We start from the raw sequence: 57671 nt of genomic DNA on the forward strand, positions 1-57671 counted from the left end.
GCCGGCAACCCGGCGGGGGTCCTGCTCCTGGACGCCTTCCCCGACGACACCTGGCTCCAGCACGTGGCCAGGGAGGTCAACCACGCCGAGACGGCATTCGCCCATCGCCTCCCCGAGGGCGGCGAGGCGGACTGGGCGCTGCGCTGGTTCACCCCCACCACCGAGGTCGACCTCTGCGGCCACGCCACTTTGGCCACCGCACACGTCCTGCACACCACCGGCGCCGCCACCGGCCCCGTCCGCTTCGCCACGCGCGGCGGCATCCTCACGGCGACCGCGCACGAGGACGGCACCCTCACCCTCGACTTCCCGACCGCCCCGTCCACCGTGACCGACATCCCCGACGGCCTCACCGAAGCCCTGGGCGCCCAGCCGCTCGCCGCGTACCGCACCGGCGGGCACGTCGGCGACCTGCTGGTCGAGTTCACCGACGAGAAGACGGTGCGGGCGCTGGCCCCCGACCACAAGGCGCTCGTCCCGCACGCCCGGCGCGGCGTCATCGCCACAGCCGTCGCCGAAGGCCCCTCGCGCGGCTACGACTTCGTCTCGCGCTGCTTCTTCCCCGGCCTCGGCATCGACGAGGACCCCGTGACGGGCAGCGCGCACACGGCTCTCGCCCCCTTCTGGTCCGAGCGCCTCGGCCGAACCGGGCTGACGGGACTTCAGGCCTCGGCCCGCACCGGCCTGGTCCGCACCGAGCTGCGCGGCGACCGCACCCTCCTCACGGGCCGCGCGGTCACGGTCATCGAGGGCGAGCTGTCCGCCTGACGGCGCGCCCCTTCCCGTACAGCGCTGTGGGGACGTACGAGAAATCCGTACGTCCCCACAGCACCACCGCGCACACCTAAGGCGTAGGCAGCCACCCCACCTTGCCCGCGAGCAGCGCGTACCCGACGAACGCCCCGATATCCAGCAGCGAGTGGGCCACGACCAGCGGCCCCACCCGCCCCCACCTGCGGTAGAGCAGAACGAACACCACGCCCATCGCCACGTTCCCGAGGAAACCGCCGATGCCCTGATACAGGTGGTACGAGCCGCGCAGCACGGAACCGCCCACCAGCGCGGCCATCGGCGTCCACCCCAACTGCCCGAGCCTGCGCAGCAGATAGCCGACGACGATCACTTCCTCCAGAACCGCGTTCTGCACCGCGGACAGCACGAGGACCGGGTACTTCCACCACACGTCGGGCAGCGCCTCCGGCACCACAGTGAGATTGAAGCCGAGCCCGCGGGCGGCGAGGTAGAAGGCGATCCCCGTGCTGCCGATCACCACGGCGATCACCGTGCCGCGCCCCAGATCGAACCACGGGCGCGTCCGGTCGAAACCGATCGCCCGAAATCCCGCCCCCTCCCTCAGCAGGAGGTGCGCGACGAGCGCGACCGGCACCAGCGCGCTCGCGATTCCGAACAGCTGCCACGCGAGATCGAGCCACGGCCGTCCCGGCGCCGCCGACGCGTTCATCGTGGCCGCCTGGTCCTTCAGACCGCCCGGTCTGGTGACCGAGCCGACAAAGCTGATCAGCGCGGACACGCCGCTCGCCCCGAGTGAGAGAGCCAGGACGAGCAACGTCTCGTCCCGCAGGGTCCGCCGCGATGACCCATCCGCTGGAAAAGAACCGGCCATGGGCCCCGGCTCCGCTTGCACTGACGCCTCCAGTTGAGTAATCCCGCCTCATCCCCACGCTCGCCCCGCTAGGGTCTCGAAAGAACTTACGAAAATCGTGCGCGACAGGCCGAGGGGGAAGGCCGCCGATCCCGGGCGTACCGCCCCTTCTTTCCTTGCTTCATCACTCAAGGAGGGGCACCACCGCCATGGGACGTCACAGCTTGCCCGATGAGCGCGGGACGGATGTGCCCGACCCCCGCCCTCGCGCCCGTGGCCGCACGGTCGCCCTCACCACGGCTCTCGTTCTCGTGGTCGCGGGGGGCGCGGCGGCAGCGGTCGGCGGCGGGGTGCTCTCCTTCGGCGGTTCGTGCGAAGACGACGCCGTGCGCCTGGACGTCGTCGCCGCACCCGATGTGACGCCCGCGCTGCGCGCCGCCGCCGACCACGCCCGGGAGAAGGAGGTCACCTCGGACGGCCACTGCATCGACGTACACGTCACCGCGCGCGACTCGTACAAGGTGGCCGACGAACTCCGGGCCGGCAAGGGCGATCCGGAGTACGACGTGTGGGTCCCGGACTCGGACCTGTGGGTGCGGCGCGTCGGCCTCGGCACCGAGCGGACGAAGGTCTCCCCCGCGGGCAACATCGCCTCGTCACCTGTCGGCATCGCCGTGCTGCCGTCCGCCGCCAAGTCCCTGGGCTGGCCCAAGAAGACCTACGACTGGCAGCAGTTGGCCACCGCCACCCTGAAGGGCGACCAAGTGCGCCTGGGCGCCGCCGACCCGGCGCGCAGCGCGACGGGCCTGCTCGCCCTCGCCAAGCTCGGCGCGTCCGCGAGGAAGCAGGGCGGCGAGGAGGGCGACACGCGAACAGCAGCCCTGGCCAAGGCACTGTCCACGCGCACCACCGACACCGACGGCCGGCTCCTGGACACCCTTGCCCGCGACGGATCCGCCGCCGAACAGGGCGGACCCCGCCGCAACGAGGCGCTGATCCTCTCCGAACAGGCGGCGTTCGAGCACAACGCCTCGGCGGCCCGCAAGAACAGCCTCGGCCTGTTCTACCCCAAGGACGGCTCGCCCCGGCTCGACTACCCGTACACGCTGGTCGCCGACGACGAGATGTCCACCGACACCAGCCGCGCGGCGCTGCGCTTCATGGCGATGGTCAGCGACGAGGACGGCCGGAAGATCCTCGCGGAGCGCGGTTTCAGAACCGATCCCGACCGGCCCTCCGCCCGGCTCCTCACCGCCGCGGGCGCCCGCTCCCCGCAGCCGTACGCGCGCGAGGCCTCCGAGCCGCCCTCCGACAAGGAGGTCCAGGAGATCCTCGGCATGTGGACGATCACGGTGCAGAGCGCCCGGCTCAGCACGGTCGTCGACGCGTCGGAGTCCATGAGCCAACTGGTCCCGGGCCGCGCCCAGTCCCGTATGGAGGTCACCAAGTCGTCCCTGGCGCGGGCCCTAGAGGGCTTCACGGACGAGGACGAGATCGGCCTGTGGGAGTTCGCCACCCGCCTCGACGGCGCGCGTGACTACCGCGAGCTGGAACCGACCGAGCGGCTCGGGGAGCACAGGGGCGGTGCCACCCACCGCGACAGGCTGACGAAGGCCTTCAGGGCTCTGCAACCCGTGCCCGGCGGCGCCACCGGCCTGTACGACACCACGCTCGCCGCCTATAAGGAAGCCCGGTCGACGTACGTGAGCGGCAAGTTCAACGCCCTCGTGATCCTGACCGACGGCGCGAACCAGGACCCGGCCGGCATCTCGCGCAGCTCCCTCATCGCACAGCTGAAGGAGCTGTCCGAACCCGAGCGGCCGCTGCCGGTCATCGCGATCGCCGTCGGCCCCGACGCGGACAAGGACGAGGTCCAGCAGATCGCCGCGGCCACCGGAGGCTCCGGCCACCAGGTCGACGACCCGGCGCAGATCCACGCGGTCATCCTGGAGGCCATCATGAAGGCGGGCAGCAACCGGCCCTGACCTCGTCGACGCGCCGCCGCGCCACCCTCAGCCCATCGGCACCGCCGGTTCGCGCAGCCCCACCGGCCAGGTGTGCACCGGCTCGCCCTCGTGCATCAGCTCGCAGTACCGCTTGGTGGTCGCGGCCAGCGCCGCCTCCCTGCCGAGCCCGCTCTCCAGGGCCCGGTGGTACGTCGCCGCCTGCCATGACGCGCCGTTGACGCGCAGCCGGCACCGCTTCTCGATCACCCCGAGGTACAGGTCCCTGTCGGCGGGCTCCACGCCCCACGCGTCGAGCCCGGCGGCCGCCAGCGGCAGCAGCTCATCGCGTACGAGGTCGACGGCTGGCACCTCGACGGTGCCGCCGAGCCTGCCACGCCGCGGCCACCGCAGCCTGGCGTCGATGCCGTGGCGGCACGCGACGTCGAAGTTCTGGGCGGCGGCCTCGAAGGGCAGCCGGGTCCACACGGGCCTGGCCTCCTCGGCGAGCGCCCGCACCAGCCCGTAGTAGAACGCCACGTTGGCGATGACATCGGTGACGGTGGGGCCCGCGGGCAGCACGCGGTTCTCGACCCTCAGATGCGGGACGCCGTCGGCGATGCCGTACACCGGGCGGTTCCAGCGGTACACGGTGCCGTTGTGCAGGACGAGTTCGCCGAGCCTCGGCACCCCGCCCGCGTCGAGGACGCCCAGCGGGTCCTCGGCGTCCATCAGCGGCAGCAGCGCGGGGAAGTACCGCAGATTCTCCTCGAACAGCTCCAGCGGCCCGGTGATCCACCGCTCCCCGAACCAGGTCCGCGGCCGCACCCCCTGGACCTGTAGCTCGGGCGGGCGCGTGTCGGTGGACTGCAGGAACAACGGCGGCCGCGACTCGCGCCACAGCTCACGGCCGAACAGGAACGGCGCGTTGGCACCCACGGCGACCTGCGCCGCGGCGACGGCCTGGGCCGCGTTCCACACATCGGCGAACCGGCCCGGGGTGACCTGGAGGTGCAACTGCACGGAGGTGCAGGCCGCTTCGGGCGCTATCGACGCCGATGTGCAGGTGAGCCGCTCGACGCCTTCGATGTCGAGAGCGAAATGCTCACCGCGCGCCGCCACGATCTGCTCGTTCAGGAGGGCGTAGCGGTCCACGTCGGAGAGGTTCGCGGAGACCAGATCGGCCTTGTTCAGCGTCGGCAGAATGCCGATCATGACGATGCCCGCGTCCAGCTCGCCCGCTTTCCTGTGGGCGTAGTTGAGCCCCGTACGCACTTCTTCGGCGAGCCCGTCGAGGACGCGTCCGCCGAGCCGGTGCGGGGCAATGTTCACTTCCAGGTTGAACATTCCGAGTTCCGTCTGGAAATCCCGGCTCGCGATGCGCTCGAGAACCTGCGCATTCAACATTCTCGGCAGCCCGTCGGGCCCGGCGAGATTCAGCTCGATCTCCATGCCCATCAGATTCCTCGGGCGATCGAACCGCTCCTCCTCCAACAGCCGCTCCAGCCCCGTGAGGCACGCGCGGAGCTTCCTGCGGTACTGGTTCCGATCGGACAGGTCGAACGCGCCTGCCACGACCTTCTCCCCCATCGGAGTGTCCCTCCTCGAATGGGCAGCCAAGGACCCGGCCGCTGTGTACGGGGGATGATGCCCAGGCAATGTGATCGATAACGCCCCGCGCGGAACCGCCGGGCGGTAGGCTCGACGCGGATGGCACACGGCACATTCGCCGGGCATGCGGCACAGTGAAGATTCCCTTCCGAAGAGCCTGGTCAAAAGAGCCGACGGGAATCGGCCGACCGCTCACCTCGTGAAATGCGAGGTCACGGAAGTAGCACCCACGGGAAACCTGGATAAATCCCTCACGAGGACGTCCTGATAAGCCCTTGACCGCAATATCGACCACGCCTAGAGGAAACACCGTTCGAACACGGCTCGTATAAACTCCGCAATCTAGGCAGAGAGTTGGCGCTCGCGGTCCCCCGGCCCCCGCCCCTCTGACCCAGAGCCTGACAGCGCCGTCACGCACCTGCCCCCGCTCCACCGTGCCTGTCGAACGAGAGAGGCGACCCACCATGCCGCTCCATGTCCTCCCGGCCCCCGCGCCCGCCCTGCGCAGCGTCCTCACGGCACTCGGTTCCCCCACCGCCGTACGCGAGGCCCGCACCCCGGCACTCCGTGCCGCCCAGGGTTCCGTCAGTCCCGAACTCCCGCTTCCCGTCCATGTGCTGGACCGCATCACCCCCGAAGGCACCTCCCCCACCCGCCTCGCGGGCTGGCGCTTCATGATGCGCTGCGGAGAGCGCGCCCTCGCCGCGGCCGACACGATGCTCACCCCCGACGGCTGGGCCTTCTCGCACTTCTTCGAGGGCCCCTACATCGCCTCCACCGAACGGGCCCTGCGGCACGCCGAGGCCATGCCGATGCCCTGCCAGCCCCGGCTGCTCTCCGTACCCGAGCTGTACATGCTCACCCTCTGGCTGCACCGCGACTGCACGGACGACGGCGCCGAGGCCCCGCTCGCCGCCACCGACCTGCTCGTGCCCCTCGCCCCGGCCCCGCCCGGCATCGCGGCCCACCGCCCGCACCGCGTCGCCGAGTTGCTGCCGGTCCTCACCCACCGCCTGACACCCGCGCCGCTGCTGGGCTCACCCGCCTGACGTCACCACGCCCCTCTCGTCGCACGTGCCCCGCCGCCCCTGGCCGCGGGGCACGGCGCTGCCCCCACCCATGTGGGCTAGTCCACTTGGGCCACCTCGAACCACCCGAAGAGACAACGGAGTTGGGCTGAACCGTCCGGGCGGGTGATACGTCATTAAGCAATAGGAACCGCTGCCGCAAAATCCCTGCGGATTGACGTCCGTAGGGCAACACTGGGAGCGGACCGACTACAAACGGGGGGGCGGTCATGAACACCGCATCGAGCCGCAGGACAGACGTCACAGCCACTTCATCGCAGCGAAAGAACCCTTCCATGTGCCAGCACCAACCACCGTGCCCGACAGCCGACTCCGCCGACCGGGAAGCCGCGCTCCTCATGGCGAGCCACCCGGAGCAGGGCTGGAGCCTGCTGTGCAACGGCGTCCTGCTCTTCGAGGACACCGGTGAGCTGCTGCCGGACGGCCAGATCATCGCCCCGCACCGACCGCTGGGCACCGACCAGATCATGACTGCCGCCTGAACCAACTGTCGACCTGATTGACCTGATCGACAAAGAGAATCGACAAAGAGAGGGGCCGGCCCGGAGAGGACTCTCCGAACCGGCCCCGACGCATGCCCGTGGCTCACGGGCGCCGCCGTCAGTCCTCGTATGCATCCAGCGGCGGGCACGAGCAGACCAGGTTCCGGTCGCCGTACGCCTGGTCGATGCGGCGGACCGGCGGCCAGTACTTGTCCGCCGCATCGACACCCTCCGGGAAGACGGCCTCCTCGCGGCTGTAACCGTGCTCCCAGTCACCGCCCAGCGCGGTCGCGGTGTGCGGCGCGTTCCGCAGCGGGTTGTCGTCGGCGGCCCACTCGCCGGAGCCGACCTTCTCGATCTCCTGACGTATGGCGATCATCGCGTCACAGAACCGGTCGATCTCGACCAGGTCCTCGCTCTCCGTCGGCTCGATCATCAGCGTCCCCGCCACCGGGAACGACATGGTCGGCGCGTGGAAGCCGTAGTCGATGAGCCGCTTGGCGATGTCGTCGACGCTGACACCGGTCGCCTTGCTGATCGGCCGCAGATCGACGATGCACTCGTGCGCGACGAGCCCGGCCGGCCCGGTGTAGAGCACCGGGTAGTGCGGCTCCAGGCGCTTGGCGATGTAGTTGGCCGAGAGCACCGCGACCTGCGTGGCCCGCTTGAGGCCCTCGCCGCCCATCAGACGTACGTACGACCACGAGATCGGCAGGATCCCGGCGGAACCCCACGGCGCGGCGGAGATCGGACCCACTCCGCTCGCGGGGCCCGCGGCGGGCTGCAACGGGTGGTTGGGCAGATAGGGCGCGAGGTGCTCGCGCACTCCGACCGGGCCGACGCCGGGGCCGCCGCCGCCGTGCGGGATGCAGAAGGTCTTGTGCAGGTTCAGGTGCGAGACGTCGCCGCCGAAGTGCCCCGGCTTGGCGAGCCCCACCAGTGCGTTGAGGTTGGCCCCGTCGACGTACACCTGGCCGCCGGCCTCGTGCACCGACGCGCAGATGTCGGCGACGTGCTCCTCGAAGACACCGTGCGTGGAGGGGTACGTGATCATGAGCACCGCCAGCTCGTCGCGGTGCTTCTCGATCTTGGCCCGCAGGTCCTCGACGTCGATCTCACCGTCGTCGGCGGTCTTCACGACGACGACCTTCATGCCGGCCATGACGGCGCTCGCGGCGTTCGTACCGTGCGCGGAGGACGGGATGAGGCAGACGGTGCGCTGCTCGTCGCCGTTGGCGCGGTGGTACCCGCGTACGGCGAGCAGTCCGGCCAGCTCGCCCTGCGACCCGGCGTTGGGCTGGAGGGAGACCTTGTCGTAGCCGGTGACCTCGGCCAGCCGCTCCTCCAGCTCCCTGATGAGGGTGAGGTACCCCTGCGCCTGCCGGGCGGGCGCGAAGGGATGCAGCTGCCCGAACTCGGGCCAGGTGACCGGCTCCATCTCGGTGGTCGCGTTGAGCTTCATGGTGCAGGAGCCCAGCGGGATCATGCCGCGGTCGAGCGCGTAGTCACGGTCGGCCAGCTTGCGCAGGTAGCGCAGCATCGAGGTCTCGGAGCGGTACTGGTGGAAGACCGGGTGCGTGAGGTACTCGTCCGTGCGCAGCAGGTCCGCGGGCAGCGTGTCCGAGACAGCGGCGTCGAGCGCGTCGACGTCGGCCTCGACGCCGAAGGCGCCCCACACGGCGGTCAGCTGCTGGCGCGTGGTGGTCTCGTCGCAGGCGAGCGAGACGTGATCGGCGTCGATCAGGTGGATGTTGACGCCGCCTTCGCGGGCGGCCGCGACGAACTCCTCGGCCTTGCCGGGCACGCGCACGGTCAGCGTGTCGAAGTACGCGCCGTGGACGACCTCGACGCCACCGGCCGTGAGACCCGCGGCGAGCAGCGTCGCGTACCGGTGGGTGCGTCGCGCGATGGACTTGAGCCCGTCGGGGCCGTGGTAGACGGCGTACATACCGGCCATGACGGCCAGCAGCACCTGAGCGGTACAGATGTTGCTGGTGGCCTTCTCGCGGCGGATGTGCTGCTCGCGGGTCTGCAACGCCAACCGGTACGCCTTGTTGCCGTCGGCGTCGACGGAGACGCCGACGAGCCGCCCGGGCAGGCTGCGCGCGAACTTCTCGCGGACCGCCATGTAGCCGGCGTGCGGGCCGCCGAAGCCCATCGGCACGCCGAAGCGCTGCGTCGTGCCGACCGCGATGTCCGCGCCGAGCTCACCGGGCGAGGTGAGCAGCGTCAGGGCGAGCAGGTCGGCGGCGACGGTGACGACGGCGCCCAGCTCATGGGCCTGGTCGATGACCGGCTTGATGTCGCGTACGGCACCGGAGGCGCCGGGGTACTGCACCAGCACCCCCACGACACCGCGCTCGGCGACCTCAGCCGGGATGCCCTCGCTCAGGTCGGCGACGACGATCTCGACGCCGGTCGGCTCGGCGCGGGTCCGGATGACGGCGATGGTCTGCGGCAGCGCGTCGGCGTCGACGACGAAGACGCCGTCCTTGACCTTGCCCATGCGCCGCGAGAGCGCCATGGCCTCGGCGGCGGCCGTGCCCTCGTCGAGCAGCGAGGCCCCGGAAGTGGGCAGTCCGGTCAGCTCGGCGACCATGGTCTGGAAGTTCAGCAGCGCCTCGAGCCGCCCCTGGGAGATCTCGGGCTGGTACGGCGTGTACGCGGTGTACCAGGCGGGGTTCTCCATCACGTTCCGCAGGATGACCGGCGGGGTGAAGGTCCCGTAGTACCCGAGCCCGATCATGGAGTCGAGGACCTGGTTGCGGTCCGCGAGGGAGCGCAGTTCGGCGAGGACCTCGGCCTCGCTGCGCGCGCCGGGCAGGTCCAGCGCCTCGGCGTTCTTGATCACATCCGGCACCGCGGCGGACGTCAGCTCGTCCAGCGAGCCGTACCCGACCTGGGCGAGCATCTTGGCCCGCGCTTCCGCATCGGGCCCGATGTGCCGCTGCTCGAAGGGAATGCCCTGTTCGAGCTCGGAGAGCGGGATGCGATTGGTGGCAGTCATTGCGGAGGCCTCCTGGTCTGCGCGACCTACGAGGGGTACCACGGCGCGGGTACCCGGACGGCCTCCCCCTCTGTCATCTCAACCTGAGAGCTTCACCGGGGAACGCCCGCGAAGGCGCCGTCCCGGCTTTCACCGTCGGTGAGGAAGGGTTTCGAACGTGCCCGCCCGTACGCCCGCCCTGCTTTCCAGAGTGACCTCATCCGTGCGGTACGGGTGCCTGAGAGATTCCGGGGAGGATTTGCTCCTTCGGCGCCTCCGGAATCGTGACCCGGAGAGCTCTCCCGCACGGGGTCAGCAGCCAGTCGCCAGCCTACCAGCGAGGACCACGGGCGTTCCCTCGAGTGGCCGCCTGCCCCGAAGTGCTCTTACGTAGTGAGTACGAGCGGACAAAGATGAGTTATGCCCACATCCGAGACCCCGCGACCAGCTGGAGGGCCCGTGCAGACCGATATCGATCCGCGCAACCTGATCGGCCGCAAGGCGTTCGACCGGAACGGGGCCAAGATCGGCACGATCGACGAGATCTACATCGACGACGCCACCGGCGCACCGGAGTGGGCGGCCATACGGACCGGCCTGTTCAGCCGCGACGCCTTCGTCCCGCTCGAACCGAGCGAACTGGTCGACGACGGCACTCTCCACATCCCCTTCGAGCGCGCCCTGATCAAGGAGGCCCCCGACTTCGGCGTGGGCCGCCATTTGTCTCCCGCCCAGGAGCTCCAGCTCTACCACCACTACGGCCTGGACACCACGCCCCCACAGCCCCCGCCTCCCGACCACGACTTCGGCAACCTGGCAGACCGAGACCCCACCTGACCCACGCCCACCCCCGCAGCAAACCCCGGGCCCTTCATCCCGGCCCCGCACTCGCCCCCACCCACGGCGCCCAGCCGAGCAGACCCCGCGAGCCCGCCCGTCGCCCCTCAAAGCCACGCGGCACGTGTCGCCTCCGCCTCCTCTGGCGCGCCGAAACACCCCCCCCCACCGCGCCCAGCCGCCGCTGCATCAACCACCCCCATGCCCTCGCGGTCAGCCCGGCCAGCCCTCTGCACGGCCGCCCAGCGCACCCGCCCGCCCGCCGGAACCGCACGGGCCGACCCCAGCCCCTCAGGCTCCCTCAGCTCAACTCCACCACCCCGGCCCCCGCCGCTGCCTCACTCCGCGTCCCCACCCCCACCAGCGGCAACGGCTCCGCGGGCTCCAGCTTCGGATCGTCGGTCCTGAACGTCCGTACCCGCCCCGGCTCCGACCCCGGCGTCTCGAACCGCACGGTCACCCGGCCCAGGCCGCTCCCCTGCACCCACCCGTGCCCGTACTCGGCATGGCGGACATCGATCCCGGCGGCCCACCTCCGCTCCACAGGCACCGCCGGCTCCTCGGCCTGCGAGACGGCCTCCGGCTCCCCGGACACAGCCTCCCCGGGCGCGGGGGCATCCACCTCGCCTCCCGTCTCCCCCTGCGCCGCCTCCCCCTGCGCCGCCTCGGCCTGCGCCTGGGCGAAGAGGTCCTCCTGCGTGTAGTCGGCGAGCCCCGAAACACCCACACCGAGCAGCCGCACCCCGCCCGTGGTGTCCACGGACTCCAGCAGCCGCGCCGCGGCCTCCCGCACCACTCCGGGATCGTCCGTGGGCCCCCGCAGCGTCTCGGACCGCGTCAGCGTCGAGAAGTCGAACCGCCGCACCTTCAGCACGATGGTCCGCCCGGAGTGCCCCGCCGCACGCAACCGCTGCACGCACCGGTCGGCGAGCCGCGCGACCTCCGCCCTGACCCGCACCCGGTCGTGGATGTCCACGTCGTACGTGTCCTCGACGCTGACCGACTTGCTCTCCCGCTCGGCCACCACGGGCCGCTCGTCGAGCGCCAGCGCCATCGCGTACAACGATCCTCCGTGCGCCTTGCCCAGCAGCCGTACGAGCTCGTCCTGCCCGGCCTCCGCGATCTCCTCGACAGTGGTGATCCCGGCCCGCCGCAGATGATCGCCGGTGGCCGGCCCCACGCCGGGCAACGTCCGCACCGACATCGGCCCCAGCAGCGCCCGCTCCGTCCCCGGTGCTATCAGCCTGAGCCCATCCGGCTTGGCCTCCTCCGAGGCGATCTTCGCCAGCATCTTGGACGCGGCGAGCCCCACCGACCCGGTCAGCCCCGTCACCGCCCTGATGTCCGCCCGCAGCCGCTCCCCCACCGCCCTGGCCGACGCCTCGTCATCGGCGACACCACCCGCCTCCAGGTCCACGAAGGCCTCGTCCAGGCTCAGCGGCTCCACCAGCGGCGACAGCTCCCGCAGCAGGCCCATCACCTGCTCGCTGATCTCGCGGTAGAGCCCGAAGCGCGGCACGAGATACGCGGCGTTCGGCGCAAGCCGCCGGGCCTGCCCCATCGGCATCGCGGAGTGCACACCGAACCGCCGCGCCTCATACGAGGCAGTGGCCACGACCCCTCGGGGCCCGAGGCCGCCCACCACGACGGCCTTCCCACGCAGACTCGGCTTCGCGGCCTGCTCGGCGGACGCGTAGAAGGCATCCATGTCCAGATGCAGAATCGTCGGCGCGCTTCTCACATCTCCGATGCTGCCCTACGCCACTGACAATGCCCCGCCGATGCCGCTCTTCCGGAGTCGGGCCGCTCGGGACGGCCCGGGGACTTCAGACCGCTCTGTTGCGCCGCCTGGCAAGTTCGTCGCCGGGGTTGTTCCCGATGAGCGTCTCCCCGGTGTCGATCCGCTCCCCGTGCAGCTGGGACAGCGCGGCCTCGACATCACGCCACACCACACCCACGGCGATCCCGAAGATCCCCTGACCGCCTTGGAGGAGGTCGTGCACCTCGCTGGGCGAGGTGCACTCGTAGACCGTCGCCCCGTCGCTCATCAGGGTCATCCGCTCAAGATCACAGAATCCGCGCTCCCGCAGATGCTGGACCGTCGTACGGATGTTCTGTAGCGATACCCCGGTATCGAGGAACCTCTTGACGACCTTCAGGACGACGACGTCACGGAAGCTGTAGAGCCGCTGGGTCCCGGAGCCCCCGGCGGCGCGCACGCTGGGCTCGACCAGACCCGTCCGGGCCCAGTAGTCGAGCTGTCGGTACGTGATGCCCGCGGCCGCGCACGCGGTCGGCCCGCGGTACCCGATCTGCTCGGAATTCTCGAACGTCGCGTCCCCGCTCCCCTGGACCGCCATCGGTTTCGGAGAGTGATCGGTCGCGCTGCTGTGAAGCGGGTACGGACCGCCCACCGCCGTACCGTCGCCGCTGCTTCTCACGCCGACCTCCGTCCTTGACCTGCCTTCTCGACGGTAGGCAGTCACCAGGGGCTCGTCAACGATCGCCACACTCGCCACGCCGAGTGATAATCACCCTGAGAGTGGTTTCCCGCACCTTGCCGCGGGGAAAGGCTAGTCGAATGGTCTGATTCGAGCCCCCGGAGAAGGCTCACTGGCTGTTGGTGCCGAAGTCCTCGGGCGAGATCTGGTCGAGGAACTCGCGGAACTTCTCCACCTCGTCCTCCTGCTCGTCCGGGATCGCGATGCCGGCGTCGTCCAGGACACCGTCACTACCGTAGATCGGCGTCCCGGTGCGCAGCGCCAGCGCTATGGCGTCGGACGGCCGTGCGCTCACCTCCACACCACTGGCGAAGACCAGTTCGGCGTAGAAGACGCCTTCACGGAGGTCCGTGATGCGCACTTCGGAGAGCTCCTGGCCCACGGCCTCCAGCACGTCCTTGAACAGGTCGTGGGTCAGCGGCCGTGCGGGTGCCATGCCCTGCTGCGCGAAGGCGATGGCGGTCGCCTCACCTGGTCCGATCCAGATGGGGAGGTACCGGTCGCCTCCCACTTCACGCAGGAGCACGATCGGCTGGTTGGAGGGCATTTCGACCCGGACACCTACGACGTCGAGCTCGTTCACACAGCAACCCTAGGACGTCGCTGGCAGGTTTGGGTAGTCGGGCACCCGCCGAGTACCAGCCAGTAAGACCCCGAGTGCCCTGCGGGTCCCACTGATTCAGGGCGGTCTTTCCCCTGAATCAGGGCACTCTGACGCCGAGAGCGGTCTGCACGAGGGCCGAATGCAGCTTCCCCGTGAGGCCCGCCAGTTCTTTGGTACGGGCCTCCGCATGGGCCCTGGTCTGCGGATTGCGGTGCCGCCGCAAAGGCGCCACGACCTGGTCGACGAGCCCCGCCTCCCGGTCGGCGGCGGCCTTCATGGCCCGCAGATGGCGTGGCTCGATACCGAACCGGCCGAGTTCGACGACGAGCGAGGCGACTGTGACGGCCTCCGCGTCGTAACCGCCGTCCGGCAGCCGCGCGACAAGGCCGTACGTCTCCCATTCGTCGAGCTGCCGCTCATCGATCTCGGCGACGGCCAGCAGCTCCTCACGGCCCACACGGGCGGCCGTAGGCTCCTCGGCCTCGTCCAGGCCCTCGGCGCCGCCGCCGTCCCGCTGGCGCCCCAGAGTGGGCAGTGAAGGCCTCTCGCCGCGCTCCAGCGCCTCCAGGTGCTCCCTGATGACCTTGAGCGGCAGATAGTGGTCGCGCTGCATCCGTAGGACGTGAGCGAGCCGCTCGACGTCCTCCGGACTGAACTTCCGGTAGCCGGAAGGGGTGCGCTGCGGCTCGATGAGCCCCTCGGCCTCCAGGAAACGAATCTTGGAGATCGTGACCTCGGGAAACTCATCGCGCAGTGCGTTCAGCACGGCGCCGATGCTCATCAGCCGATGATCCGCGGAGGCGGTGCCGTTTCCGGCACCGCCCCTCGGTGTTTGAAGCATGGACCTTCCTGACAGGTCAGATGCCGACGCTGCGCTGGCTCGCGTAGAAGACCAGTCGGTACTTACCGATCTGCACCTCGTCGCCGTTCGACAGCGCGACGGAGTCGATGCGCTCCCGGTTGACGTACGTGCCGTTGAGGCTGCCCACGTCGGCGACGGTGAAGGAACCGTCCTGGACGCGACGGAACTCCACGTGGCGACGCGACACCGTCACGTCGTCCAGGAAGATGTCGCTCTGCGGGTGACGCCCCGCCGTGGTCAGCTCTCCGTCGAGCAGGAAACGACTGCCCGAGTTCGGCCCGCGACGCACGACGAGGAGCGCCGAGCCGAGCGGCAGCGCGTCGACGGCGGCCTGCGCCTCCGGGGAGAGCGCGGGGGACGGCGTCTGCCCCGTGACCTCCGAGTCATAGGCCTCAAGGCCCGAGATGGAGATCGTCGAGGTCGTCTCGGACGCGCGCTCGGGCGCCGCCCCGGCGCGCAGCGGCGCACCGCAGTTGGAGCAGAACCGGCTCGCCTCGGCGTTGCGGTTCCCGCACCTCGTACACACCAGGGCCATGGACGGGTCCTCCTGCCGCGGCTGCCCCGAGGGGGCATGGGATGCGTGCGGGCCGGGGGTAAACCCTCCACCCGTACCTGAGGTTGACGGTTCCCCGAAACCTATGCGGCCGGGACCGGCAGGGTCAACAGATGACGCGCCCTGTCCGCCCGAAATGTCACCACCTGGACCAGTCACCTGATCCCGGAACATGGGGCGCTCGCCCCCCTGCCCCTCGGCATCTCCATGGCGTGGGGCACGGTGTCGGGCAGTGGCGGGGTTGCCGCTGTCCTCACGTGCACTCTTGCCGAACAACTTCGCAAACAACTTCACGGGCGATTCCCCTTGACCGAAACAGACCCGCCCGTGGGGCAGGACGAACCCTGATTGCACACACCGGCATTCATCGGTGAACCAGACATCCTCACAACGTCCGTATCCACCAAACAGTTTCCACCACGCACCACGCTTCCGGTGCGCCGACCCCCCGCAACCTCATGCCCTGGCTTGACGACCCCCATGCGCCCGCCCCTCACTGGGAGGACGACCGAGCGTAGTCAGGCCGCTTCGCAGGTCGCAAGGCACTTACGACGATCTTCTCCGAGCGGGTCACGGCGACCGTGGCCTGCTCCTTCTCCAGAGTCTGCACCACACCGCCCGGGATGTTCAGCGCAGGTTCCAGATCCTGCGGCTTGCCGATCACCTTGAAGAGGTACGGTTCGCCGACCTCGCGGCCGTCCACCCGGACGCCACCGCCGTCGGCGTCCGAAAGATGGGTGCTGGCCACCACGCGTACGTTGTTGATCTGGATCGCCTCGGCGCCGGCGGCGCGCAGCTCCTGAATGGCGTCGAGCAGCATGTCCGCCTCGATCGCCCCCTTCTTGTCCTCGATGGCGAGCGTGATGCCGGGCCCTTGGGCCGCCACCGTGCCTGCCAGGATGCCGAGTTGCCTTTCGCGCTCGGCCGTCTGCTTGCGCGCCTCTTCGGCCTGGTCCGAGCTGTTCTCAAGACCGGTCCGCTGCTCCTCGAGGCGCCGCTTCTCCTCTTCCAGACGCTGAGTACGGTCATCCAGTTCATCGAGGATGCGTACGAGATCTTCCTGACGCGCGCCGCGCAGGGCGCTGCTGTCGTTGTTGGACCGCACCTGGATGGCCAGGCCGAGGCCGAGCACGAACAGCAGCAGGGCCACGATGAGTTGGGGCCTGGTCACCCGCGGCGGCCACAGGCCCTTGGCCAGCCGCTGGCGGCCGGTGAGGCTCTTCGGCCCCTGGACGGGCGCGGCGGGGGTCTCGGGCTCGGCCGGGACCTCGGCGGGGAGTTCCTCGCGGCGGCGGTACTGGGGCGTCTCGTCGGCGCTCATCGGCGTCACGCCCTGAAGATGTGCCGACGGATCGCGGCGGCGTTGGAGAAGATCCGGATACCGAGGACCACGACCACGCCGGTGGACAGCTGGGCGCCGACGCCCAACTTGTCGCCCAGGAAGACGATCAGCGCGGCCACCACCACGTTCGACAGGAACGACACCACGAAGACCTTGTCGTCGAAGATGCCGTCGAGCATCGCGCGCAACCCGCCGAACACGGCGTCGAGAGCCGCGACCACGGCGATGGGAAGGTACGGCTCGACCACCGCCGGAACCTCGGGCCGAACCAACAATCCGGCCACGACTCCCACGACGAGGCCCAGTACGGCGATCACGATGTGCCCTTTCCTGCCTTCGGCTCTGCTGTACGTACGGTCACACTGGGCGCTGCGGGCAGCTGGAGCTCGTCCGACACGGAGATGCTGGTCCGGATGCCGAAGTTCTCCTGCAGAGCGTGCAGGTACTGACCGTCGGGGCTGTTCTGGAACCGGGTGCTCAGGCGTTTCCCCGCCCCTACCGCCAGCACCGTATACGGCGGCACCAGCGGCCTGTTGTCGACCAGTATCGCGTCACCCGCGGCCCTGATCGCCGACAGGGCGGTGAGCCGCTGGTCGTTGATGGAGATCGCCTCTGCGCCGGACTGCCACAGGCCGTTGACGACGCGCTGCATGTCTCGGTCGCGCACCCGCCCGGTGTCGGAGAAGCCGGCGCTCTCGCGCGGGCCGCCACCGCCCTGGTCGGCTTCCTTCTTGTCGTCCACCACGAGCTTCACGCCGGGCCCGGTGACTTCCGTGGCACCGGACAGGAGGCCGACGAGTTCGCCCTGGCTGCCGCCGTGCTTCTTCAGCGCGGCCCGCTGCCGCTCGCCCACGTCGTCGCGTAGTTCGTCCACGTCGTCCTCGAGCTTGTCGGCTCCGGTCGTGGCCTCCTCGACGCGGTCGATGAGTTCCTCGCGCTCCTTGGCGAGCACCGGCGCCGCCACCCGCGCCTGCGCGGCTCCCACGGTCACCACAAGGGCGGCGAGGACGAGCCCTGCGGCGAGCCCGAGTTTGGCCCTGAGCGGGCGAGGGACGCCACTGTTCCCCCGGGCCTTCTTTCTGGCCGCCGCCTCCGCGTATCCCTCGTCCAGGCTGTGGTCCATGACGGTGGTGAGCAGCGACATGGACGCGTCCGGACGCCTGGGGCGGGAGGGGGTGCTCCGAACGGGGGGCTGCTGCGGCATGCCGCACATCGTCGCACGTCGTGGGCGCTTCCTCCGAATGGCCCCACCGGCGTGCCGGGCAGCACCTGTTGCTGGTACTGCCCGGCATCAGCAGACGGTCAGCGGCCGGCGCTGTCCACCACCGCGGCCCACTCGTCGAGCAGCGCCTGGGCGGACGCGTCGTCGGGCCCCTCGGCCCACAGGTGGGTGACGGCCTCGGCGGGGTCGGGCAGCACCAGCACCCAACGCCCATCGGCCTCGACAACCCGCACGCCGTCGGTGGTGTCGACGAACCGGTCTCCGGCCTCCTCGACCACGCGCCGCATCACGAGTCCCTTGACGGCCCACGGCGTCGCGAGGTCACGCCGCAGCACATGGGCACGTGGAATGCGCGCGTCGATCTGGCTGAGGGTGAGCTGCGTACGCGCCACAAGACCGATGAGCCGCACGAACGCTGCGGTTCCGTCGAAGACGCTGCTGAACTCGGGCACGATGAACCCGCCACGCCCGTCGCCGCCGAAGATCGTCGACTCTCCGCGCCCCACCCTCGTCAGGTCGTCCGGCGACGTGGTCGTCCAGTCCACCTGGGTGCCGTGGTAAGCGGCCACCTGCTCGGCGATGCGCGTCGTCGTCACCGGCAGCGCCACACGCCCGCTGCGCCGCTCGGCGGCCACCAGGTCCAGCATGACCAGCAGGGCCCGGTCGTCCTCGACGATCCGCCCCTTCTCGTCAACGAGCGACAGCCGCTCGCCCACGGGGTCGAACCGCACGCCGAAGGCCGCCCGCGCCGATGCCACGATCTCGCCGAGCCGCACCAAGCCGGACCTGCGCGTATCGGCGGTCTCGGTAGGCCGCGACTCGTCGAGCCCGGGGTTGATCGTCAACGCGTCCACGCCGAGCTTCCCCAGCAGGCTCGGCAGCACGAGGCCGGCGCTACCGTTGGACGCGTCGACGACGACCTTCAGCTCCGACTCGGCGATACCCGTGGTGTCGACGTTCCGCAGCAGCGAACCGGTGTACGAGTCGAACACGCTGGACGGGAAGTGCAGGTCCCCGATCTCCCCGGGGAAGGCCCGCCGGTACTCCTGGCGCGCGTAGACCCGGTCCAGCTTCCGCTGGCTGGCCTGCGACAGGTCCGCTCCCTCCCCGTCGAAGAACATGATGTCGACGGAGTCCGGCACCCCGGGTGTCGTCCGGATCATGATTCCGCCGGCGCTGCCCCGGGCCGTCTGCTGCCGCGCGACGGGCAGTGGCACGTTCTCCAGGTCGCGTACGTCGATGGCGCTGGCCTGCAACGCCGAGATCACCGCCCGCTTGAGCGCACGGGCGCCTCGCGAGTGGTCACGCGCGGTGGTGACGGTCGACCCCTTCTTCAGAGTCGTCGCATACGCTCCCGCGAGCCGCACGGCGAGTTCCGGCGTGATCTCCACGTTCAGGATCCCGGACACCCCGCGGGCGCCGAACAGGTGCGCCTGACCGCGGGACTCCCAGATGACGGACGTGTTGACGAACGCGCCGGCCTCGATCGTCTTGAACGGATAGACCCGTACATTGCCCTGGATGATCGATTCTTCACCGACGAGGCACTCGTCGCCGATCACCGCACCGTCCTCGATGCGGGCGGCACGCATGATGTCGGTGTTCTTCCCGATGACACAGCCGCGCAGATTGCTGTGCTGGCCGATATAGACGTTGTCGTGGACGACGGCCTTGTGCAGGAACGCCCCGTCCTTCACCACGACGTTCGAGCCCACCACCGTGTGCTCACGGATCTCGACGTTCGCCTCGACCTTGGCGTAGTCCCCGATGTACAGGGGCCCGCGCAGCACGGCGTCAGGGTGCACCTCGGCGCCCTCCGCGACCCACACTCCGGGCGAGATCTCGAAGCCGTCGATCTCGACGTCGACCTTGCCCTCAAGGACGTCGGCCTGCGCCTTGCCATAGCTCTCGTGGGTGCCGACGTCTTCCCAGTAGCCCTCGGCGATGTAGCCGTAGACGGGCTTGCCTTCCTTCATGAGCTGCGGGAAGACATCTCCGGACCAGTCGACCGGCACATCGGCCTCGACGTAGTCGAACACCTCGGGCTCCATCACGTAGATGCCCGTGTTCACCGTGTCGGAGAAGACCTGCCCCCAGGTCGGCTTCTCGAGGAAGCGCTCGACCTTGCCTTCCTCGTCGACGATGGTGATGCCGAATTCCAGCGGATTGGGTACGCGCGTCAAGCAGACGGTGACCAGCGCACCCTTTTCCTTGTGGAAGTTAATCAGCTCGGTGAGGTCGAAATCGGTCAGCGCGTCACCGGAGATCACGAGGAAGGCGTCGTCCTTCAGCGCTTCCTCGGCGTTCTTGACGCTGCCGGCGGTTCCGAGCGGCTTCTCCTCGTTGGCATAGGTGAGCTCCATCCCGAGCTCTTCGCCGTCGCCGAAGTAGTTCTTGACGAGCGATGCCAAGAACTGCACTGTTACCACGGTCTCGGTCAGACCATGCCTCTTCAGCAGGCGCAGCACATGCTCCATGATCGGCCGGTTGGCCACGGGCAGGAGCGGCTTGGGCATGCTAGAGGTCATGGGGCGAAGGCGAGTGCCTTCGCCGCCGGCCATTACGACGGCCTTCATGTCGGAAACGTCCTCCTCAATAGACGACGATCTAGCCGACTCAGCCCGCCGAGTTGGTCCCGTATATGTCAGCCACGGGCCTACGCGCCTCTACGGTCACCGAATCAGCAAGCTCAATCGGCCATGTTGTCCACCTTGACAAGTCGGCGGACCTGAACCACATACAGGATCCCTGCCCACCAGTACAGCGTTGTACCCCATCCGGCGAACGCCCATCCGAAAATAGCAGCGATCGATGCAAGCCAGTCGCTGCCATCGCTCAGCAGCAGTAGTGGAAAGGCGTACATCAGGTTGAAGGTGGCGGCCTTGCCCAGGAAGTTCACCTGCGGAGGGGGATAGCCGTGGCGCCTGAGGATCCAGACCATCACCAGCAGGACCAACTCGCGCAGCAGGAGCACCGCGGTCAGCCAGAGCGGAAGAATCTCCCGCCACGTCAGACCGAGCAGCGTCGAGAGGATATAGAGCCGGTCCGCCGCGGGATCGAGCAGCCTGCCGAGGTTGCTGATCTGGTTCCAGCGCCGCGCGAGCTTCCCGTCGAGGTAATCACTGATCCCACTGAGCGCGAGCACCAGGAGCGCCCACCCATCGCTGTTGGGACCTCCGAACTCCGGCCTGAGGATCAACCACAGGAAGAGGGGCACGCCGGCGAGACGCGCCATGCTGAGGATGTTCGGGATGGTGAGGACACGGTCCGTCTGGACGCGCGTCTCCTGGACCTCCACCCGGGGGCCTCCTGTGGGAAAAGAACCGATGATGCCCCCTGACCTTACCCTCAGTTGACGCAGGGTGGTGCGGAGGGGTGGCTGGGCACTACGCCCGGAAAACAAAAAAGCCGTGGCCCCTGGAATTGAATCCAGGGACCACGGCTATAAAAGAAGTTCGGCGGCGTCCTACTCTCCCACAGGGTCCCCCCTGCAGTACCATCGGCGCTATGAGGCTTAGCTTCCGGGTTCGGAATGTAACCGGGCGTTTCCCTCATGCTATGACCACCGAAACACTATGAAACTGTCAACCGCACCGCACGTGACCATGTACGGGGTTGTTCGTGGTTTCAGAACCAACACAGTGGACGCGAGCAACTGAGGACAAGCCCTCGGCCTATTAGTACCAGTCACCTCCACCCGTTACCGGGCTTCCAGATCTGGCCTATCAACCCAGTCGTCTACTGGGAGCCTTAACCCCTCAAAGGGGGTGGGAATACTCATCTCGAAGCAGGCTTCCCGCTTAGATGCTTTCAGCGGTTATCCTTTCCGAACGTAGCCAACCAGCCATGCCCTTGGCAGGACAACTGGCACACCAGAGGTTCGTCCGTCCCGGTCCTCTCGTACTAGGGACAGCCCTTCTCAATATTCCTACGCGCACAGAGGATAGGGACCGAACTGTCTCACGACGTTCTAAACCCAGCTCGCGTACCGCTTTAATGGGCGAACAGCCCAACCCTTGGGACCGACTCCAGCCCCAGGATGCGACGAGCCGACATCGAGGTGCCAAACCATCCCGTCGATATGGACTCTTGGGGAAGATCAGCCTGTTATCCCCGGGGTACCTTTTATCCGTTGAGCGACGGCGCTTCCACAAGCCACCGCCGGATCACTAGTCCCGACTTTCGTCCCTGCTCGACCCGTCGGTCTCACAGTCAAGCTCCCTTGTGCACTTACACTCAACACCTGATTACCAACCAGGCTGAGGGAACCTTTGGGCGCCTCCGTTACTCTTTGGGAGGCAACCGCCCCAGTTAAACTACCCATCAGACACTGTCCCTGATCCGGATCACGGACCGAGGTTAGACATCCAGCACGACCAGAGTGGTATTTCAACGGCGACTCCACGAACACTGGCGTGCCCGCTTCAAAGTCTCCCACCTATCCTACACAAGCCGAACCGAACACCAATATCAAACTGTAGTAAAGGTCCCGGGGTCTTTCCGTCCTTCTGCGCGAAACGAGCATCTTTACTCGTAGTGCAATTTCACCGGGCCTATGGTTGAGACAGTCGAGAAGTCGTTACGCCATTCGTGCAGGTCGGAACTTACCCGACAAGGAATTTCGCTACCTTAGGATGGTTATAGTTACCACCGCCGTTTACTGGCGCTTAAGTTCTCAGCTTCGCACACCCGAAAGTGCACTAACCGGTCCCCTTAACGTTCCAGCACCGGGCAGGCGTCAGTCCGTATACATCGCCTTACGGCTTCGCACGGACCTGTGTTTTTAGTAAACAGTCGCTTCTCGCTGGTCTCTGCGGCCACCCCCAGCTCACGGAGTAAATCCGATCACCAGTGATGGCCCCCCTTCTCCCGAAGTTACGGGGGCATTTTGCCGAGTTCCTTAACCATAGTTCACCCGAACGCCTCGGTATTCTCTACCTGACCACCTGAGTCGGTTTAGGGTACGGGCCGCCATGAAACTCGCTAGAGGCTTTTCTCGACAGCATAGGATCATCCACTTCACCACAATCGGCTCGGCATCAGGTCTCAGCCTTAATGTGCGACGGATTTACCTATCACACGGCCTACACCCTTACCCCGGGACAACCACCGCCCGGGCTGGACTACCTTCCTGCGTCACCCCATCACTCACCTACTACCACCTTGGGTCAGCGGCTCCACCACTTCCCTCAACTCCGAAGAGATCAGGACGGCTTCACGGCCTTAGCATTAATGGGCTCGATGTTTGACGCTTCACAGCGGGTACCGGAATATCAACCGGTTATCCATCGACTACGCCTGTCGGCCTCGCCTTAGGTCCCGACTTACCCTGGGCAGATCAGCTTGACCCAGGAACCCTTAGTCAATCGGCGCACACGTTTCTCACGTATGTATCGCTACTCATGCCTGCATTCTCACTCGTGAACCGTCCACCACTGCCTTCCGGCGCAGCTTCACCCGGCACACGACGCTCCCCTACCCATCCCAGCAGGCGTTGGCCCTATATGCTGGAATGACACGACTTCGGCGGTACGCTTGAGCCCCGCTACATTGTCGGCGCGGAATCACTAGACCAGTGAGCTATTACGCACTCTTTCAAGGGTGGCTGCTTCTAAGCCAACCTCCTGGTTGTCTCTGCGACTCCACATCCTTTCCCACTTAGCGTACGCTTAGGGGCCTTAGTCGATGCTCTGGGCTGTTTCCCTCTCGACCATGGAGCTTATCCCCCACAGTCTCACTGCCGTGCTCTCACTTACCGGCATTCGGAGTTTGGCTAAGGTCAGTAACCCGGTAGGGCCCATCGCCTATCCAGTGCTCTACCTCCGGCAAGAAACACACGACGCTGCACCTAAATGCATTTCGGGGAGAACCAGCTATCACGGAGTTTGATTGGCCTTTCACCCCTAACCACAGGTCATCCCCCAGGTTTTCAACCCTGGTGGGTTCGGTCCTCCACGACCTCTTACAGCCGCTTCAACCTGCCCATGGCTAGATCACTCCGCTTCGGGTCTTGAGCGCGCTACTAAACCGCCCTATTCGGACTCGCTTTCGCTACGGCTTCCCCACACGGGTTAACCTCGCAACACACCGCAAACTCGCAGGCTCATTCTTCAAAAGGCACGCAGTCACGAGACACCAAGCAAGCTTGATGTCCGACGCTCCCACGGCTTGTAGGCACACGGTTTCAGGTACTATTTCACTCCGCTCCCGCGGTACTTTTCACCATTCCCTCACGGTACTATCCGCTATCGGTCACCAGGGAATATTTAGGCTTAACGGGTGGTCCCGCCAGATTCACACGGGATTTCTCGGGCCCCGTGCTACTTGGGTGTCTCTCAAACGAGCCGCTGATGTTTCGACTACGGGGGTCTTACCCTCTACGCCGGACCTTTCGCATGTCCTTCGCCTACATCAACGGTTTCTGACTCGTCTCACAGCCGGCAGACTGTGAAAGAGAGATCCCACAACCCCGCATACGCAACCCCTGCCGGGTCTCACACGTATACGGTTTGGCCTCATCCGGTTTCGCTCGCCACTACTCCCGGAATCACGGTTGTTTTCTCTTCCTGCGGGTACTGAGATGTTTCACTTCCCCGCGTTCCCTCCACACTGCCTATGTGTTCAGCAGCGGGTGACAGCCCATGACGACTGCCGGGTTTCCCCATTCGGAAACCCCCGGATCAAAGCCTGGTTGACGACTCCCCGGGGACTATCGTGGCCTCCCACGTCCTTCATCGGTTCCTGGTGCCAAGGCATCCACCGTGCGCCCTTAAAAACTTGGCCACAGATGCTCGCGTCCACTGTGCAGTTCTCAAACAACGACCAACCACCCATCACCCCACCAGCAAAACCAGTGAGTGTACTGGGGTCGGCATCCCGAAGGACAGGCTTGACAGCCCGTACCTTCAGATACCCAACAGCGTGCCCGACCGAGTCCCGTCCGAAGATCATGCTTTCCACGCCCCGAAGAGCAGTACTTGCAGCCTCCGACCCGTGAACCAGGCCGAGTAGTCAACGTTCCACCCATGAGCAACCACCGTCGATCGTTTGCCGACGTAGTGGCCTCTGAACCAAGCAAGCTTGGCTTAGAAGTGCTCCTTAGAAAGGAGGTGATCCAGCCGCACCTTCCGGTACGGCTACCTTGTTACGACTTCGTCCCAATCGCCAGTCCCACCTTCGACAGCTCCCTCCCACAAGGGGTTGGGCCACCGGCTTCGGGTGTTACCGACTTTCGTGACGTGACGGGCGGTGTGTACAAGGCCCGGGAACGTATTCACCGCAGCAATGCTGATCTGCGATTACTAGCAACTCCGACTTCATGGGGTCGAGTTGCAGACCCCAATCCGAACTGAGACAGGCTTTTTGAGATTCGCTCCACCTCACGGTATCGCAGCTCATTGTACCTGCCATTGTAGCACGTGTGCAGCCCAAGACATAAGGGGCATGATGACTTGACGTCGTCCCCACCTTCCTCCGAGTTGACCCCGGCGGTCTTCTGTGAGTCCCCATCACCCCGAAGGGCATGCTGGCAACACAGAACAAGGGTTGCGCTCGTTGCGGGACTTAACCCAACATCTCACGACACGAGCTGACGACAGCCATGCACCACCTGTACACCGACCACAAGGGGGGCACCATCTCTGATGCTTTCCGGTGTATGTCAAGCCTTGGTAAGGTTCTTCGCGTTGCGTCGAATTAAGCCACATGCTCCGCTGCTTGTGCGGGCCCCCGTCAATTCCTTTGAGTTTTAGCCTTGCGGCCGTACTCCCCAGGCGGGGAACTTAATGCGTTAGCTGCGGCACCGACGACGTGGAATGTCGCCAACACCTAGTTCCCACCGTTTACGGCGTGGACTACCAGGGTATCTAATCCTGTTCGCTCCCCACGCTTTCGCTCCTCAGCGTCAGTAATGGCCCAGAGATCCGCCTTCGCCACCGGTGTTCCTCCTGATATCTGCGCATTTCACCGCTACACCAGGAATTCCGATCTCCCCTACCACACTCTAGCTAGCCCGTATCGAATGCAGACCCGGGGTTAAGCCCCGGGCTTTCACACCCGACGTGACAAGCCGCCTACGAGCTCTTTACGCCCAATAATTCCGGACAACGCTTGCGCCCTACGTATTACCGCGGCTGCTGGCACGTAGTTAGCCGGCGCTTCTTCTGCAGGTACCGTCACTTTCGCTTCTTCCCTGCTGAAAGAGGTTTACAACCCGAAGGCCGTCATCCCTCACGCGGCGTCGCTGCATCAGGCTTTCGCCCATTGTGCAATATTCCCCACTGCTGCCTCCCGTAGGAGTCTGGGCCGTGTCTCAGTCCCAGTGTGGCCGGTCGCCCTCTCAGGCCGGCTACCCGTCGTCGCCTTGGTGAGCCATTACCTCACCAACAAGCTGATAGGCCGCGGGCTCATCCTTCACCGCCGGAGCTTTTAACCTCCACCCAGGAGAGTGGAGGTGTTATCCGGTATTAGACCCCGTTTCCAGGGCTTGTCCCAGAGTGAAGGGCAGATTGCCCACGTGTTACTCACCCGTTCGCCACTAATCCACCCCGAAGGGCTTCATCGTTCGACTTGCATGTGTTAAGCACGCCGCCAGCGTTCGTCCTGAGCCAGGATCAAACTCTCCGTGAATGTTCTCCCGTAATCGGGATGACACCACGAGAGCGGAACGGTCGGGAGGAATAATCCCGTCCGTTCACAGCGTCCTCGCTGTGTTTCTTCAAAGGAACCGCGTCCCAGCTGATGCTGGAGACGGGGTTATCAACATATCTGGCGTTGACTTTTGGCACGCTGTTGAGTTCTCAAGGAACGGACGCTTCCTTTGTACTCACCCTCTCGGGCTTTCCTCCGGGCGCTTCCCTTCGGTGTTTCTTTTGTTCTTGCGTTTCCGACTCTATCAGACTCTTTCGTGTCCGATTTCCCCGGTGCCTTTCCGGTTCCCGCTCCGGCCTTTCGGCTTTCGCGTTTCCCTTTCCGGCGGCTCCGACTTTATCAGGTCTCATTCGACTCTCTGACCACGGCCACCGCAAACATGCGGAACCAGACTCAGGGATACGATCTGATCGTGAAGGAGGTCGCCGAGCCAGGACGCTTGGCTGCGTCCCACGGCCTCAGGCAGGTTCCGACTCTACATCTGCTGCCGGGCAGGCGCAAATCGTTTGTGCTGTGCTCCTACGTCCGTCAACCGGGATCTCTCGTGCGGAACCGGGACTTCTTATGACTTACGCTTCTGAGCAGTGCGTCGTCCAGGACAGGTAGCGACGGCGGCTACACATCTCCACCCCCTGGGAGGCATGCCATGACCAGTGTTTCGTCCCCGCTCGCCGGACGCGCCATTGGGCTCTCCGCAGTACCGGATCCCGTGTTCTCAGGTGCCATGGTCGGCCCTGGCACGGCCATCGATCCCGTGCGTGAGGCCTCCGTCGCCGTCTCGCCCGTGGACGGCATCGTCGTCTCTCTTCACCCCCACGCGTTCGTAGTGGTCGACGATCAGGGTCACGGCGTCCTGACGCATCTTGGCATCGACACCGTTCAGCTGAATGGCGAGGGCTTCGAGCTGCTCGTCAACAAGGGTGACACCGTGCAGCGCGGCCAGTCCGTGGTGCGCTGGGACCCGGCCGCCGTCGAGGCCGCCGGCAAGTCCCCGGTGTGCCCTGTCGTGGCGCTCGAGGCCACGGCCGAGTCCCTCTCCGAGTTGGTCGAGGACGGCGACGTGAAGGCCGGCGACGCGCTCTTCGGCTGGAAGTGACGTCATCGCCGTCGTTGACGGCAGGTAGGACAACCATCGCGGCGGCCGGGTCCGCCGCACTATCGGAGACGGGTGAGATGGAGACAACGCTGCGAGGCGTCGGTGTGAGCCACGGTGTGGCGATCGGCGAGGTTCGGCACATGGGCACGGCGGTTCTCGAGCCGCCGGCCAAGCAGATTCCCGCGGAGGAGGCGGAGCGCGAACAGGGGCGCGCCCGCCAGGCCGTGGAAGCTGTGGCGGCCGACCTGATTGCGCGCGGCAATCTGGCCGGTGGCGAGGCTCAGGCGGTGCTCGAGGCGCAGGCCATGATCGCCCAGGACCCGGAGCTGATGTCCGACGTCGACCGTCGCGTCACCGTCGGCAGCACGGCCGAGCGCGCCATCTACGACGCGTTCTCCCACTACCGCGAACTGCTGGCCGGTGCCGGTGAGTACATGGCCGGCCGCGTGGCGGACCTCGACGACGTGCGGAATCGTATCGTCGCGCGGCTGCTGGGCGTTCCGATGCCGGGTGTCCCGGACAGCGACGAGCCGTACGTACTGATCGCGCGGGACTTGGCGCCCGCCGACACCGCGCTGCTCGACCCGGCTCTGGTCCTCGGCTTCGTCACCGAAGAGGGCGGGCCCACCAGCCACAGCGCGATTCTCGCCCGTGCGCTCGGCGTGCCGGCCGTGGTCGCGCTGCCGGGTGCCGGGGAGCTTGCCGAGGGCACTGTCGTGGCCGTCGACGGCAGCACCGGTGAGATCTTCGTCGACCCGAGTGTCGAGAAGCGGGAGCAGCTCGAGGCCGCCGCTGCCGAGCGCAAGGCGGCGCTGGCGGCGTCGACCGGGCCCGGTGCGACGTCCGACGGGCACAAGGTGCCGCTCCTTGCCAACGTCGGCGGCCCTGCCGACGTGCCCGCTGCCGTCGAGGCGGGGGCCGAGGGCGTCGGTCTGTTCCGTACCGAGTTCCTCTTCCTGGACGACAGCACCCAGGCGCCGTCCGAGGAGAAGCAGGTCGAGGCGTACCGCAAGGTGCTCGAGGCCTTCCCCGAGGGCCGTGTCGTCGTACGCGTGCTGGACGCCGGTGCCGACAAGCCGCTGGACTTCCTGACGCCGGGCGACGAGCCGAACCCGGCGCTCGGCGTGCGGGGCCTGCGGACGCTGCTCGACCACCCGGAGGTGCTGCGGACGCAGCTGACCGCGCTGGCCAAGGCCGCCGAGGGGCTGCCGGTCTACCTCGAGGTCATGGCTCCCATGGTCGCGGACCGCACCGACGCCAGGGCGTTCGCGGACGCGTGCCGCGAGGCCGGCTTGCAGGCGAAGTTCGGCGCGATGGTCGAGATTCCGTCGGCCGCTCTGCGTGCGCGCTCGATCCTTCAAGAGGTCGAGTTCCTCTCGCTGGGCACCAACGACCTCGCGCAGTACGCGTTCGCCGCCGACCGGCAGGTGGGCGCCGTGTCCCGGCTCCAGGACCCGTGGCAGCCCGCGCTGCTCGACCTGGTCTCGCTGTCCGCCGAGGCGGCGAGGGCCGAGGGCAAGAGCTGTGGCGTGTGTGGCGAGGCGGCGTCGGACCCGCTGCTCGCCTGTGTGCTGACCGGTCTGGGTGTCACCTCTCTGTCGATGGGTGCCGCGTCGATTCCTTACGTGCGGGCGACGCTCGGCAAGTACACGCTTGCCCAGTGCGAGCGTGCCGCGTCGGCTGCCCGTGCCGCGGACACGGCCGAGGAGGCCCGCAAGGCCGCGCAGGCTGTGCTGTCCGGCGAGTAGCCGTACGGTCGTCGTTCCGAGGGGCGTCCCGCCGATGTGGTGGGGCGCCCCTCGGGCGTTCAGTGGGTGTGGCCCCTTTCCTGGTCGTCGCCTTCGAGGTGGGGCGCCGCGCAGTAGTCCACGCCGGATTCCGGGGCGACGAGGTCTCCCGAGATGGCGTCGGTGCAGTACGCGTCGAAGACCTCGGCCGCGGTGAGGGGCTGGAGCAGGCCGCCGTCCATGCGCCAGCCCTGGACGCGATCGCGGGCGCCGTCCGCACTGGAGCGCAGCACCATGCCCACCGCGCGGTGGGTGGCGATGCCTACGGCGAGGACCGTGGCGAATTCCAGGGCCTCGGTCTCGTCGAGCAGCGCGCTGCCGTCGGCGTCGACTTCCACGTGCAGGGCGGCGAGGAGGGTCTGTGCGTCGGCGGGCACGCTGCACACCAGGTGCCGGGTGCCGGGCCCCGGGGCGTCGAGGGCCCGGGTGATCAGTTCGGAGGCGCGGGCGAACGCCGCTCGTCCGAGGTCCTCGCCGCAGGTCGCGCAGGTCCCGGTGCGGGCGAGCACCGTCGTCGCGTACTCCCAGGTGGCCTGTCGGACCGCCTCGTCGACGAGGTCGGGCAGGAGATCGGCGAGGGGCTGGCCCTCGTAGGGAAGCGTGGGGCCGTCCGACGCCAGTTCGGCGGTGAAGCGGGTGCGGCTGCTCGGAGTGTCGGGGTCGAGGCCCGTGTCCTCGCAGTACGCCTCGTACTCCTCGGGGTCGAAGAGGGCGATCGTGGTGTGCCTGCCTTGGGACGCGAGGGTCCTGAGCAGGGATTCGACCTGCTGGAGGTACGTCTCGTGGTCGTCGAAGGTGAAGGTGCGGTAGCGACGCATCGCCGCGAAGTCCTCCTCGTCGGCCAGCAGGCCGATGATTCCGGCGACTTCGCGGCGCAAGGCGCGTCGCATCGTGTCGGGTCGGGTGTGCGCCATGATTCCCCCTGCGCTCGGTCGATCAATGCTCACTCAGAGTAACCACGGGCACTGACAACGGGCGCTGAGCTGCGGGGATGGGGGTCAGGAGCGCGCGCGGAAGAGGTTCTCGTAGAAGCGGAGGAGGTCGAGGTTGTCGACCGAGCCAGGGTTGACCGCCTTGTTCAGCGGGGTGCCCTGGAGGAGGCGCTTGACCGGGACCTCGATGCGCTTGCCGGTGAGGGTGTGGGGGACGCCGGGGACCTCGATGATCTCGTCGGGGACGTGGCGCGGGGACAACTGCTCGCGGATGGTCCGCTTGATGCGGTCGCGCAGGGCGTCGTCGAGGGCCGCGCCGGGGGCGAGGTGGACGAAGAGCGGCATCCAGTAGCCGCCGTCCGGTTGTTCGACGCCGATGACGAGGGACTCACGGATTTCGGGCAGGCGCTCGACGGCTTCGTAGATGTCGGCGGAGCCCATGCGGACGCCTTGGCGGTTGAGCGTGGAGTCGGAGCGGCCGTGGATGATCACCGAGCCGCGTGAGGTGAGGGTGATCCAGTCGCCGTGGCGCCAGACGCCCGGGTAGGTGTCGAAGTAGCTGTCGTGGTAGCGCGTGCCGTCCGGGTCGTTCCAGAAGTGGACGGGCATGGACGGCATGGGGTTGGTGACGACCAGTTCCCCGACCTCGTCGGTGAGGGGTTTGCCCTGGTGGTCCCAGGACTGGAGGTCCGTGCCGAGGCAGGGTGCCTGGAGTTCGCCGATGTGGACGGGGAGGGTGGGTACCGCGCCGGCGAAGCAGGAGCAGACGTCCGTGCCGCCGCTGACCGATGCCATCCACAGGCCGCCGGGGGCGGCCGGGCTCTCGGCGAATTCGTCGTGCAGCCAGCGGAAGCCGTCGGGGGGCAGCGGGGAACCGGTGGTCGCAACGCACCTGACGCGGGAGAGGTCGAAGTCGCGGGCCGGGTGGACGTCGGCCTTGCGGCAGGCCATGACGTACGCGGCGGAGGTGCCGTAGAGGGTGGCGCCGGTGCGTTCGGCGATGCGCCACTGGGCGGCGGTGTCGGGATAGCCGGGGCTGCCGTCGTACAGGACGATCGTGGTGCCCGTCAGGAGGCCGGAGACGAGGAAGTTCCACATCATCCAGCCGGTCGAGGTGTACCAGAAGAAGCGGTCGGCGGGGCCGAGGTCGCAGTGCAGGCCGAGCTGCTTGAGGTGCTCGACGAGGATGCCCCCCTGGGACTGGACGATCGCCTTGGGCAGGCCGGTGGTACCGGAGGAGTACAGCACCCACAGGGGGTGGTCGAAGGGCACCGCTTCGTAGACGGGCGCGATGTCGGCCGAGGTGAGGGCCGACCATTCCAGGGCGCCTTCGGGGGCGTCGGTGCCGAGCAGCGGGATGTGGACGACCGCGCGGAGGCTGGGCAGTTCGGAGCGGAGTTCGGCGACGGTCTCGCGGCGGTCGTGTTCCTTGCCGCCGTAGCGGTAGCCGTCGACGGTGAAGAGCACGACGGGCTCGACCTGCTGGAAGCGGTCCAGGACGCTGCGGGCCCCGAAGTCGGGGGCGCAGGAGGTCCAGACGGCTCCGACGGCGGCGGTGGCGAGGAGGGCGACGACGGCTTGGGGGATGTTCGGCAGGTAGCCGCTGACGCGGTCTCCCGGGCGTACCCCCAGGGTCCGCAGCTCCGCGGTCAGGGAGCCGACTTGGCGGCGCAGCTCGGCCCAGGTGACGGGCTGGGGGTCGTGGCTCTCGTCGACATGGAGGAGGGCGGGGGCGTCCGCGCGCGTGGGGTCGTCGGCGGCGCGCAGCGCGTGCTGCGCGTAGTTGAGGGTCGATCCGGGGAACCACTGGGCTCCCGGCATCGAGCGCTCGCCCAGTACGCGCGCGTAAGGCGTGGAGAACTCGACGTCGAACCAGTCGGTGATGGCCTTCCAGAACGTTTCGAGTTCGGTCACCGACCAGTGGTGCAGCGTTGCGTAGCCGCCCTCGGCCGGGGCGCCGTAATGCTCGGCGGCCCAGGCCTGGAACCGTGTGATCTGCGCTTCGGCGATCCTCTCCGGGCTCGGCTGCCAGAGCGGCGCAGGGTTCGCTGAGGACGTCATGGGGCGGCTCCCGGACTGTACGCGTCGTATGCGTGCGGAAGTGCGCACGTGCTGGGTGTGCGCGTGGACACGGCTGCTAGGGACGATGCCACGTGATCGACTTCCGCACCAGGGTGTGCCCCGCAGAGTGGGCCCGGTGGTGATGTGCCGTAGCCCCAGGTGAACGGCAGTTGAACGGACCACACGTGCGGCGTTTTCGGTGGCAGGGTGAGCAGCATGAACGGTCGTGACCTGGTGCGTTCGGTGAAGGCGGTGGGCGTGGTCGGCACGGCGCAGGGGTTGCGCACGGTGCGTTCCTCCTGGCGCAGGTGGCGGGCCGACGCGGTGGGGCTGGCTCCTCGGCGTGCCGAGCGGGCCCGGGTGCCCGGCCCTGTGGCGGGAGTGGAGCCGGGGCCCGGTGGTGGGGTGGTGCGGTTCGCCCGCTCCGCACTGCGGGTGCGGGTGACGGCCGGCGGGGCGGTCTTCTGGGGGTGGGACGGTGCGGAGCCCGAGCCCTCGTACGCGCTGTGGTGCGGGAGTCCTGAGCCGGATCCGCGGGCGGTCCTGGAGCCAGACAAGGAGGGCGGCTGGCGGGTGGTGTCGGAGCGCGCGACGGTGGTGGTGTCGCGTCAGGGCGCCGTCGAGCTGCGCACGCCCGGTGGCGTGATGCTGCGGCGTGATCTGCCGCCGCGCTGGTGGGAGCCCGCCGAGGGAGGCGCGGCGCGCTGGGTGCAGCGGTCGGAGGTGCCGGCGGACGCGCGGCTCTTCGGGCTCGGTGGGCGTGCTCGTGGGCCTCGGCTGCGGAAGGGGACGTACCGGCTGTGGAACACCGATCCCGGCGGGTCCTTCGGGCCCGGGGACGATCCGCTGTACATCACCATGCCGGTGCAGATGGTGGTGTCCGACGCCGGTACGCATCTGGTCTTCCACGACAACACGTGGGAGGGCGAGGTCTCGGTGCGTGAGGGCGAGGAGGGGGCGGGGTCGGGCCACGACCGGGCCGGCTCGTGCGAGGTGCGGATGGAGGGGGGCCCGCTGCGGTGCTGGGCGATGGTCGGCACTCCCGCGCGCGTGCTGCACACCTGGGCGTCGCTGACGGGTCCCCCCGCGGTGCCGCCCGCGTGGGCGCTCGGGCACCATCACGCGCGGTGGGGGTTCGGCAGCGAGGAGGAGGTGCGGCGGATCGTCGCGGGCTATCGGGAGCACGGCCTGCCGCTCGATGCCGTACATCTGGACATCGATCACTACGAAGCGCATCAGGTGTTCACCGTCGACAAGGAGCGCTTCCCTAAACTGCCGCAGTTCTCGGACGAGTTGCGCCGGGAGGGAATCCGGCTCGTCTCGATCGTGGATCCAGGGGTGAAGGCCGAGGCGGGCGTCGAGCTGTACGGCAGCGGGGCGGCGGTCGACGCTTTTGTGCGGGACGCGGCGGGGCGGCTGGTGCGCGGTGTCGTGTGGCCCGGTGAGGCGGTGTATCCGGATTTCACCGACCCCCGCACGCGGGAGTGGTGGGGCCGCCTGTACGAGGAGCGGCTCGACCAGGGTTTCGCGGGGTTCTGGCACGACATGAACGAGCCGGTGTCGTTCGCGGCGTTCGGTGAGGCGACGCTACCCCGTTCGGCGCGGCACTGTCTGGAGGGGCGCGGCGGCGACCACCGGGAGGCCCACAACGTATACGGGCTGGCGATGGCCCGTGCCGGGTACGAGGGGTTGCGTGAACTGCTCCCCGAGGAGCGGCCCTTCTTGTTCTCGCGTTCCGGGTGGGCGGGGATGCAGCGCTACGGAGGGACGTGGTCCGGCGATGTGTCCTCGGACTGGCCGGGGTTGCGGGCGTCGCTCTCGCTGGTGTTGGGGCTCGGGCTGTGCGGTGTGCCGTATTCGGGTCCCGATGTGGGCGGGTTCGACGGCAGTCCCTCTCCGGAGCTGTATCTGCGCTGGTTCCAACTCGGTTCGTATCTGCCGCTGTTCCGTACGCATGCGGCGATCGACGCGGGGCGGCGCGAGCCCTGGGAGTTCGGTGCGGAGGTGCTGGGGCACGCGCGCGTGGCGCTCGTCGAGCGCAGGCGGTTGCTGCCGTACTTCGTGACGCTCGCCCAGCTGGCCAGGCGCACGGGTGCGCCTTATGTGCGGCCCGTGTGGTGGGGCAGTCCCGAGGACAGGGCGCTGCGCGACTGTGAGGACGCGTTCTTGCTCGGGGACTCCTTGCTGGTGGCGCCGGTTCTGGAGAGCGGGGCGCGGGAGCGGTCGGTACGGCTGCCGCCGGGGCGCTGGTACGACACGGCGACCGAGCAGGCGTACGAGGGGCCGGGGCAGGTGCTCCTGGACGCGCCGTTGTCGCGCGTTCCCGTACTCGCGCGGGCGGGCACGGTACTGCCCGTGCTGGGGCGCGACGGCGCCCTTGAGCTTGAGGTGTGGGCGCCGGCGGTGGGGCGTACGGGCGGGGGCCCGGTGATCGCCGATGCCGGTGACGGGTGGGAGGAGCCGGTGGTCGAGCGGTTCACCACGCGGTGGAGCGGGGGGCATGTGGTCGTCGAGAGGGACGGGGGCGGAGCCGTGCCGTGGCCGGTGCGGGTGCGGGGCCTCACCGCGTGAGGCGTACGTACGGCTCTGGGGCGGGGGCCCGGGGCTCGCCGCGGCCTCTGGAGGGCCGCTGGACGTCTCGCTCCGGTGTGACTGAGCGGCCTGCCCCGGTGTCGTCTGGGCGGCCGCCACTGGCAGCCCTCTCGGGGCCCCGGCCGGGGTTCGGCCGGGGCGGTGACGTGTGTCAGATGTAGCGGCCCTCGAACCACGCGCGTGCCGCCAGGGTGTGGAGCGGGAAGGCGAGTTCTTCGGGGCGGCGCAGCAGGTGCCAGCCTTCGGTCTCGTCTGTCGGCGCGGAGGCCGGCAGGTCGGCGGCAGGGCGTTCGGGGAGGAGGCCGAAGAGCAGGAGGTAGCCGTCGGGGGCGCTCAGCGCGTCGATGAGGCGGACGTCGCGGCTCTGGGCGCCGATGCCGGTCTCCTCCTTCAGTTCGCGTACGACCGCGTGCCGCCAGTCCTCCCTGTCGTCGATGAAGCCGCCGGGGAGGGCGATGCCTCCGGGGGCGGGAGCGATGCTGCGGGTCACGACGACCAGGCCGGTGCCTTGCGTGTCGTAGACGGGCTGGAGGGCCACCGCTACGGGGAGCGGGTTGCGGTAGGCCACGGCTCCGCAGGCGGCGCAGGTGCGGGGCCCGGCGGAAGGCTGGTCTTCGTAGGACGCTCCGCAGCTCGAACAGTGGGAGCCCGGGGCGGAGTTGGCGAGGTGTGGGGATGCGGACACGCCGCGGACTGTATCCGATCTCCGCGGCGTCGGTCTTCCCTGGTGGGCGGTGATCCTGATAGACGCAGGGAGCATGACAGCTTTTGCCCCCGCTCTACGGAATCTCACCGTCTCCGCCGCTGCCCTGCTGGCGGTGGTGGGCGTCCCCTCCCCCGCGCACGCGAAGCCCGAGCCGAAGGCTCCCGAGGAGTTCGTGGCGTTGCGTGACGTCGATCCGACGATCATCCAGGAGATCCGGTACGTCACGCCGCACAACTTCGTGGGCGAGCCCATCGACGGCTACAAGAAGCCGATGTGCATCCTTACCGAACCCGCCGCGAAGGCGCTGCACAAGGCGCAGCGCGGGCTGTTGCGCAAGGGCTACTCCCTGAAGGTGTACGACTGCTACCGGCCGCAGCGGGCCGTGGACCACTTCGTGCGCTGGGCCGAGGATCTCGGTGACGAGCGCATGAAGGCGGAGTTCTACCCCCGTGTCGACAAGTCGCGGTTGTTCGCGGACGGCTACATCGCGGAGAAGTCCGGGCACAGCCGGGGTTCCACGGTGGATCTGACCGTCGTGAAGCTTCCGCCGGTGCCGACGCGTCCGTATGTGCCTGGGGAGCCGCTGAAGCCCTGTTACGGCCCGCAGGGTGAGCGTTTCCCGGACAACTCCGTGGACATGGGGACAGGGTTCGACTGCTTCGACACGCTGTCGCACACGGATGATCCGCGCGTCACGGGAAAGCAGCGGGCCCACCGCGAGCTCCTGAGGGGAGCGCTGGCCAAGGAGGGCTTCGTCAATCTGCCCGAGGAGTGGTGGCACTTCACGCACAAGCCCGAGCTGTTTCCCGACACCTACTTCGACTTCCCGGTGTCCCGGAGGTCGCTGGCGGGCCGCTGACGGACGGATCGTGCCCCTCGGAGCGCGACCGGGGCCACCCCCGTCGACCCCGGTCGCGCTCTCCGTAGTCTCCGGCTTTTCCTCCCTCTGACGAAATCCGGTTGCCCGTGGCACACTTCTGACAGGCCGTCAGGTTCGGTGAAGCCCGCGCCCTTGGAGGAGCCTTGTCCCGTACGCGCACCCCTGTAGTGGCCGACTGGTTCGCCGGGGAGGGGAAGAGCTTCCGCCTTCTGGGCACGCGCTGTTCGGCGTGTACGTGTGTCTTCTTCCCGCGCGAGGACCGCTTCTGCCGCAATCCCGGATGCGAGGGCGGCGCCCTGGTCGAGGTGGCGCTGTCGCGGCGCGGGCGCGTCTGGTCGTACACCGACGGACGCTATCGCCCGCCCGCGCCCTATGCCTCCGATCCGGAACTTCCCTGGGAGCCCTACACGTTGATCGCTGTGGAGCTGGAAGCGGAGCGCATGGTGGTGCTGGGCCAGGGGGCTCCCGGCGTGTCGGTCCGCGACCTGGAGGTCGGCATGGAGGTCGAGGTCGTCCCCGGCGTGCTCGACGAGGACGGCGAGACGACGTGGACCACATGGCACTGGCGGCCCGTGGGGGTGAGCGCATGAGCGGTGAGGTGGCGGTGCTCGGTGCGGGCATGCACCCCTGGGGCAAGTGGGGGCGCGGCTTCGTGGAGTACGGAGTGGTGGCGGCGCGCGAGGCGCTCGCGGACGCCGGGGTCGACTGGCGTGACGTGGGCTCGATCGTCGGCGCGGACACGGTCCGGGGCGGCTATCCCGGGTTCGTCGCCGGGGCCACGTTCGCCAGGGCACTCGGCTGGCAGGGGGCGCGGGTCGCGAGCGTGTACGCGGCGTGCGCGTCCGGCGCCCAGGCCATCGCCGCCGCGCGTGCGCAGATCCTCGCGGGGCTGGCCGACGTCGTCCTGGTGGTGGGTGCCGACGCGGCGCCCAAGGGGTTCTTCCGGCCCGCCGGCGGGGATCGGCCCGATGATCCCGACTGGCTGCGGTTCCGCGTCCTCGGGGCGACCAATCCCGCGTACTTCGGGCTCTACGCGCGCCGCCGGATGGCCGTGCACGGCGACACCCTGGAGGACTTCGCCCAGGTCAAGGTGAAGAACGCGGCGGCGGGCGCGCTCAATACCAACGCCCGGTACCGCAAGGCCGTCACCGCCGAGGAGGTGGCCGCCTCCGCCGTCGTCGCCGACCCGTTGCGGCTGCTCGACATCTGCGCCACCTCCGACGGGGCCGCGGCCCTGGTGCTCTCCAGCATGGAGTTCGCGCGGCGGCACGGCGCGGCGGATCCGGTGCGCATCCGCGCGGTGTCCACGGTGACGCCGACGTATCCGACGACGGTGCTGGACCTGCCCGACATCGCCACGGACTCCGCGTCGGCCGTGGCCCCGGCCGACGGGACGTTCCGTGCGTCCATCGCGCGTGCGGCGTACGAAGAGGCGGGCATAGGCCCCGAGGACGTATCCCTGGCGGAGGTGTACGACCTGTCCACCGCTCTCGAACTCCAGTGGTACGAGGATCTGGGGCTCTGCGCCGAGGGCGAGGGAGCCAAGCTGCTGCACGACGGGGCGACGTCCGCGGGCGGTCGGGTGCCGGTGAACACCAGTGGCGGGCTCGCCTCCTTCGGAGAGGCCGTGCCGGCGCAGGCGATCGCCCAAGTGTGCGAGATAACGTGGCAGTTGAGGGGGGCGGCAGGGGCCCGGCAGGTGGCGGGGGCGCGCGTGGGGGTCACCGCGAACCAGGGCCTTTTCGGCCACGGCTCATCAGTCGTCGCGGTTCGCTGATCCACTTCGGGGGCGCTCCGGAGGAAGGTGCCACACCGGTTAAGCAGTGCCGTCCGCGACCTTGACGCTCCATCACCGCCGGTGAACACTTCCGGGTGTCAGTCGGCGTCGCCGCACCTCGGCTCCACGCGCGCGCAGAGCCTCTGTGCGCTGGAAAGGCCCCTGTGAAGGGCCTGGTCAACGGGTCATCCCCCATGGGCGATACGACTGCGACGGCACGCTCGTCATGGACGCCGGGCGGGGCGCGGGAGACTCCCCGCTCTCGGCTGCACCAGACGGGCGCATTCAGCCAGTAGTCGTGGAAACGCACCCTGCACGGAGTACCGGGGCGCACCGCCCCGGGCGAGGGCCTAGGAGCCGCCATGTACTCGAATGGGGACATCTTCGTCGGTGAGGTCATCGGCACCGCGATTCTGATTCTGCTCGGCGCCGGTGTGTGCGCCGCCGTCACGCTCAGCCACTCGAAGGCGAAGGCCTCCGGATGGGTCGTCATCGCCTTCGGGTGGGGCTTCGGGGTGCTCGCGGGCGCGTACACCGCCGGCCCGCTCTCCGGTGGCCACCTCAATCCCGCCGTCACGCTCGGCATCTCCATCGACACCGGCGACTGGGGCGAGGTGTGGGTCTATCTGCTCGGCCAGATGGTCGGCGCGATGCTCGGCGCCGTCCTCGCGTACCTCGTATATCTCGCGCAGTTCAACGCCAATGTCACGCGGAGCGTCAAGGACAAGGTGGCCGGCGCGCACGAGCCGACGCCGACGCTCGGCATCTTCTCCACCATCCCGGAGATCAGGAACCCGGTCGCCAACCTCATCACGGAGGTCATCGCGACGCTCGCGCTGGTGCTGCCGATCCTCGCCTTCGGGCTCACCGAGGGGCTCGGCGAGTCCGGTACGCAGACGCTGATCGTGGCGTTCCTCGTCGTCGGCATCGGGCTCTCTCTGGGAGGCCCCACGGGCTACGCCATCAATCCTGCGCGCGACCTCGGCCCACGCATCGTGCACGCGTTCCTGCCGATCCCCAACAAGGGCACGTCCGACTGGAGTTACGCCTGGGTTCCGGTGGCCGGACCGCTGATCGGCGGTGCCCTCGCGGGCCTCATCTACAACGCAGCCTTCTGAGTCGTCTCATCAAGGGGTAGCCATGCCGGACAGCTCCGAGAAATTCGTCGCCGCGATCGACCAGGGCACCACCTCCAGCCGCTGCATCATCTTCGACCGGGGCGGCGCGATCGTCGCCGTGGACCAGCGCGAGCACCGCCAGATCTTCCCCAAGCCCGGCTGGGTGGAGCACGACGCCACCGAGATCTGGTCCAAGGTGCAGGCGGTGGTCGCGGGGGCGATCGCGAAGGCCGGCCTGCGTGCCGACCAGGTGAGCGCGCTCGGTATCACCAACCAGCGCGAGACGACGGTCCTGTGGGACCGCGCCACGGGCAAGCCCGTGCACAACGCCATCGTCTGGCAGGACACCCGCACGTCGGCACTCTGCAACGAACTGGGCGGCACGGACGGGCAGGACCGTTTCCGCGAACAGACCGGGCTGCCGCTCGCGAGCTACTTCTCCGGGCCCAAGGCCGCCTGGCTGCTCGACAACGTGCCGGGGCTCAGGGCGCGCGCCGAGCGGGGCGAGATCGCCTTCGGGACCATCGACTCCTGGTTGATCTGGAACCTCACGGGCGGCACCGACGGCGGCAAGCACGTCACCGACGTCACCAACGCGGGCCGCACCATGCTGATGAACCTCCAGACGCTCCAGTGGGACCCGTCGATCCTGTCGGCGATGAACATCCCCGAGGCGGTCCTGCCGGAGATCAGGTCGTCGTCGGAGGTGTACGGCACGGCGGTGGGGCAGCTCTCCGGAGTGCCCGTCGCGTCCGCACTCGGCGACCAGCAGGCGGCCGTGTTCGGGCAGGCCTGCTACGACACGGGGACCGCCAAGAACACCTACGGAACGGGCAGCTTCCTGCTGCTCAACACCGGCAACCGGCCCGTGCCTTCGAAGAACGGGCTGCTCACGACCATGGGATACAAGATCGGCTCCGAGGCGCCCGTGTACTGCCTGGAGGGGTCCATCGCGATCACCGGCGCCCTGGTGCAGTGGTTCCGCGACCAGCTCGGCATCATCCGCAGCGCGGACGAGATCGAGACCCTCGCGGCCGGCGTGGACGACAACGGCGGGGCGTACATCGTGCCCGCCTTCTCCGGTCTGTACGCGCCGTACTGGCGCTCGGACGCGCGCGGCGTCGTCACCGGGCTCACCCGGTACGTCACCAAGGCGCACCTGGCGCGCGCGGTCCTGGAGGCCACCAGTTGGCAGACTCGTGAGGTCGTCGACGCCATGTACCAGGACTCGGGGGTGCGGATCACGACCCTCAAGGTGGACGGCGGCATGACCAAGAACAATCTGCTGATGCAGCATCAGGCGGATGTCCTCGGGGTGCCGGTGATCCGGCCGAAGGTCTCCGAGACGACGTGCCTGGGCGCGGCGTACGCGGCCGGGCTCGCGACCGGCGTGTGGAGCGACCTCGACGAGCTGAAGGCGCACTGGCAGCAGGACGTCGAGTGGTCGCCGCGGATGGACGCGGCCACACGCGACAAGGAGTTCCACAACTGGCACAAGGCGGTGGAGCGGAGCTTCGGCTGGCTGGAGGACGGCGAGGGCTGAGCCGAGCGGAGCTGCGGCCCGTACCCCGGTCGGCGGGGGTACGGGCCGTACCGGCGCACGCGCAGGTCAGGTGGTCGCGGGCTCCCTGGCCGCGGCGGCCGCCTGCATCGCGTGTTCGACGACGCCGATGAGGACGTCCTTGACGGACTCGCGGTCGCGCGCGTCGCACAGCACGACGGGTACCGACTCGTCGAGGTCGAGCGCCTGGCGGACGGCGTCGGCGGGATAACGGGACGCGCCTTCGAAGCAGTTGACGCCCACCACGAACGGTATGGAGCGCCGCTCGAAGTAGTCGACGGCGGCGAAGCAGTCCTCAAGGCGCCGGGTGTCGGCGAGGACCACGGCACCGAGGGCTCCCGTCGCCAGTTCGTCCCAGAGGAACCAGAAGCGGTCCTGGCCGGGGGTGCCGAAGAGGTACAGGACCAGGTCCTCGCGCAGGGTGATGCGCCCGAAGTCCATCGCCACTGTGGTGGTGTGCTTGCCCGATACGCCGCGGGTGTCGTCGAAGGGGCGCCCCGCCTCGCTGAGGGCCTCCTCCGTGCGCAGCGGCCTGATCTCGCTGACCGCGCCGACCAGGGTCGTCTTGCCGACGCCGAAGCCTCCCGCCACCAGGATCTTCAGCGTGACCGGCTCGACGGGGGCCTTGCCGCGCTCAGAACGCCTGAAGATCATCGCTCACTTCTCCTGGATCAGTACCTGCATCAGTGGTGTCGCGGGGGGCCGGTCCGTATCCGCCGCCGCCGGGGGTTTCGATCACGAGTACGTCGTCGGGGCCCAGGTCGGCCGAGTCGCTGCCGCCCAGCTCCGTCACGGTGCCGTCCGCACGCTCCACCCGGCCCGCGCCGGGAGCGCCGCCCGCCATGCCGTACGGCGGGACCCTGCGGTGCTGAGCCAGGGTGGACACCGTCATCGGCTCGCGGAAGCGGATGCGGCGCACTGCCCCGTCGCCGCCGCGCCACCTCCCGCTGCCGCCGCTGCCGCGCCGCACGGCGAACTCCTCCAGGATGACGGGCAGCCGCCACTCCAGGACCTCGGGGTCGGTGAGGCGCGAGTTGGTCATGTGGGTCTGTACGACGGATGCCCCCGCGAAGCCGTCGCCCGCTCCGGAGCCGGAGGCCACCGTCTCGTAGTACTGGTGACGGGCGTTGCCGAAGGTGACGTTGTTCATCGTGCCCGAGCCCTCGGCCTGCACGCCGAGGGCGGCGTAGAGCGCGCCCGTGATGGCCTGTGAGGTCTCCACGTTCCCCGCGACGACCGCCGCGGGCGGCTCGGGGGCGAGCAGGGAGCCGGGCGGCACGATGATGCGCAGGGGGCGCAGGCAGCCGTCGTTGAGCGGGATGTCGTCGTCGACGAGGGTGCGGAAAACGTACAGGACCGCCGCGTTGACGACCGCGAAGGGTGCGTTGAAGTTCGTGGCGAGCTGAGGGGACGTACCGGTGAAGTCGACGGTCGCGGAGCGTTCTTCGCGGTCCACGGTGACGCGGAGTGGGAGGGTGGCGCCCGAGTCGGTTTGATAAGCGAACTCGCCCTCTTCGAGGACGTCGATGACGCGGCGGACGGATTCTTCGGCGTTGTCCTGGACGTGTTTCATGTACGCCTGGACGACGTCGAGTCCGAAGTTGTCGATCATTCGGGCGACTTCGTCGACGCCCTTCTGGTTGGCCGCGATCTGGGCGCGCAGGTCGGCGAGGTTGGTGTCGGGGTTACGGGAGGGGTAGGGGGCGTCGGTGAGCAGGCGCCGGGTCTCGGCCTCGCGGAAGCGGCCCTCTTCTACAAGAAGCCAGTTGTCGAAGAGGATGCCCTCCTCGTCGATGGTGCGGCTGTCGGCGGGCATGGAGCCCGGGGCGATGCCGCCGATCTCGGCGTGATGGCCGCGCGAGGCCACGTAGAAGAGGATCTTCGGGGGTTTCGTCGTGGTGCCGTGCTCGAAGACCGGCGTGATGACCGTGACGTCAGGCAGGTGGGTGCCGCCGTGGTACGGGTCGTTGACGGCGTAGGTGTCGCCCGGCCGCATTCCGCTGCCGCGGCGTTCGATGACCTCCTTCACGCTCGTGCCCATCGAGCCCAGGTGGACGGGGATGTGCGGGGCGTTGGCGACGAGGTTGCCGTCGGGGTCGAACAGGGCGCACGAGAAGTCGAGCCGCTCCTTGATGTTCACCGACTGGGCGGTGGACTCCAGGCGGGCGCCCATCTGTTCGGCGATGGACATGAAGAGGTTGTTGAAGACTTCGAGGAGAACGGGGTCGGCGGCGGTGCTCGCGGTGGAACTCTCCGGCTTCGCGACACGTTCCATAAGCAGGTGTCCGGTGTCCGTCGTGACCGCCTGCCAGCCGTCGTCCACGACGGTCGTCGCGCCTGTCTCGGTGATGATCGCGGGCCCGGTGACGATGTCCCCGGGGGGCAGCTGTTCGCGGCAGTGCAGGAGTACGTCACGCCAGGCGCCCCCGGTGTGCAGCCGGACGCTCCGCGGGGCGCCGGCTGTCACCTCGCCCGCGAGGGTGGAGAGGTCGGGTGGCTCGGTGAGCCCGGTGGCCTCCACGGAGAGGGCCTCCACGACGACTGGGCGGTCCAGGGTGAAGGAGTAGGTGGCGCGGTGGCGGTCCTCGAAGGCGCGGATCATGGTGTCCGGCTCCGTGAGTTCCACGGTGAGGGCGGTGTCGGTGCCGTCGTAGCGCAGTTGGGCGCGGCGCGTGACGCGTACGCGGTCGAGGGGAACGTCCTCGGCCAGGAGTTCGGCGCGTGCGGTGTTCTCCAGGTCGTCCGCGGTCTTGCGGATGTGCGGCATGGCGGCGGCGTCCAAGGGGGTTTCCACGGACTGTTCCCGCATCGACGTGGTGTCTGCCAGGCCGATGCCGAGGGCGGAGAGGACACCGGCCATCGGGGGGACGAGGACGGTCCGGATGCCGAGCGAGTCGGCGACCATGCACGCGTGCTGGCCGCCCGCGCCGCCGAACGTGGTCAGGGCGTAGCGCGTGACGTCGTGGCCCTTCTGGACCGAGATGCGCTTGACGGCGCCCGCGATGTTGGCGACCGCGATGCTCAGATAGCCCTCGGCGACCTGCTCTGGCGTGCGGTCGTCGCCCGTCGCGTCGTGGATCTCGCGGGCGAGGGCGGCGAAGCGGTCGCGTACGAGCGCCTCGTCCAGGGGCTGGTCACCGTCCGGGCCGAATACCGCGGGGAAGTGGGCGGGCTGGACACGGCCGAGAGCGATGTTGGCGTCGGTCACGGTGAGCGGGCCGCCGCCCCGGTAGCTCGCGGGGCCGGGATCGGCGCCCGCCGAGTCCGGCCCCACGCGGTAGCGGCTGCCGTCGAAGTGGAGCACGGAACCGCCGCCCGCGGCGACGGTGTGGATGTCGAGCATCGGGGCGCGCAGGCGGACCCCGGCGATCCGCGTGGTGAAGACGCGCTCGTACTCACCCGCGTAGTGCGACACGTCCGTCGACGTGCCGCCCATGTCGAAGCCGATGACGCGGTCGAATCCGGCGAGCCGCGACATGCGTGCCATGCCGACGATGCCGCCGGCCGGGCCGGACAGGATCGCGTCCTTGCCGCGGAACTGGCCCGCTTCGGTGAGCCCGCCGTTCGACTGCATGAACATGAGCCGTACGCCGTGGAGTTCCTCGGCGACGTGCTGGACGTAGCGGTGCAGGACCGGCGAGAGGTAGGCGTCCACGACCGCGGTGTCTCCGCGCGGGACGAGCTTCATGAGGGGGCTGACCTCGCTGGAGAGCGAGACCTGCGGGAAGCCGGTGCGGGTGGCGAGTTCGCCGATGGCCCGTTCGTGGGCGGGGTGGAGGTGGCTGTGCACGCAGATGACGGCCAGGGAGCGGATCCCGTCGTCGTACGCCTTCTGTAAGGCCCCGCTCAGGCCCTCCAGGTCGGGGGCGCGCAGGACCTCGCCGTCGGCGGTGACGCGCTCGTCGACCTCGATGACACGTTCGTAGAGGAGTTCGGGGAGGACGATCTCGCGGGCGAAGATCCGCGGCCGGTTCTGGTAGGCGATGCGCAGGGCGTCGCCGAAGCCGCGGGTGATGACCAGGGCGGTGGGCTCGCCCTTGCGCTCCAGGAGGGCGTTGGTGGCGACGGTGGTGCCCATGCGGACGGCGTCGACGGTCGCGTTCTCGGCGCCGCCCGTGCGGTCGAGCAGTTCGCGGATGCCCGCGACAGCCGCGTCGCGGTAGCGGCCCGGGTGGTCCGACAGGAGCTTGTGCGTGAGGAGCCGGCCGTCGGGGCGGCGCGCGACGATGTCGGTGAAGGTGCCGCCCCTGTCGACCCAGAACTGCCAGCCAGCCACGTTCACACTCCCGCTTCCGCGCTGTTCAGAGCGCCCGGAGGCCGCTGATCACGTCGCGCAGAATACTCTCGTCCGGTAGCTCGGCGGGGGGCACAGGACGCGTCACGTGCACCAGTTCGTCGTCCACCAGGTCCCCGATGAGAACGCGGATCACGCCGATGGGCAGATCGAGTTCGGCCGCCAGTTCGGCGACGGATTGCGGCGTGTCGCGGCACAGCTCGACGATGTCCACGTGCTCCGGGGACAGCGTCTGGTCCGCCTCCCGGGCGCCGGCGGCCCCGGGCTCGGCGATGACGACCGCGATCAGGTCGAGGCGGTGCTGGGCGGGGCTGGTGGTGCGGCCGCGCGTCATGGCGTACGGGCGCACCACGGGGCCGGCGTCGTCGTCGAACCAGCGGGGCGTCTCCTGTGGCCCCGCCGCCCCCACCGCCCCGGGTGTCGCGGGTATCCCCCGCCGTGCCTGCGTCCTGTGCGTCCCTCGACCTTCGTCGCTCATGACCTCCCACTACCCTCCCGCGGGCAGGTCCGTGCGTGGTGCCGTACCCAGATGCACACCCACCCTCTTGACCAGCAGTGTCATCTCGTACGCCACGAGGCCGACATCGGAGTCGGCGTCGGACAGGACGGCGAGGCAGCTGCCGTCGCCCGCGGCCGTGACGAAGAGGAACGCGTCGTCCAGCTCGACCACGGTCTGGCGGACCCGGCCCGCCTCGAAGTGCCGGCCCACGCCCTTGGCGAGGCTGTGGAACCCGGAGGCGACAGCGGCGAGGTGCTCGCTGTCCTCCCTGGTCAGGTCCTTGGACACGCCGGTGGGCAGGCCGTCTCCGGAGAGTACGAGCGCCTTGCGGATGCTGGCGACGCGCTGCACCAGGTCGTCGAGGAGCCAGTTCAGCTCACCCTGCCCCCCGGTCGTGGCGGTGCGTGCGTCGGCCTTCGGTGCGGTCATCGACCGTTCCCCTCAGATGTCGTTCCTGGTGCTGTGCCGCCCGTGGCGTCGTCGCCCGCGGCATTCTCGTCGCGGCCGCGCTGCCAGCCCCGCTGGAGCGAGGCCATGCGGCTGCGTACCTCGTCCGCGTCACGCTCCTCCGGCCGGGACCCGGCACGGTCGGAGCAGCGGTCGGGGCCGTCCTTCAACTGGGGGGCGAGACTGGCCTGCCGGACCCGGCGGGGCAGTCCGCCACCCAGGGCGGTCGTCGTGGTGGTGGTGCGGTCGTGGCCGACGTCCGCGGAGGGCGCCGGGGCGGGGCGGGGGCCGGGCACGGCTCCGGACGGGGTGGTGCGGCCCTGCCCTGTGCGGGCGGGATCGCGTTCCTGGCTGATGGCGTCCGGGCCGGTGCGGGCGGGCCCGCGCCGCTGGTTGATGCGGTCCGGGGCGGCACCGCCCTGGGGGCCTGTACGGCGGGTGCGGCGGGGCAGTTCCGGGGCCGCGTCGGCGGCGGTGACGTCCCGGTGCGGCGGGGACAGATCGGGCCAGCCGGAGCGCCGGCGGGGCTGCGTGGGTGCCGGGACCTCGTCCTCGGCCGCCGGGGCCAGGGGCCTGTCCTGCGACCTGGTGTGCGGCACGGGGCGGCCGTGGGAGCTGACCAGCTTCGGGGCCCCGCGGCGCGGCAGCGGCACGAGTCCGCCGGAGCGGGCGTCCTCGGCCGGCTCGTCGTCGGGGCGGTCCTGCGGCGCGTCTCGGCGGGTGGGCTCGGCGCGGCCGGCCTCGCGGTCGTCGCGGGCCTGCTGGTGCTGCTCGCCGGGGGTGCCGGCGGCGCGGCGGCGGGGGCGGAAGAGACCGCCCTGCTCACTGTCGTCGTCGCCGAGCGCGCCGGGGAAGGCGTCGAGGTCCGCGAGGCCGACGGGCGCCTCCAGCTCCACGGGGCCGTCGAGCACGGAGGCGGGCAGTCCGGGCAGTTGCACGGGCACCTGCGCCAGGGCCGCCGCACGGTCCGCCGCCTTGTCGGTGCGCGCCGCGTGCTCCTTGCCCTGCGGCCGGTCGAGGCGGAAACCGACACCGCCGGTGTCGGGGACATCGTCGGTGAGCAGGGCCTCGGGGATGAAGACGACGGCGGTCGTGCCGCCGTACGGAGAGGGTTGCAGGGAGACGCGGACCCGCTGGCGCTGCGCGAGCCTGCTGACGACGAAGAGGCCGAGCCTGTCGGTGTCGGACAGCTCGAACTCAGGGGTCTCCGCGAGCCGGAGGTTGGCGTCCAGGAGCGCGTCGGCGGCCATGCCGAGCCCCCGGTCGTGGATCTCCAGGGTGAAGCCGTTGGCGACGTGCTCGCCCAGGACCTGCACGGCGGTGTGCGGGGGCGAGAACACCGTGGCGTTCTCCAGGAGTTCGGCCATCAGATGGGTGAGGTCGGCGACGGCGGGGCCGGTGACCGCGATGCGGGGCAGGCGGCGTACCTCGATGCGTTCGTAGTCCTCGACCTCGGCGACGGCGGCGCGTACGACGTCCATGAGCTGGACGGGCTTGCGCCACTGCCGCGAGGGGGCGGCTCCGGAGAGGATCACCAGGCCCTCGGCGTGCCGTCGCATGCGGGTGGTCAGGTGGTCGAGGCGGAAGAGGTCGGCCAGTTCGTCGGTGTCCTCGGTCCTGCGCTCCATGGTGTCCAGGAGGGTGAGCTGCTTGTGCAGCAGGACCTGGCTGCGGCGGGCGAGGTTGACGAAGACCTCGGAGACGCCGCGGCGCAGGTCGGCCTGTTTGACGGTGGCCTCGACCGCGGCGCGCTGGAGGGTGTTGAGGGCCTGCCCGACCTGCCCGATCTCGTCCTTGTCGTAGGTGAGGCGGGGCGCCTCGGTCTCCACGTCCACCTGTTCGCCGGCCGCCAGTCGGCGCAGTACGCCGGGCAGTCGCACGCCGGATGCCTCGTGGGCCTCCAGTCGCAGACGGCGCAGGTCGCGGATGAGGCCTCGTCCGATGCGTATGGACATGAAGAGGGAGACCAGCAGCGCGACCAGGCCGAGGACGCCGGCCAGGACGGCGCGCACGATCACGTCGACGGCGGCCGGTTCGACGCGGTCCCTGAGGCGGTCGCTCGCTTCGACGTCCCGCTCGGCGAGCTGCTTGAGGACCCGGCCCGCGGTGTCGTTCCAGTGTCCGGACGTCACCGCGCGCGGGGTGCCGGGCGCGGACTCGATGACGTCCTTCTCCGCCCTGCGCAGCTGTGTGGTCTCGGCGCCGTTCCAATAGCGCTCGTAGCGGCCGCGGTCCTCCTCGGGCAGGGGCGCGAGGTTCACTTCGTACAGAAGGGTTCGCTGCGCCCTGAGTTCGGCGACCTGGCGGATCTCGGCCCGGGTGACGCGCCGTGCGACGAGCGCGGAGCCGAGCAGGGCGTCCTCGCGGGAGAGCAGTTCACGCGCGCGTGTCACGCCGACGAGTGCGCGGCCCTGCTCGTCGAGGTCCACGTCGTCGAGGCCTGCGAAGTTGTTGAGGGTGGTGAGGAGTACGAAGCAGGGGTCGATCAGCTTGGTGTACATCTTCAGGGCGCCGGCGCGGGTGATCGTGCCCTCTTCGACCGTGCGGCGCAGCGACTCGATGCCGTCGAAGGCTTCGAGGAGTGAGGTGAGACGCTTGCGCGAGTTGCCGTCGACGCTGTCGCGGACGTCCGGATCCCCGGCGTTCCTACGGACCTCGGCGATCATGTCGTCGGTCGCGTCGCGGCTGCGGCGCAGGGCCGCGAGGGCGTCGGACGCCCGGGGGTCGGCGAGGTAGACGAGGGTCTGGCGGCGCTCCTGCTGGACCACGCGGACGGTGTCCTCGATGGGGTAGCCGATCTTGTCGACGACGGTGGTGGTGTCGAGCAGTCTGCCGGCCTCGCGGCCGGTGATGACGGTGGCGAAACCCCAGATCGCGGTGAGGGAAACGAGCGGCACGAGCAGCAGCGCCACGATCTTCCGGCGGATGGACTTCCCGCGAAAGCGCATGGCCTCCCCCAGATCGGCCCCCTGCGACCGTTGCACGGGCCAGGGGCACACATGTGCGTCAACAAACGGCGCGAGCCTACTACTGACCCATGGACAACTCGAAGGCCCATCCGAACGCTTTTCGGCCGTGACGCGAAAGAGACGCCCCTAGTTGTCCCTTCATTACGGGAGATTGCGTCCCAGCATGTGGCGCATGCACCCCGGGCCCATCACCCGTGCCGCATACGCCAGTTGGCCGGATCTCTTCGCTTCGAGGAAGCGGGACGGGAATCTTTCCGATCTCCCGTTCGTCGGTCAGGGTGCGGCGGTGAAGGCCCTCGGTCCAGGGGGCGCGCCGTGGGACGGGCGGCATAAAGGGCAGTAAACCGGGCAGCCACAGGTGACGGGCAGCCACAGGTGAGTTGGGACAAAGGGTGTCCCCAGAGGGTGTTCGTGAACGGCCGCGAAGCGGCGGGGGAGTGACGAAATGATGGGCACGGCAGAGCGCCACAAGGCGTCAGGGAGCGGTGAGGCCGTCGAGGCAGCGGCGCGCGGTGTCGCGCCGCGGGAGGTCGGTGCCGTCCGGCGGGAGACCGGTGTCGCCCCACGCGAGGTCGGTGTCACCCCGAGGGAGGAAGCACGCCCGGGTCCCCGCCCGCCGTTGTGGGTCGAGGAGCCCGCCCGTAGAAGGCGGTTGCCCGATCCGGTGCGGACGGCGGCCGTGCGGGCCGTGATCATCGTGGCCGTCACGCTGGTGCAGGCGATGGTCGCCTTCCTCGCCGCGCTCGCGGGGTCCTGGCTCTCCTTCCCCATGGTGCTGAGCAGCGTGGCCAGTACGGTCGTGGCCACCTGGGGCGTGCTCGACGTGTGGGTGACCCGCCAGGTGTGGAACCAACGGCACGGAGTGGTGTCGATGCCGAGCAGCACGGCGCGCCGGCTGCGACGCGAGCGGCGCCGGGCCCGCCGTCAGGCGCGGGTGGCGGCGCGCGGCAAGGAAGAACGCATACGGAGGCGGCCGGGTCAGTTGTCGCACCCCTAGGACGCCCTGGCCGCATCCTCCATGTACTCCCCCTCCCGTTCCGCCTCCCGGTCCGTGGCGGCAGCGGCCATGAGCGCCCTGCGCACCTTCGTGAAGGGTCGGGCGCGATCGAGTGCGAGTACCGCGGTCGTGCGGCCCGCGCGCTCGTAGACGGCGAGGAAACCGCCCCCGCCCAAAGCGTCCGGGGAGCCCTCGACGATGCGTACGGTGTCGCCTTCGCCGCGCCGCCCGGCGAACTGGAGGCGTGAGCCGTACTGGTCCGACCAGAAGTACGGCAGCGGGCGCGCCGTCTCCACCGTGTGACGCGCGAGCAAGTTCCGTACCGCCACGCGGGGTTGTTCCGTAGCACTCGTCCAGTGCTCGGCGCGGTCCCCGCCGACGCGGGCGACATCGCCGACCGCGACGACCTGGGGCAGCGTGGTGACACAGCCGTCGTCGCACAGCACACCGTCGTCCAGGGCCAGGGGCGATCCCGTGAGCCAGCCGGTGTTGGGGGCCGCGCCGATACCGACGACGACCACGTCGGCGGGCAGCAGCCGGCCGTCGGACAGTTCGACGGCGGTGACGGCTCCCCCGCCGAGGGTGGTCGGCCCGGCGCCTCGCAGCGCGGTGACCCCGGCGCCCGTCAGCAGCCGCGCCCCGCCCCGCGCGTGCAGTCCCGCGCACACGAATGCCATCTCGGCCCCGAGTTGGGCGGCGAGCGGCAGCTGCGCGGCCTCGACGACCGTGACGTCATGCCCGAGCGCCACGCACGAGGACGCGGTCTCGGCACCGATGAAGCCACCGCCGATCACGACCACGCGCCGCGGGCCATGGACGAGGGCTCGACGCAGCGCGCGGGCGTCGTCCAGCGTGCGCAGCGTGTGCACGCCTGTGAGCGCGGGCCCCGGCAGGTGTCGCGCGAAGGCCCCGGTGGCGATGACCACGCCGTCGCTCGCCAGCGTCCGGCCGTCGTCGAGGACCACCGTGCGGCCGCGCGCGTCGAGGGCATGCGCGCGGGCCCCTAAGATCCACTCGGCGTCGAGCTCCGCCGCCTCCTCGGCGTCGGACAGGGCGAGTTGGGGCTCGGCGCAGTCGCCGGTGAGGAACCCCTTGGACAAGGGCGGCCGGTCGTAGGGGTGGTGCGGCTCGGCGCCGACGACGACCAGGCGCCCGTCGAATCCCTGGGCGCGCAGTTCTCGTGCCGCGTACAGGCCGGCGAGCGAGGCGCCGACCACGGTGACGGCCCTCATGCCGCCTGTGGTGACAGCCTTCATGCGGCGGACCCCTCCTCCGCGGTGGCCAGACGCACGTGGATCACGCCGTCCTCGACGTATACCTGGTGGGTACGGACGGGCCTGCGCGCCGGAAGGCAGGTGGGGCGCCCGGTACGGAGGTCGAACGAGGCGGCGTGGAGCGGGCATTCGACCACGCAGCCCTCAAGCCACCCCTCCGACAGGGACGCGTCCTGGTGACTGCATGTGTCGTCGATGGCGAAGAGCTCACCATCGGCGTTGAACACCGCGACGGGCGGGGCGGTGTCGAGGCGGACGGACTCGCCCGCGGGGAGGTCTTCGAGGCGGCATACGGCAATCATGGGCCCCCCTCCGGTTCGTTCGGCCCGGTCCTCGCCCCTTCTGGGGCCAAGACCCTTCGATAACATGATGTTTCACATGGCGCACGAGGGAGCGCTATGCGCAACAGAATCCGGTCGGGGAGCCCGTCGCGTCAAGGGCTTCCCGCAGACGCGGCTTCAACCGGCCGCCAGGTGGTGAGAGTTGAGTTATGACCGGCACGCGGAAACAGGCTGATCAGAAGCGGAAACAGACTGATCGGAACAGGGAGCCGCACGGCGGGCCACGGGAGAGGCAGCCGAAGACGGCCGCCGGCTCCGTCCAGTCCGTGGACCGCGCGGTGAGCGTTCTGGAGATCCTCGCGCGGCACGGCGAGGCCGGAGTGACCGAGATCGCCGACGAGTTGGGCGTCCACAAGTCGACGGCCTTCCGACTCCTCGGGGTGCTCGAGAACCGCGGTCTGGTGGGCCAGGCCAAGGATCGCGGGAAGTACTTCCTGGGTGCGGGCGTACTCCGCCTCGCGGGGGCGGCGGCAGTGCGCATGGACATCTCCCAGGAGGGCGGCCCGGTCTGCCGCGAACTCGCGGACGAGCTGGGCGAGACCGTCAACATCGCGGTCCTCGACGACGACGCGGCGGTCAACATCATGCAGGCGCGCGGCCCGGCCTCCGTGACCGCGCAGAACTGGCTCGGCAGGCGCACCCCGCTGCACGCCACATCCAGCGGCAAGGTGCTGCTCGCCCATCTGCCGACGACGCTGCGCGAGGGCCTGATCGCCCGCACACTCCCCCGCATGACCGAGCACACGGTCACCGGCACCGTGGCGCTGCGCGGCGAGCTGGAGACCGTCGTGGAGCGGGGCTTCGCCATCGCCGTCGAGGAGTTGGAGGTGGGGCTCGCCGCCGTCGCCGCGCCCGTGCGCGCCCACGACGGCAAGGTGATCGGGGCGCTCAGCGCGTCGGGGCCGGTGTACCGGCTGACCGAGGACCGCCTGACCGAGCTGGCCAAGCGCACGGTCGCGGCGTCGGTGGAGCTGTCCCGGCGGATGGGGTACGGCTTCTGACAGCGCGCTCCCTGCGAACCGCCGTGGGCGGGACCGGTCTCCCCGGTCCCGCCCACGCGCGTACCGGCGAGGTCTCGCCACGTCCCCGCTTGTTTCACGAAGGGACAACTCCGCCGTTTCGCGAAGGGTTAACTCCGCCCCCTTGACGGCCTCTTGATGGCGTTCCCACTATGTCTCTCATAGCGCAACCCATCGTGTAGTACGCAACAGCAGAGGAGTCTGGCCGTGCCCCACGAGGTCCGCGCCGTCGTCGCCGTGAAGAAGGGCGCACCCGTCGAGGTGCAGACGATCGTCGTGCCAGATCCCGGTCCGGGAGAGGTGCGTGTCTCCGTACAGGCCTGCGGGGTCTGCCACACGGATCTGCACTACCGGGAGGGCGCGATCAACGACGACTTCCCGTTCCTGCTCGGCCATGAGGCGGCGGGCACCGTCGAAGCGGTCGGCGCGGACGTCGTCGATCTCGCCCCCGGCGACTATGTGGTGATCGCCTGGCGCGCACCCTGCGGGGCCTGCCGATCCTGTCTGCGCGGCCGCCCCTGGTACTGCTTCGACTCGCGCAACGCCGCCCAGGCCATGACGCTCCTCGACGGCACGCCGCTGAGCCCCGCCCTCGGCATCGGTGCCTTCGCGGACGAGACGCTGGTCGCCGCGGGGCAGGCGGTGAAGGTCGACCCCGCGGCGCGCCCCGAGGCCGTGGGTCTGATCGGCTGCGGCGTGATGGCGGGGTACGGAGCCGCCGTGTACACCGGCGGGGTGGGCCGCGGCGACACCGTCGCCGTGATCGGCTGCGGCGGCGTCGGCAACGCCGCGATCGCCGGGGCGTCTTTGGCTGGCGCGCGCCGCGTCATCGCCGTCGACATCGACGACGCGAAGCTGGACGGGGCGACCCGGTTCGGCGCCACGCACACCGTCAACTCCCGGGGCACCGAGCCCGTTTCGGCCGTCCGTGAGCTGACCGGCGGCCATGGGGTCGACGTCGCGATCGACGCGGTCGGCATCCCCTCGACGTACCAGCAGGCCTTCTACATGCGCGATCACGCGGGCGTGCTGGTCCAGGTCGGGGTGCCCGATCCGGGGATGACGGTCGAGCTGCCGCTGATCGACCTCTTCTCGCGCGGCGGCGCCCTGAAGTCGTCCTGGTACGGGGACTGCCTGCCCACCCGGGACTTCCCGATCCTCGTCGACCAGTACCTCGACCGCCGTCTCGACCTGGGCGGCTTCGTCTCCGAGACGATCTCCCTGGACGAGGTGGAGGAGGCCTTCGCCCGGATGCGGCGCGGCGAGGTGCTGCGATCGGTGGTGGTCCTGTGAGCCGCCCTGCCGCTCCTGTGAACCACCCCGCCAGTCCCGCGAGCCGCCCCGCCGGCCCAGCGACCCGCCTTGCCGGAAAAAGCCCCCGCGTCGTCGTCATCGGCGCCGGGATCGTCGGCTGCTCGCTCGCCGACGAGTTGACCGCCCGCGGCTGGACCGATGTCACCGTGCTCGACCAGGGGCCGCTGCCCGCGCCCGGCGGCTCCACCTCGCACGCCCCGGGACTGGTCTTCCAGACGGGGCCGTCCAAAACCCTCACCGCGTTCGCGAAGTACACGGTGGAGAAGTTCGGCTCCCTTGAGGTGGACGGGCTCCCGTGCTTCAACCCCGTCGGCGGTCTCGAACTGGCGACCACTCCCGAGCGCTGGGCCGATCTGCACCGCAGGGCGGGTTTCGCCGCCTCCTGGGGTGTGCGCGCCGAGCTGGTCGGGCCCGGACGCTGCAAGGAGCTGTGGCCGCTCCTCGACGAGAGCCGGCTGTACGGCGGTCTGCACACGCCCGACGACGGCCTGGCCCGCGCCGTGCTCGCCTGCCAGGCGCAGAGGGAACGGGCACGCGCGCGTGGAGCACGTTTTCTGGACCGGCACACCGTGACGGGCATCGAGCGGGACGGTACCCACGTCACCGCCGTCGTCACCGACCGCGGCACCTTCCCCGCCGACCACGTCGTCTCGGCGGCCGGTTTCTGGGGCCCGGTGATCGGGCGGATGGCCGGTGTCGACGTGCCCCTGCTGCCGCTCGCCCACCAGTACGCGCGGACCGGGCCGCTGCCCGAACTGGCGGGCGTCAACGACCCGCGCACCGAGGCGTCGCGTCCCATCCTCCGCCACCAGGACCGCGATCTGTACTTCCGGGAGCACACCGACCGCATCGGCATCGGCTCGTACGCCCACCGGCCGCTGCCCGTCGATCCGTTCGCGGTCCCCGCCTACGACGACGCCGAGGTGATGCCGTCCTCGTACCCCTTCACCGAGGAGGACTTCGCGCCCAGCTGGGACGACTGCCGCCGACTGCTCCCCGCCCTTGAGCGTGCCGAGATCGAGGAGGGGTTCAACGGCGTCTTCTCCTTCACGCCCGACGGAATGCCGCTGCTCGGCGAGTCCCGGGCGCTGCGCGGGTTCTGGCTGGCCGAGGCGGTGTGGGTGACGCACTCCGCGGGGGTCGCCGCGGCCGTCGCCGAGTGGATGGTCGACGGGCGCCCCTCGCTCGACCTGCACGAGTGCGAGCTGACGCGGTTCGAGGACGCCCAGCGCTCGCCCGCGTACGTCGCCGGGCGCGGCGCCCGGCAGTTCGTCGAGGTCTACGACGTCCTCCACCCGCTCCAGCCCCCGGACGAGCCGCGCCCCCTACGGGTCAGCCCCTTCCACACCCGGCAGGAGGCGCTGGGCGCCGTCTTCCTGGAGGGCGGCGGCTGGGAGCGCCCTCACTGGTACGAGTCGAACGCATCCCTGACCTTCGGCGCGAACGCATCCCTGACCTTCGATGCGGACGCGTCCTTGGCCGCGGACATCCAGCCGCCCCCGCGCGACGCCTGGGCGGCACGCCACTGGTCCCCGATCGCGGCGGCCGAGGCGCGCGCCACCCGCGAGAGGGTCGCCCTCTACGACATGACGCCGTTGCGCCGTCTGGAGGTCACGGGCCCCGGCTCGCTCGCCTTCCTCCAGCGTATGACCAGCAACAACCTCGCCAAGAAGCCCGGTGCGGTCACCTACACCCTGCTCCTCGACGAGGCGGGCGGTATCCGCTCCGACCTGACCGTTGCCCGCCTCGGTCCCGACCGCTTCCAGGTGGGCGCCAACTCCCCCGCCGACCTGGACTGGCTGCTGCGGCACGCCCCCGACGACGTCCACCTCAGGGACATCACCTCGGGGACCTGCTGCATCGGCGTCTGGGGCCCGCTGGCCCGCGCACTCGTGCAGCCGCTCACCCGCGACGACTTCTCGCACGAGGCGTTCGGCTACTTCAAGGCCAAGGAGACGTACATCGGGCACGTCCCGGTCACCGCGATGCGCCTGTCCTACGTCGGTGAACTGGGCTGGGAGCTGTACACCACCGCCGACCTGGGGCTCCGCCTCTGGGACACGCTGTGGGAGGCGGGGCGCGCGCACGGCGTGATCGCGGCCGGACGTTCCGCGTTCAACAGCCTGCGCCTGGAGAAGGGCTACCGCGCCTGGGGCCACGACATGACCACCGAACACAACCCCTACGAGGCGGGCGTCGGCTTCGCGGTCCGTATGAACAAGGGGGACTTCGTGGGCCGTGCGGCGTTGGAGGCCCTGGGGGCGCCCACGCGGAAGCTCACCGCCCTCCTCCTCGACGACCCCGCCGCCGTCGTCCTCGGCAAGGAGCCCGTGTATGCCGACGGCGCCCCGGCCGGGTACGTCACCAGTGCCTCGTACGGGTACACGCTGGGCCGGTGCGTCGCGTACGCCTGGCTGCCGCCTCTGGAGGCGGGCACGGGCGTCCACGTGGAGTACTTCGGTGAGAAGGTTCCCGCGACGGTCGCCGAAGAGCCCTTGTTCGACCCGGAGATGACCCGCATCCGCCGCTAGCCGCAGGAGGCACAGGTGTCCCCCACCTACGACGTGATCGTGATCGGCCTCGGCGGCATGGGCAGCGCCGCCGCCCACCACCTGTCCGCGCGCGGCGCCCGCGTCCTCGGCCTGGAGAAGTTCGGCCCGGTGCACCACCACGGCTCCAGCCACGGCGGTTCCCGCATCACCCGGCAGTCCTACTTCGAGGATCCCGCGTACGTCCCGCTGCTCCTGCGCGCCTACGAGCTCTACGACCGCCTCGAACAGGACACCGGCCGCGAGATCGCCACCCTGTGCGGCGGCGTGATGCTCGGCCGCCCCGACAGCCGCCCGGTGTCCGGCTCACTGCTCTCCGCCGAGCGGTGGGGGCTGCCGCACGAGATGCTCGACGCGAAGGAGATACGCCGCCGCTTCCCGACCCTCACCCCGCGCGCGGACGAAGTGGCGCTGTACGAGGCGCGGGCGGGTCTCGTCCGCCCCGAGAACACCGTGGCCGCTCACCTCCAGCTCGCCACGCGCGACGGCGCCGACCTGCACTTCGAGGAGCCGATGACGCGCTGGGAGCCCTACCGGGACGGCGTGCGCGTCCACACCGCCGAGGACACCTACACGGCGGGCCAGTTGGTGATCTGTCCCGGCGCCTGGGCGCCGCGGCTGCTCACCGATCTGGGGGTGGCGTTCAGCATCGAGCGACAGGTCATGTACTGGTTCCAGCCGACCGGAGGGGTCCGGCCCTTCCTTCCGGAGAACCACCCGATCTACATCTGGGAGGACGCACAGGGCGTACAGGTGTACGGCTTCCCATCCATCGACGGGCCCGAGCTGGGTGCCAAGGTGGCCTTCTTCCGCAAGGGCACGCCCTGCACCCCGGAGACCATCGAGCGCACGGTCCACGACGACGAGGTCGCCGCGATGGCCGACCAGGTGGGCCGGTTGATCCCGTCCCTCCCCGGCCGCTTCCTCAAGGCCGCGACCTGCATGTACTCCAACACGCCCGACGAGCACTTCGTCATCGCGCGCCATCCGGCCCACCCCGAGGCGGTCACCGTCGCGGCCGGATTCTCCGGCCACGGCTTCAAGTTCGTACCCGTGGTCGGCGAGATCGTCGCCGACCTGGCACTGGACGGCACCACCGGACACCCCATCGACCTCTTCGACCCCAGCCGTCTCACCGCCGCGCCCGCCTGAGGAGCGCCCGCCCGAGGAGTACG

General features: G+C 69.3%; 41 protein-coding genes, 3 rRNA genes and 1 riboswitch (1 of these 45 running past the window's edge). Of the genes, 18 read left to right on the top strand and 26 right to left on the bottom strand.

Translation table 11 applies throughout. The annotated features are described in order from the left end of the window. Positions 1–768, top strand: partial view of a PhzF family phenazine biosynthesis protein gene (locus CP975_RS04855; protein WP_055534222.1) — the 3' portion only. Its footprint begins 54 nt before the window's first position; only the last 768 of its 822 coding nucleotides appear in the window; its start codon lies off the left edge, out of view; the stop codon is at positions 766–768. A 76-nt stretch (positions 769–844) separates the two neighbouring features. On the opposite strand, the gene CP975_RS04860 is transcribed toward CP975_RS04855, so the two are convergent. Continuing rightward, positions 845–1645, bottom strand: a complete 801-nt coding sequence (locus CP975_RS04860) for a CPBP family intramembrane glutamic endopeptidase (RefSeq protein ID WP_055534223.1) — start codon at positions 1643–1645, stop codon at positions 845–847. 167 nt (positions 1646–1812) lie between these two features. Between CP975_RS04860 and CP975_RS04865 the strand changes: the two genes are divergently transcribed. After that, positions 1813–3588, top strand: coding sequence for a substrate-binding and VWA domain-containing protein (locus CP975_RS04865; RefSeq protein WP_055534225.1), 1776 nt, complete (start codon positions 1813–1815; stop codon positions 3586–3588). A 27-nt stretch (positions 3589–3615) separates the two neighbouring features. Here CP975_RS04865 and CP975_RS04870 read toward each other — a convergent pair whose 3' ends face one another. Then, positions 3616–5136 (bottom strand): glutamate-cysteine ligase family protein, encoded by a 1521-nt coding sequence (locus CP975_RS04870; protein WP_055534226.1) that lies wholly within the window; start codon positions 5134–5136, stop codon positions 3616–3618. A gap of 485 nt (positions 5137–5621) precedes the next feature. Here CP975_RS04870 and CP975_RS04875 point away from each other — a divergent pair, with 485 nt between their 5' ends. Both CP975_RS04875 and CP975_RS04880 read left to right on the top strand, forming a co-directional pair. Continuing rightward, entirely contained in the window at positions 5622–6206 is a 585-nt protein-coding gene (locus CP975_RS04875; protein ID WP_150476607.1) for a hypothetical protein, read from the top strand. A 314-nt stretch (positions 6207–6520) separates the two neighbouring features. Further along, positions 6521–6727, top strand: a complete 207-nt coding sequence (locus CP975_RS04880; protein ID WP_030794330.1) for a DUF5999 family protein — start codon at positions 6521–6523, stop codon at positions 6725–6727. Positions 6728–6845: 118 nt separating this feature from the next. Here the strand turns inward: CP975_RS04880 and gcvP are convergent, their stop codons facing one another. Continuing rightward, positions 6846–9734, bottom strand: coding sequence for an aminomethyl-transferring glycine dehydrogenase (gene gcvP / locus CP975_RS04885; RefSeq protein ID WP_055536189.1), 2889 nt, complete (start codon positions 9732–9734; stop codon positions 6846–6848). Between the two features lie 195 nt (positions 9735–9929). Next, positions 9930–10028: riboswitch (glycine riboswitch) on the bottom strand. Between the two features lie 144 nt (positions 10029–10172). On the opposite strand from gcvP, the gene CP975_RS04890 reads away from it, so the two are divergent. Beyond that, positions 10173–10550 carry a PRC-barrel domain-containing protein gene (locus CP975_RS04890; protein ID WP_055536190.1) on the top strand — a complete coding sequence of 126 codons (378 nt, stop codon included), beginning with the start codon at positions 10173–10175 and terminating at the stop codon, positions 10548–10550. A gap of 301 nt (positions 10551–10851) precedes the next feature. On the opposite strand, the gene CP975_RS04895 is transcribed toward CP975_RS04890, so the two are convergent. From CP975_RS04895 to CP975_RS04955, 13 genes are all read right to left on the bottom strand, one after another. Next, positions 10852–12291, bottom strand: a complete 1440-nt coding sequence (locus CP975_RS04895; RefSeq protein ID WP_150476609.1) for a DNA polymerase IV — start codon at positions 12289–12291, stop codon at positions 10852–10854. An 85-nt stretch (positions 12292–12376) separates the two neighbouring features. Further along, positions 12377–12991, bottom strand: coding sequence for a MerR family transcriptional regulator (locus tag CP975_RS04900; RefSeq protein WP_150476610.1), 615 nt, complete (start codon positions 12989–12991; stop codon positions 12377–12379). A gap of 169 nt (positions 12992–13160) precedes the next feature. Next, the gene (locus CP975_RS04905) at positions 13161–13634 is read right to left on the bottom strand and encodes a bifunctional nuclease family protein (protein WP_030794342.1); all 474 of its coding nucleotides are present in this window, start codon (positions 13632–13634) and stop codon (positions 13161–13163) included. 118 nt (positions 13635–13752) lie between these two features. After that, a complete protein-coding gene (ftsR, locus tag CP975_RS04910; protein ID WP_055536379.1) occupies positions 13753–14496 on the bottom strand; it encodes a transcriptional regulator FtsR in 744 nt (247 codons plus the stop codon). 16 nt (positions 14497–14512) lie between these two features. Next, complete coding sequence (locus CP975_RS04915) at positions 14513–15481, bottom strand: FHA domain-containing protein (RefSeq protein WP_150476611.1); 969 nt, start codon at positions 15479–15481, stop codon at positions 14513–14515. An 82-nt stretch (positions 15482–15563) separates the two neighbouring features. Next, positions 15564–16391, bottom strand: coding sequence for a DUF881 domain-containing protein (locus tag CP975_RS04920; protein ID WP_055536381.1), 828 nt, complete (start codon positions 16389–16391; stop codon positions 15564–15566). A gap of 5 nt (positions 16392–16396) precedes the next feature. Further along, positions 16397–16729 (bottom strand): small basic family protein, encoded by a 333-nt coding sequence (locus tag CP975_RS04925; RefSeq protein WP_030794354.1) that lies wholly within the window; start codon positions 16727–16729, stop codon positions 16397–16399. Further along, complete coding sequence (locus tag CP975_RS04930; RefSeq protein ID WP_150476612.1) at positions 16726–17625, bottom strand: DUF881 domain-containing protein; 900 nt, start codon at positions 17623–17625, stop codon at positions 16726–16728. The genes CP975_RS04925 and CP975_RS04930 overlap by 4 nt, the downstream gene beginning before the upstream one ends. A gap of 89 nt (positions 17626–17714) precedes the next feature. Continuing rightward, the gene (locus CP975_RS04935) at positions 17715–20210 is read right to left on the bottom strand and encodes a mannose-1-phosphate guanyltransferase (RefSeq protein WP_055536383.1); all 2496 of its coding nucleotides are present in this window, start codon (positions 20208–20210) and stop codon (positions 17715–17717) included. Positions 20211–20323: 113 nt separating this feature from the next. Then, positions 20324–20932, bottom strand: coding sequence for a cardiolipin synthase ClsA (gene clsA / locus CP975_RS04940; RefSeq protein WP_055536384.1), 609 nt, complete (start codon positions 20930–20932; stop codon positions 20324–20326). 155 nt (positions 20933–21087) lie between these two features. Further along, positions 21088–21204, bottom strand: a 5S ribosomal RNA gene (gene rrf / locus CP975_RS04945). An 87-nt stretch (positions 21205–21291) separates the two neighbouring features. Beyond that, positions 21292–24417: ribosomal RNA gene (locus CP975_RS04950) — 23S ribosomal RNA — on the bottom strand. Between the two features lie 319 nt (positions 24418–24736). Further along, a 16S ribosomal RNA gene (locus CP975_RS04955) occupies positions 24737–26262 on the bottom strand. The 16S, 23S and 5S rRNA genes sit together here, the layout of an rRNA operon. 667 nt (positions 26263–26929) lie before the next feature. On the opposite strand from CP975_RS04955, the gene CP975_RS04965 reads away from it, so the two are divergent. Then, positions 26930–27379 carry a PTS sugar transporter subunit IIA gene (locus CP975_RS04965; RefSeq protein WP_030789345.1) on the top strand — a complete coding sequence of 150 codons (450 nt, stop codon included), beginning with the start codon at positions 26930–26932 and terminating at the stop codon, positions 27377–27379. Between the two features lie 77 nt (positions 27380–27456). Further along, positions 27457–29127, top strand: a complete 1671-nt coding sequence (gene ptsP / locus CP975_RS04970; RefSeq protein ID WP_055529188.1) for a phosphoenolpyruvate--protein phosphotransferase — start codon at positions 27457–27459, stop codon at positions 29125–29127. 59 nt (positions 29128–29186) lie between these two features. Here ptsP and CP975_RS04975 read toward each other — a convergent pair whose 3' ends face one another. Both CP975_RS04975 and CP975_RS04980 read right to left on the bottom strand, forming a co-directional pair. After that, positions 29187–30080, bottom strand: coding sequence for a hypothetical protein (locus tag CP975_RS04975; protein WP_055529190.1), 894 nt, complete (start codon positions 30078–30080; stop codon positions 29187–29189). Between the two features lie 84 nt (positions 30081–30164). Continuing rightward, positions 30165–32159, bottom strand: a complete 1995-nt coding sequence (locus CP975_RS04980) for an acetoacetate--CoA ligase (protein ID WP_055529192.1) — start codon at positions 32157–32159, stop codon at positions 30165–30167. Positions 32160–32375: 216 nt separating this feature from the next. Here CP975_RS04980 and CP975_RS04985 point away from each other — a divergent pair, with 216 nt between their 5' ends. Further along, positions 32376–34730, top strand: coding sequence for a glycoside hydrolase family 31 protein (locus tag CP975_RS04985; protein ID WP_150476613.1), 2355 nt, complete (start codon positions 32376–32378; stop codon positions 34728–34730). Between the two features lie 172 nt (positions 34731–34902). On the opposite strand, the gene CP975_RS04990 is transcribed toward CP975_RS04985, so the two are convergent. Beyond that, the gene (locus tag CP975_RS04990; protein WP_055529194.1) at positions 34903–35436 is read right to left on the bottom strand and encodes an NUDIX domain-containing protein; all 534 of its coding nucleotides are present in this window, start codon (positions 35434–35436) and stop codon (positions 34903–34905) included. A 73-nt stretch (positions 35437–35509) separates the two neighbouring features. On the opposite strand from CP975_RS04990, the gene CP975_RS04995 reads away from it, so the two are divergent. The 5 genes from CP975_RS04995 to glpK all read left to right on the top strand — a co-directional run bounded on the left by CP975_RS04995 (position 35510) and on the right by glpK (position 40775). Next, on the top strand, positions 35510–36316 hold the full coding sequence (locus CP975_RS04995; protein WP_055529196.1) for a M15 family metallopeptidase: 807 nt from the start codon (positions 35510–35512) through the stop codon (positions 36314–36316). A gap of 164 nt (positions 36317–36480) precedes the next feature. Then, positions 36481–36927, top strand: a complete 447-nt coding sequence (locus tag CP975_RS05000; RefSeq protein WP_055529198.1) for a Zn-ribbon domain-containing OB-fold protein — start codon at positions 36481–36483, stop codon at positions 36925–36927. Continuing rightward, positions 36924–38114, top strand: coding sequence for a lipid-transfer protein (locus CP975_RS05005; RefSeq protein ID WP_055529225.1), 1191 nt, complete (start codon positions 36924–36926; stop codon positions 38112–38114). Before CP975_RS05000 ends, CP975_RS05005 begins: the two co-directional genes overlap by 4 nt. Before the next feature lie 362 nt (positions 38115–38476). Next, positions 38477–39232: an MIP/aquaporin family protein gene (locus tag CP975_RS05010; RefSeq protein WP_055529200.1), complete on the top strand. Its 756-nt coding sequence runs from the start codon at positions 38477–38479 to the stop codon at positions 39230–39232. 22 nt (positions 39233–39254) lie between these two features. Beyond that, positions 39255–40775 (top strand): glycerol kinase GlpK, encoded by a 1521-nt coding sequence (glpK, locus tag CP975_RS05015; protein ID WP_055529202.1) that lies wholly within the window; start codon positions 39255–39257, stop codon positions 40773–40775. Positions 40776–40841: 66 nt separating this feature from the next. Here glpK and CP975_RS05020 read toward each other — a convergent pair whose 3' ends face one another. Genes CP975_RS05020 through CP975_RS05040 form a run of 5 tightly spaced genes read right to left on the bottom strand, consistent with a single transcriptional unit; the run spans position 40842 to position 48981 of the window. Beyond that, positions 40842–41447, bottom strand: a complete 606-nt coding sequence (locus CP975_RS05020; RefSeq protein ID WP_055529203.1) for a GTP-binding protein — start codon at positions 41445–41447, stop codon at positions 40842–40844. Continuing rightward, entirely contained in the window at positions 41428–45069 is a 3642-nt protein-coding gene (locus CP975_RS05025) for a hydantoinase B/oxoprolinase family protein (protein ID WP_055529227.1), read from the bottom strand. Before CP975_RS05025 ends, CP975_RS05020 begins: the two co-directional genes overlap by 20 nt. Positions 45070–45094: 25 nt before the next feature. Further along, positions 45095–45565, bottom strand: a complete 471-nt coding sequence (locus CP975_RS05030; RefSeq protein WP_246201403.1) for a DUF742 domain-containing protein — start codon at positions 45563–45565, stop codon at positions 45095–45097. A 9-nt stretch (positions 45566–45574) separates the two neighbouring features. Next, a complete protein-coding gene (locus CP975_RS05035) occupies positions 45575–46015 on the bottom strand; it encodes a roadblock/LC7 domain-containing protein (RefSeq protein WP_030789315.1) in 441 nt (146 codons plus the stop codon). After that, entirely contained in the window at positions 46012–48981 is a 2970-nt protein-coding gene (locus tag CP975_RS05040) for a sensor histidine kinase (protein ID WP_055529207.1), read from the bottom strand. The genes CP975_RS05035 and CP975_RS05040 overlap by 4 nt, the downstream gene beginning before the upstream one ends. Positions 48982–49450: 469 nt before the next feature. Here CP975_RS05040 and CP975_RS05045 point away from each other — a divergent pair, with 469 nt between their 5' ends. Next, positions 49451–49999 (top strand): hypothetical protein, encoded by a 549-nt coding sequence (locus CP975_RS05045; RefSeq protein WP_150477794.1) that lies wholly within the window; start codon positions 49451–49453, stop codon positions 49997–49999. On the opposite strand, the gene CP975_RS05050 is transcribed toward CP975_RS05045, so the two are convergent. Both CP975_RS05050 and CP975_RS05055 read right to left on the bottom strand, forming a co-directional pair. After that, on the bottom strand, positions 49996–51231 hold the full coding sequence (locus CP975_RS05050) for an NAD(P)/FAD-dependent oxidoreductase (RefSeq protein ID WP_055529229.1): 1236 nt from the start codon (positions 51229–51231) through the stop codon (positions 49996–49998). The genes CP975_RS05045 and CP975_RS05050 overlap by 4 nt on opposite strands. Before the next feature lie 20 nt (positions 51232–51251). After that, entirely contained in the window at positions 51252–51575 is a 324-nt protein-coding gene (locus CP975_RS05055; RefSeq protein ID WP_055529211.1) for a bifunctional 3-phenylpropionate/cinnamic acid dioxygenase ferredoxin subunit, read from the bottom strand. Between the two features lie 188 nt (positions 51576–51763). Here CP975_RS05055 and CP975_RS05060 point away from each other — a divergent pair, with 188 nt between their 5' ends. From CP975_RS05060 to solA, 4 genes are all read left to right on the top strand, one after another. Then, positions 51764–52615 (top strand): IclR family transcriptional regulator, encoded by an 852-nt coding sequence (locus CP975_RS05060; RefSeq protein WP_246201404.1) that lies wholly within the window; start codon positions 51764–51766, stop codon positions 52613–52615. Positions 52616–52840: 225 nt separating this feature from the next. Next, entirely contained in the window at positions 52841–53926 is a 1086-nt protein-coding gene (locus tag CP975_RS05065; RefSeq protein WP_055529213.1) for an S-(hydroxymethyl)mycothiol dehydrogenase, read from the top strand. A 98-nt stretch (positions 53927–54024) separates the two neighbouring features. Continuing rightward, the gene (locus tag CP975_RS05070; RefSeq protein WP_055529231.1) at positions 54025–56478 is read left to right on the top strand and encodes a GcvT family protein; all 2454 of its coding nucleotides are present in this window, start codon (positions 54025–54027) and stop codon (positions 56476–56478) included. Positions 56479–56493: 15 nt separating this feature from the next. Next, positions 56494–57648 (top strand): N-methyl-L-tryptophan oxidase, encoded by a 1155-nt coding sequence (gene solA / locus CP975_RS05075; protein WP_055529215.1) that lies wholly within the window; start codon positions 56494–56496, stop codon positions 57646–57648. The last annotated feature ends 23 nt before the right edge of the window (positions 57649–57671 follow it).

The organism is Streptomyces alboniger, assembly GCF_008704395.1.
GTDB lineage: Bacteria > Actinomycetota > Actinomycetes > Streptomycetales > Streptomycetaceae > Streptomyces > Streptomyces alboniger.

Coding starts and splice junctions, on each gene's coding strand:
- CP975_RS04865 (WP_055534225.1), top strand. CDS start 1,813: ATGGGACGTCACAGCTTGCCCGATGAGCGCGGGACGGATGTGCCCGAC.
- CP975_RS04870 (WP_055534226.1), bottom strand. CDS start 5,136: ATGGGGGAGAAGGTCGTGGCAGGCGCGTTCGACCTGTCCGATCGGAAC.
- CP975_RS04875 (WP_150476607.1), top strand. CDS start 5,622: ATGCCGCTCCATGTCCTCCCGGCCCCCGCGCCCGCCCTGCGCAGCGTC.
- CP975_RS04880 (WP_030794330.1), top strand. CDS start 6,521: ATGTGCCAGCACCAACCACCGTGCCCGACAGCCGACTCCGCCGACCGG.
- gcvP (WP_055536189.1), bottom strand. CDS start 9,734: ATGACTGCCACCAATCGCATCCCGCTCTCCGAGCTCGAACAGGGCATT.
- ftsR (WP_055536379.1), bottom strand. CDS start 14,496: ATGCTTCAAACACCGAGGGGCGGTGCCGGAAACGGCACCGCCTCCGCG.
- CP975_RS04920 (WP_055536381.1), bottom strand. CDS start 16,391: ATGAGCGCCGACGAGACGCCCCAGTACCGCCGCCGCGAGGAACTCCCC.
- CP975_RS04930 (WP_150476612.1), bottom strand. CDS start 17,625: ATGTGCGGCATGCCGCAGCAGCCCCCCGTTCGGAGCACCCCCTCCCGC.
- CP975_RS04935 (WP_055536383.1), bottom strand. CDS start 20,210: ATGAAGGCCGTCGTAATGGCCGGCGGCGAAGGCACTCGCCTTCGCCCC.
- CP975_RS04965 (WP_030789345.1), top strand. CDS start 26,930: ATGACCAGTGTTTCGTCCCCGCTCGCCGGACGCGCCATTGGGCTCTCC.
- ptsP (WP_055529188.1), top strand. CDS start 27,457: ATGGAGACAACGCTGCGAGGCGTCGGTGTGAGCCACGGTGTGGCGATC.
- CP975_RS04975 (WP_055529190.1), bottom strand. CDS start 30,080: ATGGCGCACACCCGACCCGACACGATGCGACGCGCCTTGCGCCGCGAA.
- CP975_RS04980 (WP_055529192.1), bottom strand. CDS start 32,159: ATGACGTCCTCAGCGAACCCTGCGCCGCTCTGGCAGCCGAGCCCGGAG.
- CP975_RS04985 (WP_150476613.1), top strand. CDS start 32,376: ATGAACGGTCGTGACCTGGTGCGTTCGGTGAAGGCGGTGGGCGTGGTC.
- CP975_RS04995 (WP_055529196.1), top strand. CDS start 35,510: ATGACAGCTTTTGCCCCCGCTCTACGGAATCTCACCGTCTCCGCCGCT.
- CP975_RS05005 (WP_055529225.1), top strand. CDS start 36,924: ATGAGCGGTGAGGTGGCGGTGCTCGGTGCGGGCATGCACCCCTGGGGC.
- CP975_RS05010 (WP_055529200.1), top strand. CDS start 38,477: ATGTACTCGAATGGGGACATCTTCGTCGGTGAGGTCATCGGCACCGCG.
- glpK (WP_055529202.1), top strand. CDS start 39,255: ATGCCGGACAGCTCCGAGAAATTCGTCGCCGCGATCGACCAGGGCACC.
- CP975_RS05020 (WP_055529203.1), bottom strand. CDS start 41,447: ATGATCTTCAGGCGTTCTGAGCGCGGCAAGGCCCCCGTCGAGCCGGTC.
- CP975_RS05030 (WP_246201403.1), bottom strand. CDS start 45,565: ATGAGCGACGAAGGTCGAGGGACGCACAGGACGCAGGCACGGCGGGGG.
- CP975_RS05035 (WP_030789315.1), bottom strand. CDS start 46,015: ATGACCGCACCGAAGGCCGACGCACGCACCGCCACGACCGGGGGGCAG.
- CP975_RS05040 (WP_055529207.1), bottom strand. CDS start 48,981: ATGCGCTTTCGCGGGAAGTCCATCCGCCGGAAGATCGTGGCGCTGCTG.
- CP975_RS05045 (WP_150477794.1), top strand. CDS start 49,451: ATGGGCACGGCAGAGCGCCACAAGGCGTCAGGGAGCGGTGAGGCCGTC.
- CP975_RS05050 (WP_055529229.1), bottom strand. CDS start 51,231: ATGAGGGCCGTCACCGTGGTCGGCGCCTCGCTCGCCGGCCTGTACGCG.
- CP975_RS05055 (WP_055529211.1), bottom strand. CDS start 51,575: ATGATTGCCGTATGCCGCCTCGAAGACCTCCCCGCGGGCGAGTCCGTC.
- CP975_RS05060 (WP_246201404.1), top strand. CDS start 51,764: ATGACCGGCACGCGGAAACAGGCTGATCAGAAGCGGAAACAGACTGAT.